This window comes from Streptomyces sp. NPDC047049 (genome assembly GCF_040643995.1).
Lineage (GTDB): Bacteria > Actinomycetota > Actinomycetes > Streptomycetales > Streptomycetaceae > Streptomyces > Streptomyces mooreae.
The window spans coordinates 57,320-114,261 of record NZ_JBEYVM010000022.1; the positions used below are offsets into that span (position 1 = coordinate 57,320).

50 protein-coding genes and 1 riboswitch are annotated in these 56,942 nt (G+C 70.0%); of the genes, 19 read left to right on the forward strand and 31 right to left on the reverse strand.

The annotated features are described in order from the left end of the window. Positions 1 to 1,697 precede the first annotated feature (1,697 nt). The 7 genes from ABZ851_RS32380 to ABZ851_RS32410 are packed head-to-tail and all read left to right on the forward strand — an operon-like array spanning position 1,698 to position 9,390. On the forward strand, positions 1,698 to 2,135 hold the full coding sequence (locus tag ABZ851_RS32380) for a phage tail protein (RefSeq protein ID WP_336051570.1): 438 nt from the start codon (positions 1,698 to 1,700) through the stop codon (positions 2,133 to 2,135). A gap of 1 nt (position 2,136) precedes the next feature. Next, positions 2,137 to 2,991, forward strand: a complete 855-nt coding sequence (locus tag ABZ851_RS32385; protein ID WP_361135226.1) for a LysM peptidoglycan-binding domain-containing protein — start codon at positions 2,137 to 2,139, stop codon at positions 2,989 to 2,991. 16 nt (positions 2,992 to 3,007) lie between these two features. Continuing rightward, positions 3,008 to 4,927, forward strand: a complete 1,920-nt coding sequence (locus ABZ851_RS32390) for a VgrG-related protein (protein ID WP_361135229.1) — start codon at positions 3,008 to 3,010, stop codon at positions 4,925 to 4,927. Between the two features lie 46 nt (positions 4,928 to 4,973). After that, entirely contained in the window at positions 4,974 to 5,414 is a 441-nt protein-coding gene (locus ABZ851_RS32395) for a GPW/gp25 family protein (RefSeq protein ID WP_093493014.1), read from the forward strand. Continuing rightward, positions 5,414 to 7,477 (forward strand): putative baseplate assembly protein, encoded by a 2,064-nt coding sequence (locus tag ABZ851_RS32400; protein ID WP_361135232.1) that lies wholly within the window; start codon positions 5,414 to 5,416, stop codon positions 7,475 to 7,477. Before ABZ851_RS32395 ends, ABZ851_RS32400 begins: the two co-directional genes overlap by 1 nt. Continuing rightward, positions 7,474 to 8,031, forward strand: coding sequence for a phage tail protein (locus ABZ851_RS32405; protein WP_361135235.1), 558 nt, complete (start codon positions 7,474 to 7,476; stop codon positions 8,029 to 8,031). Before ABZ851_RS32400 ends, ABZ851_RS32405 begins: the two co-directional genes overlap by 4 nt. 3 nt (positions 8,032 to 8,034) lie before the next feature. After that, the gene (locus ABZ851_RS32410; protein ID WP_361135238.1) at positions 8,035 to 9,390 is read left to right on the forward strand and encodes a hypothetical protein; all 1,356 of its coding nucleotides are present in this window, start codon (positions 8,035 to 8,037) and stop codon (positions 9,388 to 9,390) included. A 193-nt stretch (positions 9,391 to 9,583) separates the two neighbouring features. Here ABZ851_RS32410 and ahcY read toward each other — a convergent pair whose 3' ends face one another. The 6 genes from ahcY to ABZ851_RS32440 all read right to left on the reverse strand — a co-directional run bounded on the left by ahcY (position 9,584) and on the right by ABZ851_RS32440 (position 16,906). Further along, on the reverse strand, positions 9,584 to 11,053 hold the full coding sequence (ahcY, locus tag ABZ851_RS32415; protein WP_361135241.1) for an adenosylhomocysteinase: 1,470 nt from the start codon (positions 11,051 to 11,053) through the stop codon (positions 9,584 to 9,586). Between the two features lie 117 nt (positions 11,054 to 11,170). Further along, on the reverse strand, positions 11,171 to 11,851 hold the full coding sequence (locus ABZ851_RS32420) for an RraA family protein (RefSeq protein ID WP_361135244.1): 681 nt from the start codon (positions 11,849 to 11,851) through the stop codon (positions 11,171 to 11,173). A gap of 48 nt (positions 11,852 to 11,899) precedes the next feature. Then, positions 11,900 to 13,114 (reverse strand): PLP-dependent aminotransferase family protein, encoded by a 1,215-nt coding sequence (locus tag ABZ851_RS32425; protein ID WP_361135247.1) that lies wholly within the window; start codon positions 13,112 to 13,114, stop codon positions 11,900 to 11,902. Beyond that, the gene (locus tag ABZ851_RS32430) at positions 13,104 to 13,703 is read right to left on the reverse strand and encodes a flavin reductase family protein (RefSeq protein WP_361135250.1); all 600 of its coding nucleotides are present in this window, start codon (positions 13,701 to 13,703) and stop codon (positions 13,104 to 13,106) included. Before ABZ851_RS32430 ends, ABZ851_RS32425 begins: the two co-directional genes overlap by 11 nt. 68 nt (positions 13,704 to 13,771) lie before the next feature. Further along, positions 13,772 to 15,337, reverse strand: a complete 1,566-nt coding sequence (locus tag ABZ851_RS32435) for a 4-hydroxyphenylacetate 3-hydroxylase N-terminal domain-containing protein (RefSeq protein WP_361135253.1) — start codon at positions 15,335 to 15,337, stop codon at positions 13,772 to 13,774. Between the two features lie 21 nt (positions 15,338 to 15,358). Further along, positions 15,359 to 16,906 carry an FAD/NAD(P)-binding protein gene (locus tag ABZ851_RS32440; protein WP_361135256.1) on the reverse strand — a complete coding sequence of 516 codons (1,548 nt, stop codon included), beginning with the start codon at positions 16,904 to 16,906 and terminating at the stop codon, positions 15,359 to 15,361. A 686-nt stretch (positions 16,907 to 17,592) separates the two neighbouring features. On the opposite strand from ABZ851_RS32440, the gene ABZ851_RS32445 reads away from it, so the two are divergent. The 6 genes from ABZ851_RS32445 (at position 17,593) to ABZ851_RS32470 (ending at position 23,445) form a co-directional block, all read left to right on the forward strand. Further along, positions 17,593 to 19,050, forward strand: a complete 1,458-nt coding sequence (locus tag ABZ851_RS32445) for an aldehyde dehydrogenase (protein WP_361135259.1) — start codon at positions 17,593 to 17,595, stop codon at positions 19,048 to 19,050. Positions 19,051 to 19,089: 39 nt separating this feature from the next. Then, positions 19,090 to 19,875 carry a fumarylacetoacetate hydrolase family protein gene (locus tag ABZ851_RS32450; RefSeq protein WP_361135262.1) on the forward strand — a complete coding sequence of 262 codons (786 nt, stop codon included), beginning with the start codon at positions 19,090 to 19,092 and terminating at the stop codon, positions 19,873 to 19,875. A gap of 60 nt (positions 19,876 to 19,935) precedes the next feature. Beyond that, complete coding sequence (locus tag ABZ851_RS32455) at positions 19,936 to 20,736, forward strand: fumarylacetoacetate hydrolase family protein (protein ID WP_361135265.1); 801 nt, start codon at positions 19,936 to 19,938, stop codon at positions 20,734 to 20,736. A 2-nt stretch (positions 20,737 to 20,738) separates the two neighbouring features. Beyond that, positions 20,739 to 20,948 carry a 2-hydroxymuconate tautomerase gene (locus ABZ851_RS32460; protein WP_336051595.1) on the forward strand — a complete coding sequence of 70 codons (210 nt, stop codon included), beginning with the start codon at positions 20,739 to 20,741 and terminating at the stop codon, positions 20,946 to 20,948. Positions 20,949 to 21,016: 68 nt separating this feature from the next. Beyond that, a complete protein-coding gene (locus ABZ851_RS32465; RefSeq protein ID WP_361135269.1) occupies positions 21,017 to 22,024 on the forward strand; it encodes a VOC family protein in 1,008 nt (335 codons plus the stop codon). 158 nt (positions 22,025 to 22,182) lie between these two features. Continuing rightward, positions 22,183 to 23,445: an Nramp family divalent metal transporter gene (locus ABZ851_RS32470; protein WP_336051597.1), complete on the forward strand. Its 1,263-nt coding sequence runs from the start codon at positions 22,183 to 22,185 to the stop codon at positions 23,443 to 23,445. Between the two features lie 122 nt (positions 23,446 to 23,567). Here ABZ851_RS32470 and ABZ851_RS32475 read toward each other — a convergent pair whose 3' ends face one another. From ABZ851_RS32475 to ABZ851_RS32520, 10 genes are all read right to left on the reverse strand, one after another. Beyond that, positions 23,568 to 23,906: an AzlD domain-containing protein gene (locus tag ABZ851_RS32475; RefSeq protein ID WP_361135273.1), complete on the reverse strand. Its 339-nt coding sequence runs from the start codon at positions 23,904 to 23,906 to the stop codon at positions 23,568 to 23,570. After that, positions 23,899 to 24,639 (reverse strand): AzlC family ABC transporter permease, encoded by a 741-nt coding sequence (locus ABZ851_RS32480; RefSeq protein WP_361135276.1) that lies wholly within the window; start codon positions 24,637 to 24,639, stop codon positions 23,899 to 23,901. Before ABZ851_RS32480 ends, ABZ851_RS32475 begins: the two co-directional genes overlap by 8 nt. 348 nt (positions 24,640 to 24,987) lie before the next feature. Next, positions 24,988 to 25,164: a hypothetical protein gene (locus tag ABZ851_RS32485; protein ID WP_361135279.1), complete on the reverse strand. Its 177-nt coding sequence runs from the start codon at positions 25,162 to 25,164 to the stop codon at positions 24,988 to 24,990. A 121-nt stretch (positions 25,165 to 25,285) separates the two neighbouring features. Beyond that, positions 25,286 to 29,620, reverse strand: a complete 4,335-nt coding sequence (locus ABZ851_RS32490; RefSeq protein ID WP_361135282.1) for a hypothetical protein — start codon at positions 29,618 to 29,620, stop codon at positions 25,286 to 25,288. An 877-nt stretch (positions 29,621 to 30,497) separates the two neighbouring features. Further along, a complete protein-coding gene (locus ABZ851_RS32495; RefSeq protein WP_361135285.1) occupies positions 30,498 to 30,980 on the reverse strand; it encodes a VTT domain-containing protein in 483 nt (160 codons plus the stop codon). A 403-nt stretch (positions 30,981 to 31,383) separates the two neighbouring features. After that, positions 31,384 to 31,674, reverse strand: a complete 291-nt coding sequence (locus tag ABZ851_RS32500; RefSeq protein ID WP_361135288.1) for a hypothetical protein — start codon at positions 31,672 to 31,674, stop codon at positions 31,384 to 31,386. Between the two features lie 2 nt (positions 31,675 to 31,676). Next, positions 31,677 to 32,126 (reverse strand): hypothetical protein, encoded by a 450-nt coding sequence (locus tag ABZ851_RS32505; protein ID WP_361135291.1) that lies wholly within the window; start codon positions 32,124 to 32,126, stop codon positions 31,677 to 31,679. A 15-nt stretch (positions 32,127 to 32,141) separates the two neighbouring features. Then, positions 32,142 to 32,537 carry a hypothetical protein gene (locus tag ABZ851_RS32510; protein WP_361135294.1) on the reverse strand — a complete coding sequence of 132 codons (396 nt, stop codon included), beginning with the start codon at positions 32,535 to 32,537 and terminating at the stop codon, positions 32,142 to 32,144. A gap of 84 nt (positions 32,538 to 32,621) precedes the next feature. Then, positions 32,622 to 32,894, reverse strand: a complete 273-nt coding sequence (locus ABZ851_RS32515; protein WP_361135297.1) for a trypsin-like serine protease — start codon at positions 32,892 to 32,894, stop codon at positions 32,622 to 32,624. A 426-nt stretch (positions 32,895 to 33,320) separates the two neighbouring features. Then, a complete protein-coding gene (locus ABZ851_RS32520) occupies positions 33,321 to 34,721 on the reverse strand; it encodes a C39 family peptidase (RefSeq protein ID WP_361135300.1) in 1,401 nt (466 codons plus the stop codon). Between the two features lie 205 nt (positions 34,722 to 34,926). On the opposite strand from ABZ851_RS32520, the gene ABZ851_RS32525 reads away from it, so the two are divergent. From ABZ851_RS32525 to ABZ851_RS32540, 4 genes are all read left to right on the forward strand, one after another. Then, positions 34,927 to 35,511: a hypothetical protein gene (locus tag ABZ851_RS32525; RefSeq protein WP_361135303.1), complete on the forward strand. Its 585-nt coding sequence runs from the start codon at positions 34,927 to 34,929 to the stop codon at positions 35,509 to 35,511. A 476-nt stretch (positions 35,512 to 35,987) separates the two neighbouring features. Continuing rightward, entirely contained in the window at positions 35,988 to 37,892 is a 1,905-nt protein-coding gene (locus tag ABZ851_RS32530) for an AAA family ATPase (protein ID WP_361135306.1), read from the forward strand. A gap of 783 nt (positions 37,893 to 38,675) precedes the next feature. Next, entirely contained in the window at positions 38,676 to 39,140 is a 465-nt protein-coding gene (locus tag ABZ851_RS32535) for a hypothetical protein (RefSeq protein ID WP_336051612.1), read from the forward strand. 44 nt (positions 39,141 to 39,184) lie between these two features. After that, on the forward strand, positions 39,185 to 40,063 hold the full coding sequence (locus ABZ851_RS32540; RefSeq protein ID WP_361135309.1) for a hypothetical protein: 879 nt from the start codon (positions 39,185 to 39,187) through the stop codon (positions 40,061 to 40,063). Positions 40,064 to 40,128: 65 nt separating this feature from the next. Here ABZ851_RS32540 and ABZ851_RS32545 read toward each other — a convergent pair whose 3' ends face one another. The 10 genes from ABZ851_RS32545 to ribD all read right to left on the reverse strand — a co-directional run bounded on the left by ABZ851_RS32545 (position 40,129) and on the right by ribD (position 48,891). Then, positions 40,129 to 41,277 carry a hemolysin family protein gene (locus tag ABZ851_RS32545; protein ID WP_361135312.1) on the reverse strand — a complete coding sequence of 383 codons (1,149 nt, stop codon included), beginning with the start codon at positions 41,275 to 41,277 and terminating at the stop codon, positions 40,129 to 40,131. After that, positions 41,274 to 42,647 carry a hemolysin family protein gene (locus ABZ851_RS32550; protein ID WP_336050933.1) on the reverse strand — a complete coding sequence of 458 codons (1,374 nt, stop codon included), beginning with the start codon at positions 42,645 to 42,647 and terminating at the stop codon, positions 41,274 to 41,276. The genes ABZ851_RS32545 and ABZ851_RS32550 overlap by 4 nt, the downstream gene beginning before the upstream one ends. A gap of 174 nt (positions 42,648 to 42,821) precedes the next feature. After that, the gene (locus ABZ851_RS32555; RefSeq protein ID WP_361135317.1) at positions 42,822 to 43,274 is read right to left on the reverse strand and encodes a PH domain-containing protein; all 453 of its coding nucleotides are present in this window, start codon (positions 43,272 to 43,274) and stop codon (positions 42,822 to 42,824) included. Between the two features lie 76 nt (positions 43,275 to 43,350). Continuing rightward, positions 43,351 to 44,199, reverse strand: a complete 849-nt coding sequence (hisG, locus tag ABZ851_RS32560) for an ATP phosphoribosyltransferase (protein ID WP_361135320.1) — start codon at positions 44,197 to 44,199, stop codon at positions 43,351 to 43,353. A 52-nt stretch (positions 44,200 to 44,251) separates the two neighbouring features. Next, on the reverse strand, positions 44,252 to 44,524 hold the full coding sequence (locus ABZ851_RS32565) for a phosphoribosyl-ATP diphosphatase (protein WP_006607416.1): 273 nt from the start codon (positions 44,522 to 44,524) through the stop codon (positions 44,252 to 44,254). 34 nt (positions 44,525 to 44,558) lie between these two features. Next, entirely contained in the window at positions 44,559 to 45,044 is a 486-nt protein-coding gene (gene ribH, locus ABZ851_RS32570) for a 6,7-dimethyl-8-ribityllumazine synthase (protein WP_086720683.1), read from the reverse strand. Between the two features lie 95 nt (positions 45,045 to 45,139). After that, positions 45,140 to 46,480 carry a bifunctional 3,4-dihydroxy-2-butanone-4-phosphate synthase/GTP cyclohydrolase II gene (locus ABZ851_RS32575; protein WP_361135325.1) on the reverse strand — a complete coding sequence of 447 codons (1,341 nt, stop codon included), beginning with the start codon at positions 46,478 to 46,480 and terminating at the stop codon, positions 45,140 to 45,142. Further along, on the reverse strand, positions 46,477 to 47,130 hold the full coding sequence (locus tag ABZ851_RS32580) for a nicotinamide mononucleotide transporter family protein (RefSeq protein ID WP_311624368.1): 654 nt from the start codon (positions 47,128 to 47,130) through the stop codon (positions 46,477 to 46,479). The genes ABZ851_RS32575 and ABZ851_RS32580 overlap by 4 nt, the downstream gene beginning before the upstream one ends. After that, positions 47,127 to 47,762 carry a riboflavin synthase gene (locus ABZ851_RS32585; protein WP_361135328.1) on the reverse strand — a complete coding sequence of 212 codons (636 nt, stop codon included), beginning with the start codon at positions 47,760 to 47,762 and terminating at the stop codon, positions 47,127 to 47,129. The genes ABZ851_RS32580 and ABZ851_RS32585 overlap by 4 nt, the downstream gene beginning before the upstream one ends. Before the next feature lies 1 nt (position 47,763). Next, the gene (gene ribD, locus ABZ851_RS32590) at positions 47,764 to 48,891 is read right to left on the reverse strand and encodes a bifunctional diaminohydroxyphosphoribosylaminopyrimidine deaminase/5-amino-6-(5-phosphoribosylamino)uracil reductase RibD (RefSeq protein ID WP_361135331.1); all 1,128 of its coding nucleotides are present in this window, start codon (positions 48,889 to 48,891) and stop codon (positions 47,764 to 47,766) included. A 150-nt stretch (positions 48,892 to 49,041) separates the two neighbouring features. Next, positions 49,042 to 49,172, reverse strand: a riboswitch (FMN riboswitch). Positions 49,173 to 49,343: 171 nt separating this feature from the next. Between ribD and ABZ851_RS32595 the strand changes: the two genes are divergently transcribed. Further along, positions 49,344 to 50,123: an SDR family oxidoreductase gene (locus ABZ851_RS32595; RefSeq protein WP_361135334.1), complete on the forward strand. Its 780-nt coding sequence runs from the start codon at positions 49,344 to 49,346 to the stop codon at positions 50,121 to 50,123. A gap of 92 nt (positions 50,124 to 50,215) precedes the next feature. On the opposite strand, the gene ABZ851_RS32600 is transcribed toward ABZ851_RS32595, so the two are convergent. Further along, the gene (locus tag ABZ851_RS32600; RefSeq protein WP_361135337.1) at positions 50,216 to 51,532 is read right to left on the reverse strand and encodes an ROK family transcriptional regulator; all 1,317 of its coding nucleotides are present in this window, start codon (positions 51,530 to 51,532) and stop codon (positions 50,216 to 50,218) included. A gap of 70 nt (positions 51,533 to 51,602) precedes the next feature. On the opposite strand from ABZ851_RS32600, the gene ABZ851_RS32605 reads away from it, so the two are divergent. Beyond that, positions 51,603 to 52,832: an MFS transporter gene (locus ABZ851_RS32605; protein WP_361135340.1), complete on the forward strand. Its 1,230-nt coding sequence runs from the start codon at positions 51,603 to 51,605 to the stop codon at positions 52,830 to 52,832. Between the two features lie 168 nt (positions 52,833 to 53,000). Here the strand turns inward: ABZ851_RS32605 and ABZ851_RS32610 are convergent, their stop codons facing one another. The 4 genes from ABZ851_RS32610 to ABZ851_RS32625 form a co-directional block, all read right to left on the reverse strand. Continuing rightward, on the reverse strand, positions 53,001 to 53,489 hold the full coding sequence (locus ABZ851_RS32610) for an acyl-CoA thioesterase (protein ID WP_361135343.1): 489 nt from the start codon (positions 53,487 to 53,489) through the stop codon (positions 53,001 to 53,003). 127 nt (positions 53,490 to 53,616) lie between these two features. Continuing rightward, positions 53,617 to 54,456, reverse strand: a complete 840-nt coding sequence (locus tag ABZ851_RS32615) for a cytochrome c oxidase assembly protein (RefSeq protein WP_361135346.1) — start codon at positions 54,454 to 54,456, stop codon at positions 53,617 to 53,619. An 11-nt stretch (positions 54,457 to 54,467) separates the two neighbouring features. Continuing rightward, on the reverse strand, positions 54,468 to 55,040 hold the full coding sequence (locus tag ABZ851_RS32620) for a DUF2243 domain-containing protein (protein WP_361135349.1): 573 nt from the start codon (positions 55,038 to 55,040) through the stop codon (positions 54,468 to 54,470). 238 nt (positions 55,041 to 55,278) lie between these two features. After that, a complete protein-coding gene (locus ABZ851_RS32625) occupies positions 55,279 to 56,664 on the reverse strand; it encodes a solute carrier family 23 protein (RefSeq protein ID WP_361135352.1) in 1,386 nt (461 codons plus the stop codon). Positions 56,665 to 56,942 lie beyond the last annotated feature (278 nt).

The window sequence follows — 56,942 nt, forward strand, 5'->3', positions numbered from 1 at the left end:
GCGCCGGCCCCGAGGTCGGCTGCGGGCCCCTCCACGAGCTCCGGCGACCGGACGCGCCAGCCGGTCCAACGGGCAGTTGAACAACCCGCTCAGCGGTCCGCGCGGCGGTCTACCGGAAGGGGTGGCCGGCGCCTGGGACTTGGTGCTCCGCTGCTCCCAACCGCGGACTCCGCTGCCCCGGTCACGGACGTGCCGGTCGCGGCCGACGCACCGCCGGTCCAGCCTCCGGCCGAGGGCCGTCGTACGTCTGGTCCTGTTCCGCCCTCGCCCCCCATGGTCCAACGCAAGCCACTCATCGGCGCACCCGTCGAGTCCACCGCGATCCGACGCCAGGATGCTGTTCCGAGGTCTACGCCTACGCCTACGCCTACAGGGACAACGACGCCGACGACGGCTCACACACCGCCCCCTGCCCCTGCTCCTGCCCCAGCCCGGGCTCAGGTACAGCGTTCCGTGGCGCCCACCTCACCCGTAAGCCCGTTGACGACGACACATACGTCGGAAAGGCGTAAGTCGGAGAGCGGCACACCAAAATCCCGTACGGCGGAGCCCCACCTCGGGGAATTCCAGCCCGGGGAATCCCGTACGCCGACGCATCGAGCGCTGACGGCCGGTGCCCCCGCTCCACTCGCCGCCCGGCGAGCGCCGCTCGCGTCGGCACGTGCACTGGACCCGTCTGCCCGGCAACGGTCCACAGGGCAGACGGCACCGCAGCCCGCCGGCTCCGCAGCGGTACAGCGGTCGAGCCTGCAGCAGCCCGCACCGGCCGTAGCCCTACGCCCCGCAGCGAGCACAGTCGACACGACGGTCACAACAAGCACAACAGGTACGACAGGCACGAGGAGCACGACGAGCACAGCGCGCACGGTCGCCACAGCCGCCACAGCCGGCACAGCAAGCGCAAGGAGACCGGCGCCCCGACGAGCGAGCGTCCCAGTAGTCCCCCTACAGAAGTCGGCACGGACACCGATGACGGCACGGACACCGACATCGGCACCGACACCGACATCGGCACCGACACCGGCACTGCCCCCGGGACCGGCACCAGCACTGCTCCCGCCGGCCCCGGCACGGCTCCCTGGCCAGCCGCTCACCCCACCTCGTACGGTCCGGACCGCCCCGACCGTCCCCGGCATGCCCATGGTGCAGCGTGCACCCACCGCCCTCGGGGCTCCAGCCTCGGCCGCGCCCCCGACGCCCGCTCCACCCCACGCCCACGCCCCTGCCCCTGCCCCTGCCGCGACTCGGGCCCCGGCTCCTCGCCCCCTCGCACCGACGGCCTCCCTCCCCCGCCCCGCGCCGTCCGCAACACCCCCCGGCCCCACACCTGGAGGAGCCCCCCGACCGATCCAGCGCGCCGCGGGCCCCTCCGCAGTCGTCCCCACACCGCCCACACCCGCAGGAGCCGCCCCAACCGCCCCGTCCGCCCCTGCCAGCCCAGCCGACCCCACCGACCCCGCCGCCCTGGACGCCCTCGCCCGCCGGCTCGTAGCGCCTCTCTCCCGGCTGCTCCGCGCCGAGTTGCGCGGCGACCGCGAGCGCATCGGCCGACTACGCGATCACGGCCGCTGACCCTCACCCGTCCCGGCCCCGCCCGTCCCACAACCCCCGTTCGCCCGCTCACCCCCGCACGCACCTGCCACACGCCCCCTCCAGCCCCGCCCCACCACACCACCCCACCTGAAAGACCACCCACCATGCCCCAGGCCCTGGACCCCGGTTCCACCGTCTTCTTCAAGCTGACCATCGACGGCCAGGACCTCGGCCTGTTCAACGGCTGCGACGGCCTGGCCTCCGAGGTCGAGGTGGAGCAGCGGCAGGAGGGCGGCAACAACGGTTTCGTCTGGCAGTTGCCCACCCGCGTGACGTTCTCCACCATCCGTCTCACCCGCCCCCTCACCGCCGACACCTCCCGGGTGGCCGCCTGGATCTCGTCGCTCGCCACCGGCATCAGCAGGCCCACCGCCCAGATCGCCGCGCTCCGCGCCGACGGCTCGGTCGTCGCGCAGTGGGGCCTGGTGGAGGTGCTGCCCGTGCGCTGGCAGGGGCCGAGTCTGGACCCGGCCAGCCCGGGCGTGGCGACCGAGACGCTGGAGATCGCCCACCACGGGTTCACCGACGCGGGAGGTGCCTGAGGTGGCCGCACCGACCGGCGGGAAGGCGGGCGCCAGCCTCGTACGGGCCGCGCTGGCGATCCATCAGCCCCCCACCGACCTCGGCGGTTCCATGGGCGGCCGCATCGGCGAGGTGGAGTTCCAGTTCAATCCGACCCAGTTGCAACTCGGGCGGGAGGCGGAGTGGCGCACCCAGGCCGCGGTCGCCTATATGCGGGGGGCACCGCCCAAGTTCACCGGCACCCGGCCCGCCACGCTCCAGCTGGAGGTGTTCCTGGACGCCTCCGGCACCCCGAATTCCGGGAAGGTGCAGAAGCAGGTCGAACTGCTGCTGTCCTGCTGCGAGGTGACGGCGCAGAGCGTCAATTCCAAGCGTCCTTCGCCGCCTTGGGTGCGGTTTTCCTGGGGGTCGTTCAACACGGTCCAGTTCGTGGCGTACGTGACCAGCGTCAGCGCCACGTACACCCTCTTCAACCCCACCGGCGAGCCGATCCGCGCCACCTGCACCCTGTCCCTCACCGAGGTGGCCATGCCCACCAAGGGGCAGAACCCCACCTCCGGCGCGCTCTCCGCACGCCGGATCCACCGCACGGTCGCGGGTGACTCGCTCGCCTCGCTGGCCTGGCGGGAGTACGGGGACGCGACCCGCTGGCGGCTGATCGCGGAGGCGAACGAGATCGACGATCCGATGCGGCTGCGGCCGGGCACGGAGCTGCTGCTGCCCGCCGCCGACGAGGCCCCTCCCGAAGGCTCTCCCGAAGGCCGGTCCGAGGACCGGTCCGAGGCCCGGCCCCCAGGCAGCTCACCGAGCCGTCCCGCACACAGTCCCACCGGCCACCCCACCGGTCGCCCGATAACCCAGGAGGCCGCCCGATGACCAGCGAGAACATCCGATGAGCGAGAAGACGTACACCAGCGTCCTGCACGCCGAGATCGGCGGCACGCCGCTGCCCGACAAGCTCGCCGCCCTCCTCACCGAAGGCTGGGTGGACGCGAGCGTCAATGTGCCGTCCGCCTTCCAGCTCACCTTCAGTGACACGGGTTCGGACATCCTCAAGACGTTCCCGCAGATCAAGGTGGGCGCCAAGGTGGTGCTGTCCCCGTTCACGGACGGGCAGCGCGGCACCCCCATGGTGACCGGCGAGGTCACCGCTCTCGAAGTCGACGCGGACGCCGGTGGCAAGTCGCTGGTGGTCCGGGGATACGACCCGGGGCACCGGCTGCTGCGCAATCACCGCGTGGCGGGCTACCCCAACATGACCGCGAGCGACATCGTGCGCCGTGTCGCCGGCCTCAACGGGCTCTCCCTCGGGAAGGTGGAGGCCACCCGCACCGTGTACGAGCTGGCCACCCAGCCCAACATCACGGACTGGGACTTCCTGACCCGCCTCGCCCAGGAGAACGACGTCCATCTGTCCTTCGACCCGAAGGGCAAGCTGCAGTTCGGCAAGCTCGCCCCGGCCGCGTCGGCGCCCGCCGACACCACACCGGCCGCGCAGAGCCCGTACGTCCTGGAGTTCGGCCACAACGCACTGCACAGCCGGATCGCCGTCACCGCCGCCGGGCAGGTCAACAAGGCCGGCGCGCGGGGCTGGGACATGCGGGCCAAGCGTGCGCTGTCCGCGCAGTCCCCGGCCACGACGAGCAAGGACATCGTCGCCGATATCGCGCCCGGGGCGCTCAGCAAGCCCTTCGGGACGGCCGAACTGACCGCCACGGAGACGCCGTTCACCACCCAGGCCCAGGTCACCCATGCGGCCCGCGCGCTCGCCGATGACGTGGCGGGCTCCTTCGCGGAGCTGGAGGTGGCCGTCACCGGGAATCCGCAGTTGAAGCCGGGCCTGCCCGTCGCGCTCAAGGGCGCCGGCTTCCCCTTCGAGGGCAAGTACACCGCGACCGGCGTCCGCCATGTCTTCGAGTCCGGGCGGCAGTTCACCACCTGGCTGACCGTCTCGGGGCGGCAGTTCCGGTCGCTGTACGGGCTCGCGTCCGGCGGTGCACCGGCGGCGCCGCCCATGCCGGGCGTGGCGATGGCCCTGGTCAGCAATGCCAAGGACCCGCTGCGGCTGGGCCGGGTCAGGCTGCGCTTCCCCTGGCTGTCGGACACCTATGAGAGCGACTGGTGCCGGGTGGCGCAGCTGGGCGGCGTACGGGGCGGCGGGCTGGTCCTGCCGGAGGTCGGCGACGAGGTGCTGTGCGCCTTCGACCGGGGCTCGCTGGAGCATCCGTACGTCCTCGCCGGGCTCTACAACGGCCAGGACAAGCCGCCCCGGGAGCCGGACGGGCTCCCCGCGGTCGACCCGACCAGCGGGCGGGTCAACTGGCGCAGCTTCTCCTCGCGCAGCGGGCACACCGTCGAGCTGCTGGACGCCAAAACCCGGATGAAGAGCGGGATCCGGCTGCAGACCGGCAACGGCAAGCTCACCGTCCACATGGACGAGACGCGCACCCAGGTCACCATCCGCAGTGACGGCTCCGTCTCCATCACCGGGACCCGGAACGTGAGCATCAAGGCGGGCGGCAATCTGTCGCTCACCGCGGCGGGTTCGCTGACGATGAGCGCCGGCGGGGCGGTCGACATCAAGGCGGGCGCGAAGTTCGGCGTCACGGCGGGCGCCGTGGCGGACATCAACGCGACCGGCGCCATCAGCCTCAAGTCGGCGGGTGCGGTGGCCGTCAACTCGGTCGGTGCGGTCTCCGTCTCCGCGGTGGGCGCGGTGGCCGTCAACGCGGGCGCCGCGGCAGCCATCAACTCGCCGGCCACGGTCACGCTGAACGCACCGGCCGTGCTGCGCAACGGCATTCCCTTCTAGGGGTCGAGGAAGGTGCGGGACATGCATATCGAGGGGGTCACCGGACATGAGTGAACAGTTCGTCGGCGCGGGCTGGACCTTCCCGCTGCGCACGGACGCGGCCGGCGGCATCGCCCTGGCCCGCCGCGAGCGCGAGATCGAGGAGTCGATCCGGCTCGTCCTCGCCACCGCGCCCGGCGAGCGCCCGATGCGGCCGGAGTTCGGCTGTGCCGTCCACGACATGGTGTTCGCCCCCGTGAACGAGGCGACCGCCGGGCGCATCCGCTACGAGGTGCGGTCCTCGCTCGACCGCTGGGAGCCGCGGATCGAGGTGCAGGACGTCGAGGTCAGCCCGGCGCCCGACGATCCGTCGGTGCTGTTCATCGACGTGCGCTACAGCGTGCGCGGCACCAACAACCCGCGCAGCCTCGTCTTCCCCTTCTATGTGATCCCGTCCTCGGAATCCCCCTCCACCGCGTCCGCCGCGTCCACCGAAAGCGAAGCCTGATGGCACTGCCCGCCCCCCATCTCGACGACCGTCGCTTTCAGCAGTTCGTCGACGACGCCAAGCGCTACATCCAGCAGCGCTGCCCCGAGTGGACCGACCACAATGTCTCGGACCCCGGAGTGACCCTCATCGAGGCCGTGGCGCACATGGCCGACCAGATCGTCTACCGGCTCAACCGGGTGCCGGAGAAGAACCACCTGGCCTTCCTCGACCTGCTGGGTGTCACCCTCTTCCCGCCCTCGGCCGCCCGCGCCGACGTCACCTTCTGGCTCTCCGCCCCGCAGGCCGAGCCGGTCGTGCTGCCCGCCGGGACGGAGGTGGCCACCGGCCGGACCGAGACCGAGGAGGCGGTGTCCTTCGCCACCGAGGACGATCTGACCGTCGTGCCGTGCGAGCTGGAGGCCGTGCTGCGGCAGGAGGCGGGGACCACCCCCGAGGACTGCGGCCAGGATGTCTTCGGCGGCCGCGATGTGGCCGTCTTCGCGGCCGCTCCGCAGCCGGGCGACACCCTCCTGTTCGGGCTGTCGGCGGCGGTGCCGCGGTGCGCCGCGGTATTGCGGCTGGACAGCCGGGTGGACGGGGTCGGCGTCGACCCGCGCCAGCCGCCGCTGCGCTGGGAGGCATGGACCGCCGACGGGTGGACGGAGTGCGAGGTCGAGGAGGATTCCACCGGCGGCCTCAACCGGCCCGGTGAGGTCGTGCTGCACGTACCGGCCGGTCACCTCGTCTCCCGCGTCGGCCGGACGGATGCCGCCTGGCTGCGCTGCCGGGTCGTCGAGGCCGCGCCCGGCCAGCCGTTCTACAGCGCCTCACCGACCGTACGGGCCGCCTCCGCGTTCACCATCGGGGGCACGACGAGGGTCGCGCACGCCGAGGTGGTACGGGACGAACCGCTCGGCGAGTCCACGGGCGTGCCCGGCCAGCGGCTGCGCCTGGCCCAGGCACCCGTCGTCGCCGACCGCCCGCCGCTGCGGCTGGAGATCTCGGACGGGGACGGCTGGCAGGAGTGGCAGGTCGTCGCCGACTTCGCGTCCTCCGGTCCGTACGACCGGCACATCACGCTGGAGGAGGCGACCGGCGAGATCGCGTTCGGCCCTTCGGTGCGGCAACCGGACGGTTCGGTGCGTCAGTTCGGGGCCGTACCGGTCAAGGGCTCGGTGATCCGGGCGCCGCACTACCGCACCGGCGGCGGGCGGTCGGGCAATGTGGCGCGCGGCGCGATCCAGGTGCTGCGCAGCTCGATCCCGTACGTGGCGCGGGTGGAGAACCGGGAGGCGGCGCGCGGCGGGGTCGACGGCGAGACGGTGCAGGAGGCGAAGGTGCGCGCGCCGATCGCGCTGCGCGCACAGGAGCGGGCCGTGACCGCCCGCGACTACGAGGAGCTGGCGCGGCGCGCGGCCCCCGAGGCCGCCCGTATCGCCTGTCTCGCGGTCGATCCCGCCACGCGCTCGACGGGCGCCGCGGGCGCGGCGAGCGGGTCGGGAGCCGATGCGGGCCCGGCCGGCCAGAACGGCGCTGCCGGGCAGGCGGGGCAGGCGGGGCAGGCGGGGCAGACCGGCGAGAACGCCGTCCGGGTCCTGGTCGTCCCCCAGGCCGTCCCCGACCGCGGCGGCCGGCTCCGCTTCGAACAGCTGGTGCCCGGTCAGGAACTGCTGGGCCGGGTCACGCAGTTCCTCGACGAGCGGCGCCCCCTGGGCACCCGGCTCGCGGTCGGGCCGCCCTTCTACCAGGGCGTCACGGTGGTCGCGACGCTGCACTCCTTCCGGGCGGCGCGGGCCGACCGCGTACGGGCCGAGGCCCTGGACGCGCTCTACGCCTACCTCGATCCGCTGACCGGCGGAGCCCATGGCGACGGCTGGCCCTTCGGCCGCCCGCTGCGCTCCGGTGAGATCTTCGCGGCCCTGCAGCGGGTACCCGGTGTGGAACTCGTCGACGAGGTCCTGCTGCACCCCGCCGACCCGCTCACCGGCCGCCGCGGCGACGCCACCGACCGCATCGAGCTGGCCCCGTCCGCCCTCCTGTTCCCCTTCGACCACCGCGTCCGCGTCATCGAGGCCCGATGAGGGGCACGCCCGCGGGGATGGCCTCCCCGCACCCGCTGGGCGGGCAGCTCCCCGCCGTCTACGCCGACGACGACTTCGCCCAGCGCTTCGTCGAAGGTCTCGATGTCGTCCTCGCCCCCCTCTTCAACGTCCTGGACTGCCTGGAGAGCTACTTCACGCCCGCCCTCGCGCCCGAGGACTTCGTCGACTGGCTGACCACCTGGGTCGGCACCGAACTCGACGGGACGGAACCGCTGGCGACCCGCCGCCGCGCCGTGGCCGAGGCAGTCTCGCTGCACCGGGTACGCGGCACCCGGCGCGGCCTGTCCAACGCCGTCCAACTGGCTTTCGGGGTACGCCCGGAGATCACCGAGAGCGGCGGCGCGACCTGGTCCGCGCGCCCCCTCGGCCCCTTCCCCGGCTCACCGCACCCCGGTCTGCGGGTGACCCTGCGGGTCCACGATCCGTCCGCCGTCGACCCGCACCGTCTGCACGCCGTCGTCGCGGCGGCCCGTCCCGCGCACCTCCCCTTCACGGCCGAGGTGACCCACCTGCTCACTCCTCAAGGACCCTGACCCATGCCCACCGACCACATCACCTGCCCCGACTGCGGCGCCCCCGCCCCCCAGTCGGACCAGTCCTTCTGCGACTCCTGCGGCGCCTTCCTGCGCTGGGACCGGCCGGCGCAGCCCTCGCCCACCGCGGACCGGGGGCCTACGGCCGCTGCGGCGCAGCCGGCTCCTCCCACCGGGACGGGCGTCCCGGAATCCGCCCCCGGTCAGCACGCCCCGGACCGCCCCGCACGGTCCGACGCCACCCCATCCGGAGCGGGCCCCACCACCCCCGGCACCCCCACCACTCCCCCGGCCACCGCGGCTCCCGGAGCCGGCGAGGGCCCCCGCCCGGCCGCCGCCCCGCAGCAGGGCACCGGCGCGGAGCCGACCGTCCCGCTCCCGCCGGCCTCGGCGCACGACGGGGGCGTGGGCCGGCCCCAGCACGGTCCGGGCGGTCCGGGCGGTCCGGACAGCCAGGGCAGCCCGAGCGGCCCGGCCGGGCCGGCCGCCCCCCGTCCGGCCGGCGAGGGGGGCATCTCCGAAACCGGTATCCGCGCCCTCCTGGTCCCCGTGCCGGACGCCTCCCCCATCCCGGCCGTCGAGGCACCCGGGAGCGTACTGCCGGGCCGGCCCGAGGCGGCCCGGCCCCGGGTGCGGGCCCCGCAGGCGGCCCCCGAGCCCGAGCACGGCGCACCGTGCCGCAGCTGTGGCACGCTCAACGCGCCGGGCCGGCACTTCTGCCGGAGCTGCGCCACCCTCCTCGACGACACCGCACCGGAGGCCGCCGAAGGCCCGTATGCCGGGCAGCGGCCGCGGCTGCACCACAACCGCACCCGGTGGATCACCCGGGCAGTGGTGGCGGCGGTGATCGCGGCCGCCGTGGTCGGCGGAATCATCGGGGGGCCGCCGGCCGCGCGGGCCGTACAGGACCACTTCGCCGACCGCGTCCCCGTGGCCCCCGCCACCTGGCGGGCATCGCACTCCGGCCCTCAGCACGGCGTGAAACTCGCGTTCGACGGCTACTCCAACACCTGGTGGGGCACGGGCTATTCGGGCAACTCCGACGGCCAGTACCTGGAGACCGGCTTCGGCCAGCCCACCAACCTCCTCAACATAGTGATCACCCCCGGAGCTTCCGGCCGCACCCCGCAGGCCGCCGACCCGGCCCGTCCGCGCGAGTTCGACCTGATCGTGACCGACTCCTCGGGCAAGCAGCACATCTCGCAACACCGGCTCAACGACGGCGGGGCACAGAGCGTCAGCGCGGCCGTCCGGGATGCGATGACCGTACGGCTGGTACTGCACACCGCATACGGCGCCACCGACGAGAAGCAAGTGGCGATCGCCGAGCTGGAGTTCTTCGGCCGGTCGGCGGGATAGCCGACGGGCACGGAAAGTTCCACGCGTTCGCCGCGGGCTTGGGCAGGCGAGCGCACACAGCGACAAGAGAACGTCCGCTCCCGGCACACCGGAAACGGACGTTCTCTTGTTCAGCGACCGGCTCAGAGTTCACCTGTGCGCCTGCGCACCAAGGCATCTCTGCGCCTCTGCGCCTCGGCACGCACGCATGGGCTCAGTAGCGGTAATGATCCGGCTTGTAGGGGCCGTCCACGTCGACGCCGACGTATTCGGCCTGCACCTTGGTGAGCACCGTGAGCTTGGCGCCGAGAGCGGGAAGGTGGAACCGCGCGACCTTCTCGTCAAGGTGCTTGGGCAGCGTGTAGACCTTGGTCTCGTACTCTTCACCCTTGGTGTACAGCGCGATCTGTGCGAGCGTCTGGTTGGCGAACGAGCAGGACATCACGAAGCTCGGGTGTCCGGTCGCGTTGCCCAGGTTGAGCAGCCGGCCCTCGCTCAGCACGAGGATCGACTTGCCGGTGGGGAATACCCACTCGTGCACCTGCGGCTTGATCTCGATCTTCTTGATGCCGGTCACCTTGGCGAGACCGGCCATGTCGATCTCGTTGTCGAAGTGCCCGACGTTGCCGATGATCGCGTTGTGCTTCATCTTGGCCATGCTGTCGGCCATGATGATGTCGCGGTTGCCCGTGGTGGTGATGAAGATGTCACCCGAGGAGATCACGTCGTCCAGCGTGACGACCTGCAGCCCGTCCATCGCGGCCTGCAGCGCGCAGATCGGGTCGGCCTCCGTGACGACGACGCGCGCGCCCTGGCCGCGCAGCGAAGCGACGGCGCCCTTGCCGACGTCGCCGTAGCCGCAGACCACCGCGAGCTTGCCGGCGATCATCACGTCCGTGGCCCGGTTGATGCCGTCGACCAGGGAGTGCCGGATGCCGTACTTGTTGTCGAACTTGCTCTTGGTCACCGAGTCGTTGACGTTGATCCCGGTGAACAGCAGCTTGTCTTCCCGCGCCAGCTGGTACAGCCGGTTGACGCCGTTGGTGGTCTCCTCGGTGACACCGACGATGCTCTTGGCCATCTCCCGGTACTTCGTCGGGTTGTCGGCCAGCGACCGGCGCAGGGTGTCGAGCAGGAGCCGGTGGTCCTCCGGGTCGTTCTCGTCGGCGGAGGGCACCACCCCCGACGCCTCGTACTCGGCCCCGAGGTGCACCAGCAGGGTGGCGTCACCGCCGTCGTCGACGATGGAGTGCGGACCCGAGCCGTCCGGCCAGGTCATCACCTGCTCCAGGCACCACCAGTACTCCTCCAGCGTCTCGCCCTTCCAGGCGAACACGGCGCTGCCCGACGGCTCCTTCTCGGTGCCGTCCGGGCCGACCACCACCGCGGCGGCGGCCTGGTCCTGGGTGGAGAAGATGTTGCAGCTCGCCCAGCGGACATCGGCGCCGAGCGCGGCCAGCGTCTCGATGAGCACCGCTGTCTGGACGGTCATGTGCAGCGAGCCGGCGATCTTCTTGCCGGCCAGCGGCTGCTCAGGGCCGAACTCCCGGCGCAGCGCCATCAGTCCGGGCATCTCGTGCTCGGCGAGTTCGATCTCCTTGCGGCCGAGCGCCGCAAGGGAGAGATCGGCGACCTTGAAGTCGTTGACCGATCCGGCGCTGTCGGCGGTCAAGCTAGCCGTCACGTCGTTCTCCTTGTCTCGTAACACGGGTGGTGTCCCATCAATTCATCTGCCTGACAAGCACGTTGCACCTGCGAGCATCGCATAGGGCGCCGCCCGAGGACACTACGAGATCGGCAGTTAAAGATGGCCGAATTGCGCGAGAAGTTCGGTCAGCGTGGCACCGTCGTTGATCTGGTCCCGGATGCTGCTTTCCTTGGCGAGCAGTTGCTTCGTCGCCGCTATCACCTCGTCGGTGAGCTGCGGCGGAACCACGCCCACACCGTTCTCCTCGGCCACCACGATGTCGCCGGGTTCGACGATCTCCCCGCCGATGCGCACCGGCACATTGACCTGCACGGGCCCGTCGGCGTCCGGCGGCGCCGCGGGAGGGCAGCGGCGCGGCATGGTGGCCCGGTACCAGATCGGGAAGTCGAGGTCCCGCAATTCGTCGACGTCGCGGATGGCGCCGTCGACGACGGCACCGGCGATTCCGGCCATCTGCGCGAGGGTCGCCATCAGCCCGCCCCACATCGCCATCCGGGTGTTGCCGTGGCAGGCGAGCACGATGATGTCGCCGGGCTTCGCCGTCGGCAGCACCGGCAGGATGTCGACCAGGCCGTCCTCCGGAAGGTCGATCGTCAGCGCGGGGCCGATGGCGCGGTGTTCCCGCTTGACCGACCGCAGTCCGCCGATCGCGCCGATCCGCGGGCCGGCATCGGCGACCAGGCAGCTCGGGCTGTACTCGGGCAGCAGCAGCGCCCGCAGCGCATCGACCTTCTCCTGGGGCGGACGGACGAGCTCATGGTGAACGGTCTGCACCTTATGCGTCCTCTTCGTTCGGTATCGGATGTCCCGCTGCCGTGGGCACTACGCCCCGCCCGCCCGGGTGAGCACGCTCGCCAGTTTGCGCACTCCCTCGGTGATCTTCTCGTCGGGAACCCGGCTGTAGGCCAGCCTCAGCTGGTTCTGGCCACGGCCGTCCGGGTAGAACGCCGCGCCGGGGACATAGGTGACCTTCTCGTCGAGTGCCTGCTTCTGGAGCGCCACGGTGTCCAGGTGGGCGGGCGCCGTGATCCAGCTGAAGAAGCCGCCCAGCGGGCGGGTGAAGGTCATGCCCTCGGGGAGATGCGTGCGCAACGCGTCCACCATGATGTCGCGCCGTTCACGGTAGAACTTCCGCGAGAAGGCGATGCCCTGGTCGAACCTGCCCGAGCGCCCGTAGTCCTCCAGCAGCAACTGCCCCAGTGCTCCGGTGCACTGGTCCGTATTCTGTTTGGCGCGCAGCAGCTGGCCGACGAGCTCGGCCGGCGCGGCCACCCAGCCCATCCGGATGCCGGGGGCGAACGTCTTCGCGAAGGTGCCCACCTGGGCCACCACATCCGGCCCGAGCGCCCACAGGCTGGGCCGCCGCTCCCCGTCGAATCCCAGTTCCCGGTAGGCGACGTCCTCGACGATCAGGATGCCGTGCCGCCGCGCCAGCGCGACCAGGGCATGCCGTCGCTCGACCGACATGCTCAGGCCGCTCGGGTTCTGGAAGTCCGGAATGACATACACGATCTTCGGCACCGGGCCGGACGACGTGGCCAGCAACCGCTCCAGGGCGGACACGTCGAGGCCGTCGTCGTCGACCGGCACGGCTTCCACCTGCGTCAGGGTCCGCTGGAACCCGACGAGCGCGCCGAAGAACGTCGGCCCTTCCACGACGACGCGGTCACCGGGGTCGAGCACACACCGGCTGATGAGCCCGATGCCCTCCATGCCGCCGCTGGTGATGCAGAGTTCGTTCTCCGCCGGGCGGACGCCCTCCTGCGCGCCGAGCCAGCCGGCGAACCAGTCCCGCAGGCCGGGAAGTCCCGCGGTGGGGCTGTACTGCAGCGCGACGGACTGTTCCAGCACCCGCGGGAAGCTCTCCGCGATGGCCTGGGTGGGAAACGTCTCCGGGTGCGGGAAGCCACCGGAGAGAGTGATCGCGTCCGTGGCGCCGGACTGATTGAGGATGGCGGTGATCTGGTCACCCGTGTCCCCCGCCACATGCCGGGCGAACAGCTGGTCCCACGGGCGGACACCAAGGTCAACGGACATGAACGGGCCTTTCTGTCTGCTCCTCGGCGAGAAGCTCCCCGGCGCCGTGCAGCGCCGGTATCTCGTCGCGATGAGGGATGTCGAGCGTGTGCAGCTGCTTTCGGAAATGCACCAGCGGCGGCCCCGAACCGCACCAGAGCCCTTCGACCTCTCCGATGAACAGGGTGTGGTCGCCCGCACGGTGGGACTGCCGGACCCTGCAGGACAGGTGCACCAGGGCGCCGGACAGCAGGGGAAGGCCGTCACGCCACACGAAGCGGACCAGCTCGGGCCGCTGGGTACCGCCCGCGAAGTGCTGCGACAACGGCTCCTGCGCCTCGCTCAGAATGGAAATCCCGTAGCGGCCGGTGCCGGCGATCCGCCGGTGCGTGGCGGTCGCGGCGGCGACCGAGATGAGCACGAGCGGGGGTTCCAGGGAGACCGAGGTGAAGGCGTTCGCGGTCATACCGTGTGCGTGCAGATCGCCCGGCTCGCCCGTCGCGGTGGTGACGACGGTGACTCCGCTGGCGAATTGGCCGAGTGCCTGGCGCAATCGCGCCGGGCTCGCGTCGTCGCGGGGGTCGGTGTCGGCGGCACCGTTGCTGTCCATCACGGGATCTCCTTGCTTGCCGGGGCCGGCGCCGGCGGCGCGGTCGTGCGCCCGGGGCCGGCCGGGGGTCAGCGGCCGCGGACGAATGACAGCTCGTCCGGGTTGAACAGGTCCGGGCGCCGCCAGCCATCGACGTCGTACTCGTCCATGCACTGGTCCACGAAGCCCTTGAGCGCATCGGCGTCCCCGGACTCCTGGTAGGCCCACAGGGTCTGGAACCGTACGGCCTCGTGGTCACCCCCGTAGTTGCGCTCGTAGAGCTCGTGGCGCCCGCCGAACTCGGTGCCGACGGCGTCCCAGAGCAGCTTCAGCAGCTTGACCCGGTCGATCGCCTCGATCCCCTTGGAGCCCCGGAGGTACTTGTCCAGGTAGGGGCGCACCTCGGGGTTCTTCCAGTCGCTTGCGTGCGAGTTGAGGTAGATGAGCCCGCTGCCGAGCGTCTGCTGCAGGATCTCCTTGATACGTGGGTAGCCGATGCCCATGAAGGTCCGGTAGGCCATGCCGTAGCGCACGTTCGGCTGGACTGCGCCGCCCACCCAGGGGACCGGCGACTTGGCCATCGCGTCGGACAGGCCCCAGAAGAGATCACGCCAGTTCAGGATCTCGCCGATCTGCGCCTGCACCCCGCGGAAGCCGGAGGTGCCGGTCATCTCCACCGCCTTCATCGCGCAGCCGGCGATGAAGTCGAGCTTCACCGCGAGGCGGGTGCACCCGTGGAAGGTGAAGCGGTCGACGAAGCCCGAGCCGTTCGCGAAGGAGTTCGCCGCCTCCGCGTCGTACATGAACACGTTCTCCCAGGGGATGAGCACGCGGTCCATGACCATGATGGCGTCGTTCTCGTCCAGCCGGCTGGACAGCGGGTAGTCGAACGGGCTCCCCATGACCGTGGCCATCATTTCGTAGGAGGCACGGCAGAACAGCTTCAGCCCCGGTGCGTCCATCGGCACCGTGAACACCACGCCGAACCGCTTGTCGCGCACCGGCAGGCCGTAGTGGGCGACGAAGTTGTGGTTGGTCAGCGCGGAGCCGGTGGCGACCACCTTGGCGCCGGAGACGATGAGGCCGGCGTCGGTCTCCTCGTCGACGTGGACACAGACGTCCGCCGTCTCGTCGGCGGGCCGGTCCCGGTCGATCGGCGGGTGCACCAGCGCGTGGCTGAAGTACAGCACCCGTTCCTGGGCCTGCTTGTACCAGCGCAGCGCGTTGTCCTTGAACGGCCCGTAGAAGTCCGAGTGGGCTCCCAGGGTGCCGAGGAAGGAGGCCTTGTAGTCCGGCGTACGGCCCATCCATCCGTAGACCATCCGCTGCCAGGCGACGATCGCGTCACGGGAGGCGGTCAAGTCGTCCGCGGAGCGCGCGGTCTTGAAGAAGGGGTGGGTGAACCCGCCGTTCCCGGTCTCGGTCGGCACCCGGAGCACCCCTTCGGCCTCCGGCGCGTGCAGCGCGTCGTAGAGCCGGGCGATGGAGCGTGCGCTGTTGCGGAAGCCGGGGTGGGTGGTGACGTCCTCGACGCGCTCGCCGTAGATATAGATCTCCCGGCCGTCGCGCAGCGAGTCCAGGTACTCGTCGCCCGTCATGGGGCGGACGTCGTTACGCGCACCGGCCAGTTCCGGCAGCGGGACCGTTGAGGTCATGGCGTTCCTCCAGGCGAGTGATCAGGTGTTCTGCAGTACGTCGGCCCCGCACAGGGAGGACGTTCTTCCCCTGACGTCCGCGTGGATCGCGTCGGCGATGTCGTAGGCGCGGTCGACGATCGAGGGAAGACCGAAGGTGAAGAAGAGGCTGCCCGAGGCGAGATCGCCGAGGGCGTACAGCCGGGGGTCGGCCGTGCCGTCCACCACGAGCCGGCTGGTGGGCCGGTCCACCGTCACCCCGCCGCGCGGATGCCGCTGGGCGAGGCCGGCCGCGGTCAGCGAAGCGATCAGGTTCTCGGCCTTGAGCGGCAGGCTGCCGGAGGACGGGCTCACCGCGTTGACCAGGCGGTCGGCGCGGTAGGCCGGCTGCTCCTCGTCGGTGTGCAGGGCGAAGGCTCCGCCGCCCGACGGCTCGATGTGCCGGATACCGGAGACGATCTCCAGCTGCCCGGCATCGATCAGGTCCAGGACCCTGGCCGCCGCGGTCGGCGGCATGGGGCAGCACAGGCTCATCACCGAGCGGTAGTGCGTGCGCAGCAGCTCGGTCTTCTCGTGCTCGGGCAGCAGCGGCCAGATATCCGGCCCGGTGGCCGGCACGGCATGCTGGAGGATGCGCAACCCGCGGCGCGGGGAGTGCACTTCGGCCAGGTGCCGGCGCAGGCGCCGCACCGGGTCCTCTTCGGTGAGCGCCGCTATCTCCTCGGCCACCGGGTCGAAGTCCTCGCCGGCCGCGCTGAACTCCGTACGCATCACGCCGACCAGCTCATCGACCGTCAGCATCTCGCCGCGTGCCGCCGCGCCACGGAACCTCTCGGCCGTGAAGTGCTGGAGGGTGTACGGAAGCGGACTCTGGCGTACCAGGGGAAGCACCCCGCTGCGCGAGAGCAGCAGGATCCGGCCGCGGTGGCCGCCGCCGGCGAGCGAGAGGACCACGTCGATGCCGGTCAGACCGCTGCCGATCACGCCGACGGTGTCGTCGGGGCCGATGTCCGTGAGGGAGCGCGACAGCGGGTAGGGGTCGGCGATGAAGCCTTCGGTGCCGGTCAGCGCGTACGGGTCGCCGGGCTGCCCGCGACCCACGCATAACACGGTGTAGTCGACGACGGCCTGCCGGCCGCTCCGCGTGCGCAGGGCCACTTGCCCGTCGTCGGGGGTCGCGGCCGACACCGCCTCCCGGACGATGTCGATGCGCCACCCGCGCTCGCGCAGCTGCGCCAGCGCCGCCTGTGCCGCATCCTCCAGATAGTGGCCGTACAGCGCGCGAGGTACGAAACGCATCCGGTTCAGCGGGTCCACGAAGTCCGTACCGGAGCCGGTGGTGGCATCCCGGTCGGCGAGCCATCGCGGGAAGTGGCCGCTGTCGCCGAAGCGTACGGACATTCCGTCGGGTGCGATGTTCACCCGGACCGTCTCCAGATCCGGCTGGTACGGCCGGCCGCGCCATAAATGTGGGGACGGCTCGAAGACCGTGATGCCGCCCGGTGGTGTGTGGGTCTGAGCGAGCGCGTCGAGCAGGCAGACCGCGGATGCCCCGCCCCCGACTACGCCTATCTCGACGCTACGGCTCATGGCACTCGAGCCCATGATTGACATGTCCCCCTAAAGCTTTAGAGCACAGTCCGACAGCCTGCGTGGACAGCGTGATCTGACCGGTAATAGGGAAGATAATTTCTGCGCCGAGGCGGACGGCAAGGCAATCCACGACCGCTCCGGCCGAACAGATTCGAGGGGTTACTGCATGCGATGGAAGCATGCACGGGAAACTGGGTGGCTGCAATCGAGCAGCATCAACCCCCGTCGATACCAGTGCCCATGAAGTTACCTGTGGACAAGGGGGCAGTCAACAAGATTTTTTCCGCGGGACCCGGTTTGAGCCAGCTCTATGGCCGATTATGGAAGCGGAACTCCCTCACTCAATTACTACCGGAGACCCGCGGAGCACTAAGGGTAGTCGACCGGTTACCGAAGAGGATCTTGACTCTCCCGGTTCGCGCCGTGGAGGATGTAGCGGCACTTGCAAGAAGGCGTTTTCTGAAAATCCTTCATGAGGTTGCGGGGTGGGGGGCCTATCTGTCGAAGCCGTGAGTGAATCCGGCTCGACGAGCAACCGTGACAAGCGACCATGACAAGCAACTAACTCATCACTTACGCCCACCGCCGCGCTGCTTCCTGTCAACGCGGCGGTCGGAGCGTGATGTTTTTCGCTGCGCTGAGGAGGGCAATCTCCAGTGTCATTAGGTGCCGGGGCGGGAGCGGTGACAGAGATTCGGGACATCTGCCACCTGATCGGCGGTCAGTCCGTCGCATCCGCAGACGGAAAGACGTTTGAGACCAGAGATCCGCACGACAATTCGGTGATAGGCACTGTGGCCAGAGGGTCCGCAGTGGATGGTGAGCGTGCGGTTGCGGCGGCACGGAAGGCATTCGACGAGGGCCCGTGGCCCAGAATGACCCCCACGGAACGCCGCAAGATCCTCCACGATGTGGCCGACGCCGTGGACGCGCATCGTGAAGAGCTGGCGATGCTGGAGACCGTGGACAGCGGAAAGATCATCCGGCAGGCGCTGCACGGGGAGATGCCCCGGGTCGCCCAGAATTTGCGGTTCTTCGCCGATTACGCGGCGATGGCGACCGACGAGGCCTATCCCAACGGCCCGGTACTCGGCTACTCCCTGCGGCCGCCGGCGGGCGTCGTCTCGGCGATCAGTCCATGGAACGCACCGCTCATGCTCGCCACGTGGAAGGCCGCGCCCGCCCTCGCCTTCGGCAACACCGTGGTGCTCAAGCCCGCCCCGCAGACCCCGCTGACGGCGGCCCGGTTCGGTCAACTCGCCGCTGCCGCGGGGCTGCCGGAGGGCGTGCTCAATATCGTGCACGGCTTCGGTGCCGATGAGGTGGCCGGCCCGCTGACCAGCGATCCGCGCGTGGACCGCATCACCTTCACGGGCTCCAGCGCCACCGGAGCCCGGATCATGGCCGCCGCGGCACCCCACCTGACCCCCGTCTCCGCCGAACTGGGCGGCAAGTCGGCGAACATCGTCTTCGACGACGCCGATCTGGACGTGGCGGTACCCGAGTCGATCAAGGCGATCTTCGGCGGCAACGGCCAGGTCTGCTTCTCCGGGTCACGGCTGTTCGTACAGCGCGGGATTCTGCCGGCCTTCCTGGAACGCTTCACCGAAGAGGCAGCCAAAATCGTCGTCGGGGACCCCAAGTGTCACGAGACATTCATGGGCCCGCTGATCGAGCAACGGCATCTGGACAAGGTTCAGGGCTATGTCGACCTGGCACAAAAAGAAGGCGGCACGGTCCTCACCGGCGGATCGCCCGTGACGACCGGCGAACTGTCCCGTGGCTTCTACTACGCGCCCACAGTCATCACCGGCCTGACCAATGACACCCGGACGGCGCAGGAAGAGATTTTCGGCCCGGTGGAGACGGTCATTCCGTTCGACACCGAACAAGAAGCACTGCGACTGGCCAACTCCAGCCCGTACGGACTGGCCGGGATTCTGTTCACCACCAACCTCGACCGCGCTCACCGGATGGCGGCCCACTGGAAAGCCGGGACGGTATGGGTGAACTGTTATTTCGAGCGTGATCTCCGCATGCCCTTCGGTGGCGAAGGCATCAGCGGGGTCGGCAGAGAAGGCGGGCCGCATTCGCGTGAATTCTTCACCGAACCTCGTGCCGTGGTCCTGCGCATTCGCTGACACCCGGGAATGACGATCGCCTCCTTGGAAAGAGTCCCCATGACATCAGATGCCTTGCAGGACATCGCCGCTGAGCTGTACGGCGCCCACCGGAGCGGGAAGGCAGTTCCCTCAGCGGTGCGCAACGTTTCCCTTTCCTCCCGGTCCGATGCTTACGAAATCCAGTGGGCGCAGCTGCGGCAGCGGGTTTTGGACCAGGACCCGCTGCGCGGATTCAAAGCCGGCCTGGTGTCCGTGCCCGCACAACGCGATAGGGACACATCGGAACCGGTTCTGGGCCATCTCACCGACAGCATGTTTCCTCCCGGCCACGAGCCCCTGGACGGCGGGGAATTCCTCCGCCCCCGCATCGAGCCGGCGCTGGCCTTCGTGCTGGGTGGGCCGCTCGGCGGTCCCCGGGTCACCGTGACCGACGCCCTCCGCGCGGTGGACTGTGTGCTGCCCGCCCTGGAGATCACCGACTCCAGGTACGAGGACGGGCCGGCCTCCGTCCTCGACCTGGTCGCCGACAACGCCGGCTGCCGGAGCGTCGTGCTGGGCGGCACCCCGGCAGCCCTCTCGGACGTAGACCTGCGCTTGTCCGGCTGTGTGCTGCACCGCAACGGAGAGGTGGCCGCCACCGGCGCCGGCGGCATGGCGCTCGGCTCGCCCGTCAACGCCCTGGTGTGGGTGGCGAATGCCGTGCGCCAGGAGGAGTTCGCCCTCGACGCCGGTCATGTGGTGCTCGTCCCCTGCCTCACCCCGGCCGTCGCCTTCGAGCCCGGCGACACCGTGACCGCGAGCATCGCCGGCGTGGGCACCGTGACCGCCGTGCGCGCACGCTGAGCCGCCCCGTCCCACCCGCTGTCCGCCCTACCGTCCGTACCGAAGGAGGCGGCCTCTTTCATGGCCGAGCCACTGGAAATCCGCTCCGGCGACGCCCGGCGCGCGGCCGAGGTCCTGCTCGACGCCGAGCGCTCGGTCACCGCTCGCGGGCCGATCACCGCGCACTGGCCGGATCTTGACCTGCCGGGCGCGTATACGGTGCAGCGCGAGGCGCTGCAGCAGCGGCTGCAGCGAGGCGAGACGCTGATCGGCGTCAAGCTCGGCCTCACCTCGCGCGCCAAGCAGATCAGGATGGGGATCGACGCACCGTCGCTGGCATGGCTGACCGACGCCATGGTGCTGCCGGCCGGCGTCCCCCTGCCCCGCCAGCGGCTGATCCACCCGCGGGCCGAACCGGAGATCGTCTTCGTGATGCGGGAGCGGCTGGCGGGCCCCGGCATCACCGCGGCGGTCGCCCTCGGTGCCGTGGACCGCGTCTACGGCGGCATCGAGATCATCGACAGCCGTTACCAGGACTTCAAGTTCACCCTGGCGGACGCGGTGGCGGACAACAGCTCCTCCGGGCTGTTCGTGCTCGGTCCCCTCGGGCGCTCCCCCGAGGGCATGGACCTCGCACACGAAGCGTGCCTGCTGGAGGTCGACGGCCAGGTGGTCGACTCCGCCACCGGCGCGGCGGTGCAGGGACACCCGGCGGAGGCGCTTGCCCTCGCCGCCAACACCCTCGGCGAGCGGGGACTGGCCATCGAAGCCGGCGCGATCGTCCTCACCGGCGGCATGACCGACGCGGTCCACGTCCAGCCGGGCGCGAGCGTCGCCGCGCACTTCTCCACTCTCGGCACCATCACCGTCGCAGGAGGCTGAGTATGCCGTTCATCGACGTGACCCTGGGCTCCGGCCGGTCACCGGAGCAGGTCCGCGCACTGATCCATGAACTGACACATGCCGCGCACCGCGCTGTGGGTGCCCCGCTGGCGAACATCCGGGTGGTCATCCGGGAGGTCGATCCGGCGCACTGGGCAGCCGGCGACGTCACGACCGAGGAACGCAACGCCCGGAAGAAGGACGCCGGCTGAGTCCGCCGCCCCGGCGGCCCCGTCAGCTGAAAAGTTCCGCTCCCGCTGTCCGAGAAAGGCACCGAAGCATGAGCGAAGAGATGTACCGCCACGAGATCGCCCACTTGGCGCGGGTGGAATTACACACACCGGACCCGGACGGGACGCTCTGGTTCTTCAAGGACCTGCTGGGCATGTACGAGACGAGACGCGAGGGGCAGTCCGTCTACCTGCGGGGCTATGAGGACCCGTACCAGTGGAGCCTGAAGATCACCGAGGGCCCGGAGCCCCGGATGGACCACGCCGCGCTGCGGACCTCGTCGCCGGAGGCGCTGGAGCGCCGCGTCCGGTCGATGCGGGACGGGAACCAGGACGGCAAGTGGACCGAGGACGAGTTCGGTTACGGCAAGACCTACGAGTTCCTCACGCCCGACGGCCACCACATGAGCCTGCTGTGGGAGGCCGAGAAGTACAAGTCCCCGCCGGAGCTGCGGAGCAAGATCCTCAGCCGTCCGTCGAAGAAGCCGCTGCAGGGCCTGCCAATCAAGCGGATCGACCACCTCAACCTGCTGGCCAGCGACGTCACACCGGTCAAGCAGTCCTTCGAGCGCCACCTCGGTCTGCGGACCAATGAGCGGGTGGTCGACGGCGATGTCGAGACCGGTGTGTGGATGAGCAGCAGCCTCCTCAGCCATGATGTCGCCGTCATGCGGGACGCGCGGGGAGCCCGCGGCCGGCTGCACCACGTCGCCTTCTACTACGGAGTGCAGCAGCACACCATCGACGCGGCCGAGATGTTCCGCGACTACGACATCACCATCGAGGCGGGCCCGGACCGGCACGGCATCACCCAGAGCTCCTTCCTGTACGTCTTCGAGCCCGGCGGCAACCGGATCGAGCTGTTCGGCGACCCGGGGATCCTGATCCTCGAACCGGACTTCGAGACCCGTACCTGGACGATGGATCAGATCGACACGGGGACGGCGATCGGCGGCACCAACCTGCCGCAGGAGACCTACTTCACCTACGGCACCCCGCCCGTCGGCCCGGATCCGGACGCGGAAGCGGACGCGGTTCCGGACTCTCCCCGGCGGTAGTACCCCGCCACGCGGCGCCGCCCCGGTGCCAGGCGCACGGCAGGCCTGGTCCGGGGCGGCGCCGCCGTGCCTTCAGGGGATGCCACGGGGCGGTCTCGCAGTGCCCGCAGGAGCTTGAGTCGTACGGACCGAGCACACACCGTGAGGGGACAGCCCAGATGACCACAGCCGAGATGACCACGGCCTCGGTGGAGCAGCGCGCCCACAGCGAGGTGAAGCGAACCCGTCGTGCCTTCTACGGGCCCGCGTTCGTCGCCGCGGTGGCGTACGTCGACCCCGGTAACTTCGCGACGAATTTCCAGGCGGGCGCCAGATTCGGCTATCTGCTGGTGTGGGTTCTGGTGGTCGCGAATGCCGTCGCCATGTTCATCCAGTACCTCTCCTCGAAGATCGGCCTGGCGACCGGGACGGACCTGTCGACCCTGTGCCGCCGCAGCCTGCCGCGCCCGGTGTCGCGGATCCTGTGGGTACAGGCCGAACTGGTCGTCATCGCCACGGACCTGGCGGAATTCGTCGGCGCCGCCATCGGCCTCAACCTGCTTTTCGGGGTGCGGCTCTTCCCCGCGGGCGTCGCCACCGCGGTGATCAGCTTTGCGGTGCTCGCCCTCCAGCGCCGCGGCTACCGTCCCTTCGAGGTCGCCATCACCTTCCTGCTCTCGCTGATCGGTTTCGGCTTCCTCTACCAGCTGTTCGCGCTGGGCGGCCAGTCGCCGGAGGGCATTGCGGCGGGCATGGTGCCCCGTTTCGCGGGCACCGAATCCCTCACCCTGGCGGTCGGCATCATCGGCGCCACGGTCATGCCGCACGTCATCTATCTGCACTCCGCCATCACCGCACAGCGGCCCTCGCCGCGCACCCCCCGCGCCAAGCGGGTCGCACTGCGCAGCCTGCGGATCGACTGTGTCTCCGGCCTCGGTCTGGCGGGACTGATCAACCTGGCGATGTTCTGTGTCGCCGTCGCCCTGTTCCACCGGCGCGGCGGTGACTACAGCGGGAGCCTGCAGGCAGCTCACCACTCCCTCGGCCAGACCGTCAGCGGTATGGCCGCGCTGGCCTTCGCGGTGGCCCTGCTCGCCTCCGGGCTCTCCTCCTCCGGCGTGGGCACCTACGCCGGGCAGGTCGTCATGCAGGGATTCCTCCGCCGCCGGATTCCGTTGCTGCTGCGCCGCGCTGTCACCATGGCGCCGGCCCTGGTCGCCCTGGCTGCCGGATTCTCACCGGACTCCGTGCTCGTCATCTCCCAGGTGGTGCTCTCCTTCGGCATCCCGTTCGCCCTCGTCCCCCTGGTGATGTTCACACGGAGCCGCGAGCTGATGGGGGATTACGTCAACAGGCCGCTCACCACCGGGATCGGAGCGGTCCTGGCTTTCGTCCTGTCCGGCCTCAACCTCTACCTGCTCGGCCAGATCCTCCTCGGCTGACTCCCGGTGAGTCCCGGTGAGTCCCGGTGAGTCCCGATGGCTTCCGATGACTCCCGACGGACGGGAGGGCCCGCGGACCCGGACCCGACACCCGGCGCCCGGGAGTTGGCGCAACGGGTCCGTCAGCCCTGTGCTGTCGGGAGGAAGTGCAGGAGCAGCACATACGCCCCGGTGCCCGCGAAGATGCTCAGCAGCACATTGCGCCGCCACAGGTACAGTCCGGCCGTCACGGCGATGCCCGTTGCTTCGGTCAGTCCGTAGGGGCTGGTGGTGACGTCGACACCGCGCAGCAGGTAGATGACCAGGATCACCATGATTCCGGCCGGCATGTGCTGGGACAGGAAGGCGGTCACGTGTGACGAGCGCAGCCGCCCGAGGAAGGCGAAGGGGACGGCCCGCAGGGCGAAGGTGATGGCCGCGACGATCGCCAGCGCCGAGACGATGTATCCGGTGCTAGGCATTGGTGTGCTCCTGGGGCCGGGTGAAGCGGTAGCGCACGAGCAGCGCGAGAACGTAGAGAGTCATCGCCACCACGAGCATCTGGCCGGGGGCCACCAGCTGGGCGAAGAGGCCGCATCCCGCGGCCAGAAGCGGAGCGGGCAGGTCCCGCCCCGAGCGGCACGCCTCGATCGCCAGCACGGTGAACAACGAGGTCAACGTGAAGTCCAGGCCGTCGATCGTGGGCAGAGCCCGACCGGTCAGCGCCCCGACCAGCCCGCCCCCGACCCAGTAGGACTGCAGCGACACCTGTGTCGCGATGATCCGCAGGCTGCTGAAGGAGTCGGCCGGCCGCGTCGCCGTGAGCGCGTAGGCCTCGTCGATCAGGGCGAACACCGCGTAGGTCTTGGCGACTTTGCCCCGGACACGGTGCAGCGGGAACGACAGGCTGTAGAAGACATGCCGGAAATTGACCAGCAGCGTGGTCAAGGCGATCGAGACCAGCGGACTCGCGGCCATCAGCATGCCGACCAGCAGGAACTCCAGCGAGCCGGCGTAAATCAACCCGCTGAACAAGGGCGTCCACCACCAGGCGAGCCCCGACTGCACGACCAGCAGCCCAAAGGTGATCCCTAAGGAGAACATCCCCACGCCGACCGGCAGGGTCTCCGCCAGCGCCAGACGGATGTCGGACGCTCTCTTCCCGTCCTGCGGCGGAGCAGGTTCGCCGCGTGCCGTACGCATGTGTGATGACATGGACGCAACTTTAGTAGGTCCATGTCCCCTTACTGCGCAGGTCGTTGAGCTGATCCAGAAAGAAAAAGGCAGGCCGGCGTCGCCGGTGTCGGCCGCATGACGCGCCGGTGTCCCCTACGGGCCCGGAAGGAGACCGGAGTCTGACCCACACCTGTGGCTGAGCGAAGCGTCCCGAAATGGCTGGCAGGGCCGAGGTGGCACGCCTGCTCGGTGTCGCGGCGCTGGGCCGACCTCGCCAGCGCCACGTGGAGCACTCAGTGGGACTACGGTCCGTCCGCTCGGCAAGCCGTACCCCGTCAGCGCCCTGCTCGGCGCGAAGAAGACGTCGGTCCGACGGGTAGTCGAAGGTCAGTGAACGAAGAGCCCGGCGAAGACCAGGGCGACGGGGATGCCCAGGATTCCGGCAGCCATGAGCCAGCCGACGACCTGTGACGAGTTACGTGCCACCTTGCGGCAGAGCCATACAGCGGGTCCGAGGTACACGACGAGGAAAAGGACGACGAGGAAATCGACTCCTGAGCCCATGACAATCCCTACTCTCTCCTGCGCCGCCTACGCACGCCGTCATTGCACCCGGGGCGAAAGGCCGCACGCCTCGGGGCCGCTCCGACGCATGCGGGCAGCCCCGAGACGCGGACCTCACACCCTAGTTGGTGAGGGGGTCCGTGAACTCAGTCGCCGGTTCGTCACAGTGGATGACATTGGACGGCCGGTTGCCAGGGCCGTCTCCGACGATCGGCACGGGCGGTGAGACGTTCCACGGGTTGCCGCCGCTTCCCCGGTGGAAGGCATCGCATGGACCGAAGGCGTTGCCGTTGGGAGCGGTGAACGGCAGGTTGGAGAAGTTCGTCCAGTCGCCACCGCTGATCCTCCCCTTCGAAGGACGGCCGAGGTTGTCGGTCATCTTGTCGTCGATGTAGAGGTACAGGTCGGGCATGTAGCTCTGGAACACGATGCCGTTGGGCGGAACAGCGTCTTTGTTCACCTGCTGGTGCGTCGGCTTGACGCTCCCGTCCGCGCAGAACGCGGCGGCGACATCCTGCCAGATGGGAGGCGCGTTGCCGATCATGCTGCCGAACACATTGTTGTCACCGCTGTTCTTGAAGAACATCGAATAGATGTCTCCGGCGAAGTTCCGGACAGCGTAGTTGGTTTCGTTGTTCGCCTTGATCTCGTCCACCCACGCTTTCACATTGTCGTTGATGTTCTTGTGGGCGATCATCGCGCGGTATCCGTGAACACCGCCGCCAACGGCACGGAAATCCACGCAGGTGTTGTCCGAGTTCAGGCGTGCGCCCCTGAAGTGGGGGAAGTACGCCTGCCCGGGTGTGTCGCCGTCGGCGTACGGGTGGGCGGTGTGGACGTTCCCGTATTCGAGGGCATCCTGAGTGGTGTAGTCGATGTCCGGCTTGGCAATACCGTAGTCGGCTTCAATCGCCTTCATGATGTTGGTCACGAAGTACGGGAGGTGGGCATTGCCGACCCGGACCCGGTAGCTCGCCCCTTCACTGCCGGGAATGATCTTCCCGCTTCCGTCGGCGACGAACGACACGTCGATATCGCTCTTGATCTTGTAGCTGTTGTCGCCCTTCAGCGCCACACTGGCCGGCTGCGCGGGATCGGGGCGCTGGTTGGACATGCCCATCCACACGGGAACTGACATAGCGGGTGCGGATCCGTTCGCGTTCGGTTTGTCTCCGCCGGTTTTGATGTCCTTGCGCCACTGCTCGGCTGCGTCCCAGGTCTTCTGGCCGGTGCACTCGCCCACCGCCTTGGCCGTGGGACAGCGGGCCTCATGGGTGAAGCCGCGCATATCCGCTCCGGGGTTGTCCCAGCGGGGGCCTTCATATGCCAGCCCCATGGCCCAGTTGTAGAGCGTTTTCTGGGTCCGCAGCGGCGTGTACAGCTCCTCCGGCATGTTGGAGTCGAGGTTCTGGTTCGGGTCAAAGATCGACGCGGCTGTCATGGTCCGGTGGACGAACTTGCCGTTGATCGATTTGAACGCCACGGAGTTCCAGGCGATGTCATGGTCGGCAGTGCCCGTCTTCGTGTAGTTCGTCAACGTCACCACCGGCGTGGACGTGAACTTGTAGGCGCCCAGCGACACCCACTTGCCGTTGTTGGCGTCCTGGTTCACGACCCGCTCGTACGGGCCACCGGCAGCACCGCTGATCAGGTATTTTGCCTGCTTGGCTTGTGCTCCGGTGTCAGGGATGTACGCGTAGACGGCAGCGAGATCGTATGTTTTCCCTGCCTTCCACTGGCCTTCGATCGTCATCCGGTTGCCTTCCCCGCCGAGGTGGTCCTCGTTACGGGTGTGGGTGTACCAGAAATGGCCGCCGTGGCCACCGCCGATCGAATACAGGTCGGCCTTCGCCTCGTAGTGCTTGTCCCAGTCGGGGAAGAAGGTGAACTGGAACGTGCCTGTCGAGGATGCCTTCCCGCAATTCGACCAGGTTTCGGTTCCGTTGGGGATGGAGGTGACGACGTCCGCCCCCTGCGGGCCGGTACCGCACACCGGCTCGCCGTGCTCCAGCCGATAGCCGCGGCCCGGCTCGGCACGCAAGGTGACGTACTTGATGGTCTCGTTTCCGCACGAATCCTTGCAGTCAGGCTTCCACGTCGCGTTCTCCTGGTTCCACCAGAACTGCCGGTAGCAGGCCTCGTCCGGGCAGTCGACCGGGTTGACCGGGTCACAGCCGTTCTTCTTGTTGCAGAAGGTGTCCAGCGGCGGGCTGACAAGGGCGCGGGCCTCTTTGGTGAGCCACCAGGCGGGTTGAAAACCGGCCGAGGAGAACCCGCCCTCGCCCTCCCTGTCCTGACGGCCGTCGGTGCCGTAGGAGAAGCCGGTGTCGATGGACCAGGCAGCCCAGCCCATCACCTTCTCCTCATACGGCCAGTCCTGCGGATGCGCCGCGTCACGGATGTTGCCCGGGTCGAGGTCGACATTCATGAACGGGTGCTCCCAAGCGCCCGCTTTGTACATGGGGTTGGCGGGGTTGTTGTACCAGCCCAGGCCCCAGCGGCCGCCGTTCTTCGGAGCGTCCGACTTCGTGTTGAAACCGAGGTTGTAGTTCCACGCAGCGGTGAACCAGTTCTCCACCCGGGCGGGGTCGTCATTGTTCACCGTGATCTTCTGCCCCTCGGTGTGCACCTCGTTCCACTTGTCGGCGAGGATCTTCATGGAGGCAGCCACATTGCTGGCGTAGTCGACCGCGATCACCTTCTGAAGCTTCGGGTCGAGGCTCGTTTCGTGGTCCTTCTCGTGCCCCTTCAGGCGCATGCCGTCGGTGACCTGCCCGACGCCGTAACCGCAGTCGGACTTATTCCAGTTGATGCGCCAGTAACCGAGGAGGGTGTCCTTCGCGCTGTGGCCGTAGTAGCCGTCCACGGCGGCCAGCGGATTGCCCATCTGACCAGGGATCGCGCCCGATTCGGCCTGCCACAGATTGGACTCCTGCGCCAGGATGCCGAGGAGGACGTTGGCGGGGATCCGGCCCCCTCCGTTCAGCTTCGGGAGGGGGAATAACCCCTGGGGGTCGATCGAGCCCAGCCCGGCCTGATCGCGGTAGCCGCCCTGGCGGATCCATTTGCTGCGCAGTTCGCCGCGCACGGCCATGTCCACGGCCCACTCCACCTGGTTCGGCGTCGGCTGCAACGCCTGAACACTCATGTCGTTGCGCGAGACGGAACACCAGCGGTCGGTGTCACGAGGATCGTGGGAGACGCCTTCGGAAGGCTGAGCCAGCAGGCGCGGCCGGCTGCCGCCGGTAAGGGCAGGAGAGCGACCGCTGCCGATGCGCGACCGCGTCGGGACAACCCTCTGCTCGATCTCCTGCCGCGTCGCCGTGGCGGTCGAGGTGACGGTGAGCGGGGTGTCCTCGCCCGTCGCGCCAGGGGCCCGCCCGGAGCGGTTACGCACCCCCGCCTCGGGCTCGGCTGCCTTGTCGAACCCCTTGCCGGCCGCTTTGATGCGGGTCAGTCCGGCGCGGACGCCAGGGGTGAGGACGGGGTCGACCGCCAGGCGGCCGTGGGAGGAGACCTCGGTGCCGGCCGGCGCATCGATCCTGGTGACACCGCTTCCCTGCACCTTGACGTCCTTGGGACGGCCAGTGAGGAAGACCCGCCCCTGCGCACCGGGCATGAGGTCGAGTTCACCAAGGGGGCCGGTGGCGACCGTACGCGGCCTGCCGTGTCCGCCGTACACCTTCGCCTGCGCCGTCGACACACTCTTACGGTCCACGAAGCCGATCCGGTCATCCGCCATGGGGTGGATGTCGAAGGGGATGCTGTCGCCCTTGGCCAGCCGGCGGATCGCCCCGTTGGCACCGACATGGACGAGATCACGGCCGAGACCGGCGACGGCTCCGTCCTTCACCGGAGCCGCCGAGGACACCTGCCCGCGCAGCTCACCTGTCTTCATGACGGTCTTGCCGACCGTGTCCACCGTGATGATCCGCGTCTTCACCTTCGACATGTCGTTCATGTCGCGGTACTGGGTGAAGGCAGCAGTATGCGTGACGGTGTTGCAGGTGGGATCGAAGTACGCGAGGGTCCCGGTGAACGGCAGCTTCGTCACCGTGCCGGTCTTGACGTTGACGACAGCGGTGAAGGCACCGCCCTGCATCAGGTCTGGTTTGTTGGTGAAAGAGCGGGGTGCGTACACGACTGCCACGTGATCGGCGTCCATGGCGCACTGGTTGCCGATCCACGAGTCGGCGGGTATGCCGGGCTCGGCGAGTACGGCGGCGGTCTTCCAGGCGTACTTCCGCGCACTGTCGGCGACGAGAACCGTCAGACCGTTCGCGTCAGCGGCTGCGGTGACGGCCCGGTCCGGCGATGTCCTCCACTCCTTGCCGAGTTTCTTGTCCGGGTCCGTGACGCCGGTGGGAAGCGAGGTGTGCCCGGCGGATGACGTGTGCGTTCGTTGCGGTTCGGTGTCGGCAACAGCGGCTGTGGCGGTCGGTAGGATCCCGATCACTATCGCGGTGGCCGTCAGGCCCGCAACCGCAATGCGGGTCTGACGGCCAGGTCTTCTTACCTTCAACAGTTTTCCCTTCTCCGGAAATTCGCAGTGAGGCATGTGCAGGGCAACAGCACCGCACAGGGCGTCCCGTCTCCGCCGTACCGAAAGCGGAGGAAGGGGAGCCGAGGCCGAAGTGCAGTGGTTTGCCGGGGAAGAATCCGATTCCGGCGCGATCGGCGACGGCAACTGAGCCGGGCTGGGCGCACCGCCGCAGCCGGCCGCCCCTTGACGGGGCTGCGGCGCCCGGTTGCCCATCTGCCGGGCGGGCTTCGCCTTGCCCACGGCCCGCTTGGTCGCCGTGGCTTTCGCCTTGAACGCTGCCAGGTGCCCGGCGACTCCGCTTCGCCGCCTCAGCAGCAGCTGCGCGCAGGCCAGTTGCGAGTACGTGTCTCTTTCACACGGTCCTTCTCGGGCACGCACTCCCCCATATCAACCCATGGCAGGTGAGAGGACTTGTCACCCTGAGGACGAACCATCGCGTTTCGGAAGATGAGCGAGAGATCGCCCGAGTCCCCCTCTTCGAGCGGTTGCCACCTTAAGTGCTGCATACGTACATCAGACCGACTTGCGTAGAGCCTGGCCGGAATCCGGTTCCGCCGCCGGCCAATCGGAATGAGGCTCAGCGACCTCCCACTAGCACACTCAACTGTGAATTTCGTGTGAGCGGAATGCGAGGGAACAGTGCCCCCATGAAGATGTTGGCCAGTTAGCGCCTGCCTGCTGCGCACGGTCGGCTTCGGAACCCTCGGCTGGGTCGACAACGTCCCGGACCTCGTTGCCGCGTCTCAGTGGATTGCCAATCGGCGAGTACCCGGGGCCGCGTCGGTGGGTCTCAGGATTCGTCTGATGCGGCATCGCGAGGGGCCGCAGCCGCTTTTCTGCGCCGGTACACCATCACACCGCACACCCCGAGGAGAAAGGCGGCGACCGCGGCCACACCGATCGCCGTCTGCCCCGCAGACAGCCTTGCCAGCAGTTCGAGCGCGCCGACCCCGGCCGTCGCGTAGACCAGCGCCCAGCCCGCTCCGCCCACGAACAGTGCCGGGAGGTAGCGCGACAGGGGCATACGCATACTCCCCGCGAGGAAGTTGGCAGCGGTCTGGAACCCGACGGTCAGGAAGGAGACGGCCACCACCGGTGCACCCCACCGCTGGATCGCCCGTTCGGCGCGCCGGAACCTGGCCGTGGAGATCCGCTCCGCGAGCCTGCCGCGCCTGGCACCGGCCCCGGCCAGCCGGCCAACGGCGAAGGTCCCTCCGGCGCGCAGCAGGACGATGGCGTAGAGACCGGCGGCTGTGAGCGCGACCCTATCCACGACATCTCGCCCGCCAAGCCGGGCCCTCACCGTGGGTTGCTTCTCCCGTCACCCGATGTCGCGATTCCCGCCCCGGCGAGCTTGCAAAGGGCACGAGGCCGGTCTGATACCTCACCTGCATCTGCTGGTCCGTCCCTGCATGCATGTCGAAGCGGCACTGATCCCCCCGGCACGACGCAGAGCGTTCCTGCGTCCAGGGGACTTCCGGGTACGGCCGCTTGCCAGGGGCCACCCGACCCACCCAGGTTAGGCGAACTTGTGTGCACCGGGTACACGGCCGTCCTCCGGCCGATCCACCAAGGTGCTCCGCCGAAAGACAGAAGCCCCACCAGTACCGCCCGGTGGGGCTTCTGTCGTGTGGTGCGAAGCCTGCCGCCCTGGTCGCGCAGCGGTGTGGGCGGAGCTACGTCTCAGCCCGGGGCATGAGTCCCGCGAAGTCGCTTCGGAACAGTCGTTCCACTGCCCGAGCGATATCAACACGAGTCACGCGGGGAACGACCAACAGATTCGCCACAGCGAAAGACCCGTCCGACTCCACTTCGCCGGAAACCTCTTCCCCCAGGCGTGCGACGTCATAGACGGTCAGTTCGTAGGTGGCCGCGGGGGCGACGACCCGCACACCCACCAGGTAGCCCTTCGCTGCCGTTTCGGATTCGTATCCCGCAAGATAGTCCGGGAACTGCAGGTCGTACACATTCACCACCCCTTCCGTACTATCGAGTCTTCGTGTACCGGCTCGACCCATCCATACGAAAAAGTGCTACTCGCTGGAATCCTGTAGGTGACCGCAAGATTCTTATCGAAGATCACGACTATGGCATCAGGCATGTACGTGAACCCGCCCCCTTCGGCCTCGCCCAGCGCAATCACCAGGCTTGACTCATCAGAGAATTCAAAGCGGTACGCCCAAGGCATTTCTGGACATCCCTCGTTCGGAACATGCCAGGCGGGGCTGACGCTCGCGATTGACACCCCAAGGAATCTCTCCCAATCGACATGAGCGCTCACGTCGACCGCATCCCCCGGCAAGTTGACGTCCACCTCTCCCGGACTCCTGAATTCAATCGCCAAGCCTTCATTGACGCCATCCATCGCCCAGGACAGCACCAGCACGGCCCCGCTGCCCATGACCAGCTCAACGGCCATGTCGCGAAGCCGCGATCACGCATGACGCCTGTACAGATCCCTGTCCCGCCAGGAGTCATGGAAAGCGTCGAGCATGGCTTCGTAGTGCCGACGGCTACTGACATCTCCCGTCGGGTGCGCGAGCCGTCGCTCGATCTCTGCTTTGACCGGAGGCCACCGGAGTTCGTGCATCACGAACGAGACCAGTTCGACAACTCCCTCTGCCGGAGAGTCCAACAAGGACACGATTTCCGCCTCGAATCGGTCCCTCAGGTCAAAATTTTCCAGCAGAATCCGGAGCGCGCGCTCCAGTTCGGGTTCCAGCTCCTCGACGCCGCACGAGGAGTCTGCGATGCGGAGCACCTCGTGGACACACCGACGGAAACCCTCAACAGCCTCAGGGGCACCCTCATGCGGCATTGCATTTTCCATCGACTTCCATTCCGTTTCCGTTGAATGCATCGACCGCTGCCTTCTTGGCGTGACGCCCCGTACGGACGGCAATGGACGGACTTGTTATCGAGGAAGACGACCTCGCCTCACCGGCCCCTTGCCCGCGAAAGTGGCCGTCGCTTCACGCGGCGGCGCGCCCGCCGACACCGGCTTGGCCGGGTCGTCGGAGAAGCAGCTCGCCGCCGTGAGCACCCAGGTCCGGTCGACGAGGGCGCCGCTGCAACCCGTGCCTCCCCGCTGCCCGGGCCGGCCCACGGTCACCCGGGCCAGCCACGGGCGAGCGGAGTCTCCGGTCACCACGGGTGTCTTGCCCTCACCCACGCCGAGTTCCAGCACGGTGAATTTCAGGGCGGGTCCAGCCCCTCACCCAGCGACTCCCAGCCACCGGGACCAAGGCCGACTTCTTCGACCTTGCTCTCGTTGGTGCTGGGATTCTCCGTCCGCACCATCGCCGTGACGCCCTCCCCAGGCTAACGGACTTCGCCAGGCAGGAGCGCTGAAACCGGCACATCGGGCCCGAAGGCGTGCGGTGTACGGGCTGGGGGCGGCAACCGTGGGGAGGCAGGGGTGCCGTAGCTGACCTCGTGCGCCTGCCCGACATGACGCCATGGCGGCGCTCCGCCGCAGCACCGGAAAGAGGGCGAGTGGCACGCTGGATGGGCCACAGCTCTATCAAGATCAGTGGACCGTACGGCCACCTCACCCTCGACGGCAGTGACCGCTGCCGTCAGGTCATCGAGGCCACCTTCGGGGTGCACATGCTCAGCGGATTCCCAGCTCCTCGAGAACTCGGTGCTGAGTTGGTGCTGGCTTAGCCGGGAAGTAGAGGTAACAGACCCCTCCCGAACCGCTCTTGACCTGGCCGTTTGCGTCGTGGCGCTTCGTCCGCAGCCAGATGTTCTCGAACTGACGCCGCCTGTAGACGCGCCGGACCGCGGCGTCGTTCGGCGAGGCCGGGTCGTTGGCGATGACGTCGCCGTCCTTGGTGAAGCCGACGAGGGTCATCAGGTGGCCGGCGGTGCCGTAGCCCGCGCCGTCGAGTTCGGTCTTCAGGAAGGACTGGGACGTGATGACCGGGATGCCTGCGTGGATGAGGCGTTCGGCGTCCGTGAGGGAGGAGAGGCGGGTGACGAGGCTCTGCAGGTCCCGGTAGGTGGCGGCGTAGGCGGCGTTGAAGGGCCAGTTGCCGCAGCCCTCGTACTGGTAGTCGAAGGTGTAGCGGGCGGCATGGCAGACCTGGGGGTCGGCGTAGTCGGGGTTGACCCAGGACAGCTGCTGCCGGGTGGGCTTGCGGCCCCAGTATTCGATGATCATCTGGGAGGAGGTGGGGCTGCACCAGGCCTCGCCCCCGTTGTCGTACTCCGGGTACTGGCCCTTGTGGATCTCCTGCGAGTAGCGCGGGACGGTCAGCTCGCGGCCGACGAGGCGGGGCGTGGACGCCGGCACCTCGAAGCGGTCGGGGAGGTCCGATCCCATGGCGCCCAGCCGCCAGACGGTGGGGGTGACGCCGCCACCGGGCCTGCGGTAGAGGGTGACGCGGAGCTCGTAGGAGGTCAGACGGAGGCCGCTCGCCGGGGTGTCGATGGCGAAGGTGTCGGTCGAGATGCTGCTCTTGCCGTCCTTCTGGCCGTCGACGGAGGTGCGCCGGATGTCGGCCTCGCCGTCGCCGGCGGCCCAGCGGCCCATGACGTACCACGGGGTGCGGCCGCCGTCGGTGTAGGTGCCGCGCAGTTCGACGGCGATCCATGTGCCGGGCGGGGTGTGTGCGTTCCAGGAGGCGACGACCTCGGTGGCCGGGACCGCCAGGCGGTGGGCCGGCGACGTCCAGGTGGCGTACTCCCAGGTGGCGGACCTGCCGGTGTGCGGGTCCCGGTAGTCGAAGGTGCCGGTCGGGTGCGCCAGGCGGATGCCGGGCCGGGCGCCGGGCGCGGGGGCGGTGCCCCTGGCTCGGCCCCTGGCCCAGTCGGCTGTGGTGGTCCAGGCGTGATAGTCCACGAGGCTCTTCGGTCGGCGGGCAGGGGAGCCCGGGGTGCGGGCCGGGGCGGCGGTACCCGCTGCGGTGCTGCGCGAGGCGTCGGCGGCCTGCGCCGAGGGGGCGGCGACACCCGCGGCGGCGGCGAGCGCGGCGGCCAGGACGGTGCGCCGGGGCGCGGAGCTGGTCATGGTGGAGGTCCCCCAGTCGGATGCGTACGCATGGGTGCGGGAGGTCGGGCCGGGGCCGCGGGCGGGCACGGGCGGATCAGCAGTGGCTCAACTATTGCCGTTTCCGGCCCGCTTCGGAAGGCGCTGCGACGCGCGTCGCCCGATGAATATTGGTGTGGACCACTGGCGTGCGAAGGGGCCGGGGCCCCGCGCGTACGCTGGCGCAATGGATCGTGATCTGGCTTTGCTCGCCGCCCGGCTGCGCGCCGTGCCGCCGTCCTGCGGGCCGGTGCGGCTGATCGCGGTCGACGGGCACGCGGGATCGGGCAAGAGTACGTTCGCCGGTCGGCTGGCCGATGCGCTGGGTGGTGCGCCGGTGGTGCACACCGATGATCTCGCCACCCACGAAGAGCTGTTCGCCTGGAGCGAGCGGTTCGCCCACCAGATCCTCCAGCCGCTCTCCCGGGGCGAGACGGCGCGCTACGGCGTCTACGACTGGGTGCGCGGGGAGTTCACCGAGGTGCGTGAGCTGGCGCCCGCGCCACTGGTGCTGGTCGAGGGCGTGGGAGCGGGCCGGCGGGCGCTGCGCCCGCATCTGGCGTCCCTGGTGTGGATGGAACTGGCGCGCGAGCACTCCTGGGAAAGGGGACGGCTCCGGGACGGACCGGGGCTCGCCGCGTTCTGGAGTGGCTGGATTCCGGCGGAGCGCGCGCACTTCGCGGCGGATCCTTCGCGTCCGTATGCCGACTTCCTGGTGCACCAGAAGCAGGTGGGGTACGAGGTGCTGATGGGACCGTCCGCGACGCCCTGACCGGCCCCAGATCTCACGCTCCGTAGTGGACGGCGGCCGACGGACCGAAAGGCGCCGACAGGGTCCCGCCGAGTGCCCCAACTCGGCTTGACCTGGGGGGCGTACAGGACTTACGTTCTCAATGTGCGGTTCTACGGACCGCCCGCAGATGCGAAGCCCCCGGTTGTTCCCCCGTGATCGGGGGCTTCGTTCTGCACGAAACCACCTCTTATCGCCGCTCGGCGCTGCCTCTCCCTCACCCAGGGTCACCGCATTCTTCGCGCCGCCGCGCCACGCGCCCTCGCCCGCTCCCGCCCCGTACCGCCCTCTACGACCTGCACCGATCCCGCAGGTACGATGCGAGTCTGTGCCACCGCAGGCCAGCACCGATGTGCGCGCGGCGAAGGTCAACTCCCGCTCCCCGTACGCCGGTTCACCCGCCCGCGGCCGGGCACGCGCCCGGCGGTACTGGGGGACGTGTGGTGTGGGGGGACGGGATGGATGTCGGCGCTCAGGGTTCGCCCGCCCCGGCCGAGCTCGCCTGGCTGCGCGCGGTCGACGCCTACACCGTGGGCGCCTACCCGCAGGCGGAGGAGGAGTTCCGGGCCGCGGTACGACTCGATCCGTCGATGGCCGACGCCTGGCTGGGCCTGCATGCGCTGCGCGCCGACACCTCGATCGCGCTGCTGCGGATGCACCGGCACCGTGATCGCTTCGGCGAGATGCGCACCCGCCACCGACGCACCCTCAACTCCTGGTACTGGCTGGGGTGGTGGGTGCAGCCGGTGCTGGAGACCGGCCGCGACCTGCTGCTCGCGCACGCCTCGCACTGGCTCGACGGCCGCCATGTCGCCGAGCTGGACCAGGCGCTGGCCGGCTGCCCGCCGGTCGACACCGATCCCCAGGTGCGCTTTCTGCACGCCTGCCGTGCCTATCTCGTCAAGGACTGGGACCAGCTCGTACGGCATACCGAGCCGTTGCTCGGCGATCCGGTGCTGGGCATCGAGGCGGGGCTGTTCGGCGGGATGGCGCGGGTGCGGCTGGAGATGTACGGCCAGGCCGAGCCGCTGCTGTCGGCCGCGTTGATGCGCTGCCGCAGCGAGCAGCCGCAGCGCAAGGAGCTGCGCTACTGGCTCGCCCGCGCCCATGAGGGCACCGGCCGCAGCGCCGCGGCGCTGCCCCTCTACCGCGCGGTGCACCGCGTCGACCCGGCGTTCATGGACACCGCGGCGCGGCTCGCCGCCATCGCGGAGGGGGACGGGCTGGACGAGGGCGCCGATCTCGCGGCGGTCTCCGCGGCCGGCCTCGGCCAGGAGGCCGGCGGCGATCTGGCCCCGCTCGATCCGGTCGACGGCCGTGAGCTGCTGGTGGGCGGTGAGGCGAACGGGCCGGAGGGGCCGGACGGGGAGATCGGTGGCATCCCGGCCGCAGGCGATGCCGCGGCCCGGATCAAGGCGGCGGCGCCGGTGCCGCGCGGCGCCGAGCGGCTGCCCGCGGGGCCGGCCGATCCGGTGCTGCTGGAGAAGGCCCTGGCGGAGCTGGAGCGGATGGTCGGCATGGAGCCGGTCAAACGGCAGGTGCGCGCACTGTCGGCGCAGCTGCGCATGGCCCGGCTGCGCGCGAGCCAGGGGCTGCCGGTGCAGCCGCCGAAACGGCACTTCGTCTTCTCCGGCCCCTCCGGCACCGGCAAGACGACCGTGGCGCGGATACTCGGGCGGGTCTTCTACGCCCTGGGGCTGCTGGGCGGGGACCATCTCGTGGAGGCCCAGCGGTCCGACCTCGTCGGCGAATTCCTCGGCCAGACCGCCGTCAAGGCCAATGAGCTGATCGACTCGGCGCTGGGCGGCGTGCTGTTCGTCGACGAGGCGTACAGCCTGTCCAACTCCGGCTACAGCAAGGGCGATGCCTACGGCGACGAGGCGCTGCAGGTGCTGCTCAAGCGCGCCGAGGACAACCGCGACCGGCTCGTCGTCATCCTGGCCGGTTACCCGGAGGGCATGGACCGGCTGCTGGCCGCCAACCCCGGCCTGTCGTCCCGCTTCACCAGCCGGGTCGACTTCCCCAGCTACCGGCCGCTGGAGCTGACCGCGATCGGCGAGGTGCTGGCCGCCGAGAACGGCGACCGCTGGGACGAGGAGTCCCGCGACGAGCTGTGCAGCATCAGCGGTCATGTCGTCGACCAGGGCTGGATCGACGAACTGGGCAACGGCCGCTTTCTGCGCACCCTTTACGAGAAGAGCTGCGCCTACCGCGACCTGCGACTCTCCACCTGGCACGGCACCCCCACCCGCGACGACCTCGCCACCCTCCGGCTGCCCGACCTGATGCAGGCCTACGGCGAGGTCCTTTCCGGCCGCGGCCCGGACGTCCAGGGACCGCCGCCGAAGGGGCTGGATCTCTGATACTCCAGCCTTAGATCGTGCTCTCCGCTTTCGTTCGGACGGAATGCGCGCCGGCCGACGCATGCCCCGCAGAGTGGAATGCACAGCGGCGCGGCATGGGCGTCCGGGTGCACAGCACGTGACGCTCGCGGCCCTGGTGGAGGAAAGCCGAAGCCTTCGTGCGGACATGAACCGGCTACCGCTGAGCGGAACTGATGACCTGCCCTTCCGCTTCGCATCTCTCCGTACGGATCGAGGAGACCGGACGTCACGCCTGGGGAGAATCGGCCATTCCGCGGGAATGGTCTCCCGCCCCGGGGCCGTGCATCCCCTGTTCCTTACGGAATTCGGCACAGATGGGACGTGGGAACAGCGTCGGTACGCGCCCTCGCCACTATCAATGGGAATCGGCCACCAGTCCTGCGGGGCGATGAAATATGCTCCCGGACTGCGCAGCATGGGGCTATTGTTACTGCCGTCGGGCCGGTGCGGTGCCTGGCCCCGGATGTCGCCAGTCCGCCGCACCGTGATCCAGAAGACCGGGCCACTGGCCGGCTTCTGCTGATCTTGTTCTACCGCTCCGCTTCCTCCGCGCCCCGGAATGCCGGTACCACGCCGGAATCTGCGGCGCGGCTCGCTGCGAATATTTGTGTGCGGTAGGCCGCAGAAGACCGGGCGTGGCGGATTCGGTCTGCTCGGCATCGACACGGCCGGAACTCCGCCGCACCGTCAGCGATTCCATGGACGGAATGCCGGTGCATCACATCCGGGCGGGATCTCAAGCAACTCAAGTTCAGTCAAGCGTTGGGGGACTACATGCGAAGAATTGCCGCACTGGCCGGATTGGCGACTGCGCTGGTGCTCTCCAGCCCCGCTGTCGCAGCGGTCGCGCACGACGATACGGATAACCTTTACAGCGCGGAGGCGTGCAAACGCCCCAGTCAGTCGAAGTTCAAGTTCCACATCTACCACAACACGGCACAGGGGGGAGCCTGGAGGAATATCGGTTACTCGGTGTACAACTTTGCGGATGTTCCGGACGGGGTCGTCGGCGCCGCCTCTCCCCTCCGCTTCTGCAACTCCGGTTCCGGTTCCGGAAAAGGCATCAAGAACAATGCGGCATCGGGCGAGAATTCGCATTACAAGTACCTGGCACGTGTCTACTACAACAGCGGCTACAAGGGTGCTCAGGATGTGATGGGGCCGTATCAGTACATTGATCGATTCCCGCACGTGTACAACCAGAACGCTTCCTTCCAGTGGACCTGATGAGGCACGAGACAGGGGCGAGAAACAGAATGGATGGCAAGAGGATGAAGCCTCGCATCATTGTTCCGCTGGTCTCCGCTGCGACAGTTGGGGCCTTAGCCGTCGGCGGCGCGGCCTTCATGCGTTCGGCATCTCAGAATGACGAGATGTCCGCGAGTGCCGCGGGTCAGCCGTCCGCGCTGTCCGGCCGGGCGTCGGGAGACAATCCCGCACAGTGGCATCTGCCGATCGAGGCGTATATGCCGACCGAAAAGCAAAAGCATCTCCTCGCAGGGGCCAGAGACAGCCTCATCGATGCGTGCATGAAGGAAGCGGGCCACGAAGAGTGGACGCCTGCGCCGGACTTGCCCGCCTTGGGCGGCAAGAGCCTGGTCGACTGGCGCTACGGCATCCACGACGCCGCCCTCGCGGCGGCGCGGGGCTACAAGCCGGCTGCGGGAGAACAAGAAGCCTATGACCGGGCGGCCGAGGACGGCGCGGTCGACGCCGCCGGGGGCGACGAGGCGGCCTTGAAGGGGTGCGTCGAGAAGGCTGACGGTCCGGCTCCCGCCGCTCAGCGGGCCGGCCTGGTCCAGCAGATCAGCGGCGATTCCTTCGAAGGTTCCATGAAGGACCCTGCCGTGGTGGAGGCGTTCGCCAAGTGGTCGGCGTGCATGGCGGAAAAGGGCTACACCTACAAGAAGCCCATGGACGCCAACGACGATGTCCGCTTCGCCGACCCGTATCACGTGTCCAGTGAGGAAAAGGAAACGGCAAAGGCTGATATTTCCTGCCGCGACCAGAATCATGTGCAACAGACCTGGTTCGACGCCGAGGTGACCCTTCAGGAATCGGCCATCAAGAAGAACCAGAAAGCGCTGAACGAGGTGAAGAAGGCCAACGACGCTGCCGTCGCGAGGGCTTCCGCCGTCAGCCACCGTTAGCGGCCTGCTCCTCAGCCGCTCCGCGCGCGGAGCGGCTGAGGGGCCGCGCGTCTCCTGTGGGTCCCTCAGCGCGCCATGGCCCGGCCCTCGGCCGGCAGCGGTGCCTCCTCACGGGGCTCGCTGACCCGGTCGCCCGGAGCGCGGTCGCCCGCGGCCCGGGCACGGTGGCCACGGGCGGCGGGGGCACGGTGGTGGGCCGGGTCGCGGACCTCGCCGACCAGCATCTCCAGGACGTCCTCCAGCGCGACCAGGCCGAGCACCCGGCCGGTCGCGTCGGCGACCGCCGCCAGGTGGGAGGCGGCCCGGCGCATCGCCGTGAGGGCGTCGTCCAAAGGCAGCTCGGCGCGCAGCGTCGTCATCGGATGCCAGATGCGCTGGGGCACAGCGCGGTCGCGTTCCTCCAGGTCCAGGACGTCCTTGACGTGCAGGTAGCCCATGTACGCGCCGCCGGGCGCACACACCGGGAAGCGGGAGTAGCCGGTGCGTACGGTCAGCTCCTCCACCTGGCGGGGCGTCACCGTCGGTTCGACGGTGACCAGCGCCGCCCGGTCCAGGAGGACGTCGGTGACGGGCCGGCTGCCCAGTTCCAGCACGTCGGAGAGCTGTTCCTGCTCGGCCGGGTCGAGCAGACCGGCCTGGACCGAGTCCTCGACCAGATGGTTCAGCTGCTCAGAGGTGAAGACCGCCTCCACCTCGTCCTTCGGCTCCACACGGAAGAGCCGCAGCACCCCGTGGGCGCAGGCACCGAGCAGCGCGGTGACCGGGCGGCACAGCCGCGCGAAGGCGACGAGGCCCGGGCTGAACCACAGGGCGGTCTTCTCGGGGGCCGCCATCGCCAGGTTCTTGGGGACCATCTCGCCGATGACGAGGTGGAGGAAGACCACCAGCGCCAGGGCGATGACGTAGCCGAGCGGGTGGACCAATGCCGCGGGCAGGTGGACCGCCTCGAAGACCGGTTCCAGGAGGTGGGCGACGGTGGGCTCGGCGACCGCACCGAGCGTCAGGGAGCAGACGGTGATGCCGAACTGGGCGGCGGCCATCATCTGCGGCAGGTTCTCCAGGCCGTGCAGCACCTGCCGGGCCCGGGAGGAGCCCTCGGTCGCCAGCGGTTCGATCTGGCTGCGGCGTACCGAGACCAGGGCGAACTCGGCGCCGACGAAGAATCCGTTGGCGAGGACGAGCAGGACCGCGAAGAGCAACTGGACCAGGGTCATCGGGCCACCTCCGCGACCGCCACGACGGGCTCACGGGGTGCCTCGGGTGCGGCCGGGACCGTGACGGTGGCGGTCCGGACGATCCTTATCCGCTCGGCGCGGTGGTGCGACACCAGCCGTACCCGCAGCCGCCAGCCGTCGAGTTCCGCGATGTCGCCGGGGGCCGGGATCCGGCCGAGTATGTGCGCCACCAGTCCTGCCACCGTCTCGTACGGTCCTTCCGGGGCCTCCAGGCCGATCTTGCGCAGGGTGTCGACCCGGCAGCCGCCGTCCGCGTCCCACGCGGGGCGGCCCTCCTCGGGCGGGGCCTGGCCCAGTTCGGGCAGGTCCACGCCGTCGTGCTCGTCGCGGACCTCGCCGACGAGCTCTTCGATGATGTCCTCCAGGGTGACCACACCGGCCGTGCCGCCGTACTCGTCGACGACCACCGCTATCGGCTGTTCGCTGCGCAGCCGCTCCAGCAGCGGCTGCACCGGCAGGGTCTCGGGCACCAGCAGCGGCGGCACCGCGATCCGGCTCGCCGGGATGCGCAGCCGGTCGTGCGCCGGGACGGCCAGCGCGTCCTTGAGGTGCACCATGCCGACGACCTCGTCGAGGCGGGTGTGGTAGACGGGGAAGCGGGAGAGTCCGGTGGCACGGGTCAGGTTCACCACGTCCTCGGCGGTCGCGGAGGCCTGCAGGGCACTCACCCGAACGCGCGGCGTCATGACGTTCTCGGCGGTCAGATCGCCCAGCGAGAGAGTGCGGACGAACAGGTCGGCGGTGTCCTGCTCCAGGGCGCCCGCGCGGGCGGAGTGCCGGGCGAGCGAGACCAGTTCGCCCGGGGTACGGGCGGAGGCCAGCTCGTCGGTCGGCTCCACGCCCAGGGCGCGCACCAGGCGGTTGGCGACGGTGTTCAGCAGGGTGATCACCGGGCGGAAGAAGCGGGAGAAGGCGCGCTGGGGGCCGGCGACCACCCGGGCGACGGGCAGCGGCTTGGAGACCGCCCAGTTCTTCGGCACCAGCTCGCCGACGACCATCTGGACCGCGGAGGCCAGCAGCATGCCGACGACCACGGCGGTGCCGGGCACCGCGCCCTTGGGCAGGCCGGTGGCGGCCAGCGGGCCGGACAGCAGCTCGGCCAGCGCGGGCTCGGCGAGCATACCGACCACCAAGGAGGTGATCGTGATGCCCAGTTGGGTGCCGGACAGCTGGAAGGAGAGTTCCCGCAGGGCGGAGACCACGGTGGGGGCGCGGCGGTCGCCGTCGGCCACGGCCCGTTCGGCGTCCGCCTTCTCGACGGTGACGAGTCCGAACTCGGCAGCGACGAAGAAACCGTTGGCCAGGATCAGGACGAGTGCCGCGGCGAGCAGCAGCAAGGGGCCGGTCATGCCGCCGCCTCCGTGGTGTGCGGGGGTTGGGGAGGGGCGGCGCAGGTACTACAGGACGATCCGTCCATTGCCGGAGGGAGTCACTCCTCGGGTCGGTGTTGGTCCCCTGAGGGGCAGGGCGCAGGGTGCGCCCCGGAGAACAGAGTAAACAGCGGGACCCTGATTAGGGCAGGCTCAACCGGCCGTGTGGTCGACGGCACCGTGCTTCTCGGTGAGATCGCGCAGCGCACGGGCATCCCGGATGGCCTGGTCCCTGCCGATGCCGGGCTGGATGCCCATGGCGGGCAGGCTGGTGCCGTCGGCGAGGTCGAGGTGGACCCAGGGGTCGCCCTCGCGGAGGTTGACGCGCAGGATCTGGGCCCATGCCAGGTCGCGCTTGGTGGTGAGGTTGACCACCGTGACGCCCTCCTGCCGCGCCACCACCTTGGGGCGGCTGAGCAGCAGGAGGACGGCGAGCACCAGCAGCCCGGTGATGACGAAGCTCAGCCGCTCGCCGCCGGTCAGCTTCGGCAGCAGCAGCGCGATCACGGTGAGGGCGGCGAGCTGGGCGATGCCGACGGCGTACAGGACGACCCGGGTGCGGGTCGGCCGGAACGTCACCGGGAGGCTGGGCAGGGGCGCGGACACGTCGTCGGGTCTTCCGTGGTGGAGGCGGCGGTGCGTACGGGGGGCAGGAGGCGCCGGGGCCGGGGCCGGCCGCGGTTCAGAGCCGGCAGGCGTGGATACCGGTGGTCAGGATCGCGCGGGCGCCGAGGTCGTAGAGCTCGTCCATGATGCGCTGGGCGTCCTGGGACGGGACCATCGAGCGGACCGCGACCCAGCCCTCGTGGTGCAGCGGGGAGACGGTCGGCGACTCCAGGCCCGGGGTGAGGCCGACGGCCTTCTCGACGTGCTCGACCCGGATGTCGTAGTCCATCATCACGTACCGGCGGGCCACCAGGACGCCCTGCATGCGGCGCAGGAACTGGCGCACCTTCGGGTCGTCGTCCGGCGCGCCGGTGCCACGGATGACCACGGCCTCGGACTTGAGGATCGGCTCGCCGATGATCTCCAGTCCGGCGTTGCGCAGGGTGGTGCCGGTCTCCACGACGTCCGCGATGATCTCGGCGACGCCGAGCTGGATGGCGGTCTCCACGGCTCCGTCGAGGTGGACGACGGAGGCGTCCACGCCGTTGTCGAGGAGGTGCCGGCGGACCAGGCCGGAGAACGAGGTGGCGATCGTCATGCCGCCGAACTCGCTGACGTCCTTGGCGGTACCCGGACGGGTGGCGTAGCGGAACGTCGAGCCGGCGAAGCCGAGCTGGAGGATTTCCTCGGCCGGCGAGCCGGAGTCCAGCAGCAGGTCACGGCCGGTGATGCCGATGTCGAGCTTGCCGGAGCCGACGTAGACCGCGATGTCGCGCGGGCGCAGGAAGAAGAACTCGACCTCGTTCTCGACGTCGACCAGGACCAGTTCCCTGCGGTCCTTGCGCTGGCGGTATCCGGCCTCATGGAGCATCGCCGACGCAGGCTCGGACAGTGAACCCTTGTTGGGGACAGCGATGCGCAGCATGAGAGCGAATTCCTTTGCACTGAGGGGTGTTGCGGAGGGTGCGGGTGGTGGATCAGAGGTGGGCGTAGACGTCGTCGAGGGAGATGCCCCTGGCGACCATCATGACCTGGAGGTGGTAGAGGAGCTGGGAGATCTCCTCGGCGGCGGCCTCGTCGGACTCGTACTCGGCGGCCATCCACACCTCGGCGGCCTCCTCGACGACCTTCTTGCCGATCGTATGGACACCGGCCTGTACCAGCTCGGCGGTACGGGAGGTGGCGGGGTCGCCCGTGGCGGCCTTCTGCTGGAGCTCGGCGAAGAGCTCCTCGAACGTCTTCTTGGACATGATGGTGACCACCCTACGCGGTCGGCCCCCGCTCCTAGCGCCAGGGCTCGGACACGGTCCGCAGCGTCGCGGCGGTGGCGACGGCGGCGGTGACCGCCTCGTGGCCCTTGTCCTCGGTGGATCCTTCGAGGCCCGCGCGGTCGAGCGCCTGCTGCTCGGTGTCGCAGGTCAGCACGCCGAAGCCGACCGGTACGCCGGTGTCCACCGACACCTGGGTCAGGCCCTGGGTGACGCCCTGGCAGACGTAGTCGAAGTGCGGGGTGCCGCCCTTGATGACCACGCCGAGGGCGACCACCGCGTCATAGCCGCGGCCGGCCAGCACCTTGGCGACGACCGGAAGCTCGAAGGCTCCGGGCACCCGCAGCAGGGTGGGCTCGTCGATGCCGAGTTCGGTCAGGGCGCGCAGTGCGCCGTCCACCAGGCCGTTCATGACCTGCTCGTGCCATTGCGCCGCGATGACGGCCACCCGCAGGTCGCCACAGTTCTTCACGGTCAGTTCGGGTGCGCCCTTGCCGCTCACGGTTCTCCTCTTACGGGTGGTGGTGCCGGTGCTGGTATTACGGGTGGTGGTGCTGTCTCAGGGGTGGTGCCGGGTGGTGGCGTGATGCCGGGTGGCTACTGGTTGTCGCAGGTGGTGGCGGCAGGGGGTGCGGCGCCCGGCGCTCCGGCCGCCCCCGTGGTGGCAGCGGGGTCCAGCCAGGGCAGGTCGTGCCCCATCCGGTCCCGCTTGGTCCGCAAATACCGCAGATTGTGCTCACCGGCCTTGACAGGCATCGGCTCCCGGCCGGTGACCTGCAGGCCGTACCGCACCAGGGCGGCGGTCTTCTCGGGGTTGTTCGTCATCAGGCGCAGCGAGCGCACCCCGAGGTCCTGGAGCATCTGCGCGCCCGCGGCGTAGTCGCGGGAATCGGCGGGCAGGCCCAGTTCGAGGTTGGCGTCCAGGGTGTCGCGGCCGCGCTCCTGGAGTTCGTAGGCGCGCAGCTTGGACAGCAGTCCGATGCCGCGTCCCTCGTGGCCGCGGAGGTAGATCACCACGCCTCGGCCGGCTTCGTTGATCCGCTGCAGCGAGGCCGCCAGCTGCGGTCCGCAGTCGCAGCGCAGCGAGTGGAAGATGTCCCCGGTCAGGCACTCGGAGTGCACCCTGACCAGGACGTCCTCGCCGTCGCCGAGCTCGCCCGCGACCAGCGCGATGTGCTCGACGCCGTCGACGGTGGAGCGGTAGCCGTACGCGGTGAACTCGCCGTGTGCGGTGGGCAGCCGGGTGGTGGCCTCGCGGCGGACGGTGGGCTCGGACGACTGCCGGTAGGCGATCAGGTCCTCGATGGAGATGATCGACAGTCCGTGCTTACGGGCGAACGGCACCAGTTCCGGCAGCCGCAGCATCGTGCCGTCCTCGCCCGCGATCTCCACGATCGCGGCGGCCGGGCGCAGTCCGGCCAGCCGGGCGAGGTCGACACCGGCCTCGGTGTGGCCGTTGCGGACCAGCACCCCGCCGGGCCGGGCACGCAGCGGGAAGATGTGGCCGGGCCGGACGAAGTCGCCGGCGACCGACTCGCCGGAAGCCAGCAGCCGCAGGGTGGTGGCGCGGTCGGCGGCGGAGATGCCGGTGGTCACGCCGTGCGCGGCGGTGGCGTCGACGGAGACGGTGAAGGCGGTCCGCATCGACTCGGTGTTGTGCTGGACCATCTGCGGGAGTTCCAGCCGGTCCAGCTCCGTGCCCTCCATGGGGGCGCAGATCAGACCGCGGCACTCGCTCATCATGAACGCGACGATCTCGGGGGTGGCCTTCTCCGCGGCGACCACGAGGTCGCCCTCGTTCTCGCGGTCCTCGTCGTCCACGACGACCACGGGGCGGCCGGCGGCGATGTCGGCGATGGCCTGCTCGACGGGGTCGAGCGCCAGGGAAGCCTCGTCGTCGGCGTTCTCGGTGTCATACCAGCTCTTGAGGGCGGTCATGCCGCTGCTCCTTCCAGGACGGTGCGGCCGGCGGCGCGCGAGCGCAGCCACCAGTCGCGCATGCCCCACACGACGAGGGCGAGATAGACGACGTAGACGAGGCCGGAGAAGGCGAGGCCGCTGCTGAAGGCGAGCGGGACGCCGACGAGGTCGACCAGCAGCCAGGCGCACCAGAACTCGACCAGTCCGCGGGCCTGGGCGACCATCGCGGCGAGCGTGCCGACGAAGATGTAGGCGTCCGGCCAGGGGTTCCAGGACAGCTGCGGGATCAGGGTGAACAGGGTGCCGACGGCCGCGGTGCCCAGGGCGGTGCCACCCAGCAGCAGACCGCGCTCGCGCCAGCCGGCGAAGCGTACGGCGATGGAGCCGTCCTGCGCCTGCTGCCGGCCGCGCTGCCACTGCCGCCAGCCCCACAACGCCACGCCGATGACCAGAAGTTGCTTGCCGACGCCGCCGCTGAGGTGGGCGGAGGAATAGGCGGCGACGAGGATCACGCCGGAGAGGAACTGGGCGGGCCAGGTCCAGATGGAGCGCCGCCAGCCGAGTGCCAGGGCGGCCAGACCGATGGTGTTGCCGATCATGTCCGACCAGATGACGTGCTGTCCGAAGGCGGTGAACGCCACGCCGTTCAGCGAGTCGAGGGCGCTCACCGGTCCATCTCCTTGAGCTCGTCGAGATCCTTGAGGTCGCCGCTGCCCCGGCCGAGCAGCCGTTCGACGTACTTGGCGAGGACGTCGACCTCGAGGTTGACCGGGTCACCGGGCTTCTTGATGCCCAGGGTGGTCAGGGCGAGGGTGGTGGGGATGAGGCTGATGGTGAAGAAGTCGTCCCCGGCCTCGACCACGGTCAGGCTGACGCCGTCGACCGTGATGGAGCCCTTTTCGACGACATAACGGGACAGCCCGGCCGGCAGCGCGATCTTGACGATCTCCCAGTGCTCGGCGGGGGTGCGGTCGACAAGGGTGCCGGTGCCGTCGACGTGCCCCTGGACGAGGTGTCCGCCCAGCCGTCCGCCGAGCGCCATCGGACGCTCCAGGTTGACCCGCGAACCGGCGGCCAGCGCGCCGAGGCTGGAGCGGTTCAGGGTCTCGGCCATCACGTCGGCGGTGAATTCACCGTCGGCGGTGTCCACGACGGTCAGACAGACGCCGTTGACGGCGATCGAGTCGCCGTGCTTGGCGTCCTCGGTGACGACGGGGCCGCGCAGCCGGAAGCGGGAGGCGTCACCGAGGTTGTCGACGGCGACGACCTCACCCAGTTCTTCGACGATTCCGGTGAACACTTCAGTTCTCCTCGGGGAGGGCGTGGCGGATGGGAGTGGCGGTGATGCGCAGGTCGGGTCCGAGCCGTTCGGTGTCGGTCACGTCGAGCCGCAACGCCTGGGCGATGGTGGTGATTCCGGCGTCGCCGACGGCCGCCGGTCCGGCGCCGAGCAGCACCGGGGCGAGATAGCCGACGACCTTGTCGACGGCCTGGGCGGCGAGGAAGGCCCCGGCGAGCGTGGGGCCGCCTTCGAGCAGGACGGAGCGCACCTCGCGCTCGTACAGGGCCTGGAGCAGTGCGGGGATGGACAGTCCGCGTCCCGCTGCGGCGCGGGGGAGCCGCAGGAGCGGGGCGAGGCCTTCGAGGGGGCCGGCGTCGGCGTCCTCGGCGACCGCGATGAGGGTGGGGGCGGTGCCGTCCAGGACGCGGGCGCCGGCTTTGACGGCGGTGGCGCCGGAGTCGACGACGACCCGCAGCGGCTGGCTGATCTCGTCGTCGGCGAGCCCGCCGATCCGGGCGCCGAGCTGCGGGTCGTCGGCGCGGGCGGTGCCGGAGCCCACGATGACGGCGTCCGCGGCGGCCCGCAGCCGGTGCACATCGGCGCGCGACTGGGGCGAGGAGATCCAGCGGCTGGTGCCGTCGGCGGCGGCGATCCGGCCGTCGAGGGTGGCGGCGTACTTCCACAGGACGAACGGGCGGCGGCGCAGCACCGAGGTCAGCCAGGCCTCGTTGCCGGCGGCGGCCTCGTCGGCGAGCAGTCCGCCCTCGACGTCGATACCGGCGGCGGCCAGGGTGACGGCGCCGCCGGTGGCCGTCGGATTGGGGTCGGAGACGGCGTAGACGACGCGGGATATCCCGGCGTCGGTCAGCGCCCGGGCGCAGGGGCCGGTGCGGCCGGTGTGGTTGCAGGGTTCGAGGGTGACCAGTGCGGTGCCGCCCCGTGCCCGCTCGCCCGCGGCACGCAGGGCATGGATCTCGGCGTGCGGCCCGCCGGCCCGCTGGTGCCAGCCCTCGCCCACCGTGCGGCCGGCGGAGTCCAGGATGACGCAGCCGACGACCGGATTAGGGCTGGTGTGCCCGAGACCGCGCGCGGCGAGCTCGATGGCTCGGCGCATCGCCGCTGTCTCGACGGGGGCTGCGGTGGCCACCGGGTCCTCCTGCCTCTCAGGGCACGGACTCCGGGGCTGTCTGGACGACAGAAAGCGGAACAACGCCACGGGGAACACCGGCCGGAAAGGAGAACCCGTCCGGAAAAAATCCGGACGCGCCGCCGACGGCGGTGTACCGAAGCTGGCCCGCCGCGCACTGCCTCCCATCCGGACTTTCACCGTCGGTGCAGGAATTTCACCTGCTCAACCGGCCGCTGGCTGCGGACGGGTCGCGGACTGTTACCGCCGGTTCGGAATTACACCGACCCCGGAGTGCGCTGCTGCTTCTTATGTCAGTACAGCTTCAGTCTGCCACGGCCGGTAGTCGCCCATGCGGGCGAAGCGCTGTGGGCTGCCTCACAGCACCCGGCGCGCCGCCTGTCACAGACGGCGCGGGTGATTCGTCATAGCGGAGGAGTACGCACCCCTTCTCCCCCAAGGACTGATCCGCGATGGCGACAATTCTGGTGACCGGCGGCACGGGCACACTCGGGCGGGCCCTGGTCGGCCGGCTGCTCGACGACGGCCATGACGTCCGGTCACTGAGCCGCCGGCCGCACACCGGCACGGCACACCCGCGCCCGCGTTCGTACGCGGTCGACCTGCGGGACGGCACCGGCCTGCCCGAGGCGGTGAGCGGCGTGGACGCGATCGTGCACTGCGCCTCGTCACCGGCGGGCGGGGACGCGGAGGCAGCCGGGCGGCTCATCGCGGCGGCGAGGGCGGCGGGCGTGGCGCACCTGGTGTACATCTCGATCGTCGGCGTGGACCGGGTTCCGATCGGCTACTACCGCACCAAGCTCGCCGTGGAGCGCCTGATCGAGGACTCCGGTATCGGCTGGACGGTGCTGCGGACGACGCAGTTCCATGACCTCGTGCTCGACGTGATCAAGGCGGGCGCCCGGTCACCGGTGCTCCCGGTGCCGACGGGCGTACGGGTGCAGCCGATCGAGGTGCAGGAAGTCGCCGCCCGGCTGGCCGAGTTGGCGGTCGGCGAACCGGCCGGACGGGTCACCGACATGGGTGGTCCCGAGGTGCTGGACGCCCGCGATCTCGTACGGGCCACGCTGGAAGCGGGTGGGCGGCGCCGGCTGCTGATGCCGCTGTGGCTGCCCGGCGCGTCCGCCGCGGCACTGCGCCGCGGCGGCAACCTCACCCCGGAGCACGCCGACGGTCTGCGGACCTACGCCGCATTCCTCGCGGAGCGTACGGAGGCCGGGGCCCGTCGATGACCCGCCGCCCGGGGCGGCCAGCTCCTGCCGGCGGCGAGGGCAACGCGCCACGGAGGCACGGCGGTTGGCGTACACACAGGGACCTCAGCGGCTCACCCCGCTGACGTGAACAGCTCGTTCTGTGCGGCCTCGCGCGCGGCGAGGACGGCGCCGCGCAGCACCGCCCGCCCCCCGACCGTCCCCGCGCGGACGTCGGTGCGGAGCGGGGAGAGCCGGGCCAGCTGCCCGGCGACCCGCCCGGCCAGCTCCTGGCCGCCGCCCCGGCCGGTCTCCCCGCCGAGGACGACACACCCGGGGTCGAGCACGGCGCACACCGCCGCCACTCCGAGGGCGATCCGGGCGGCCAGCGCGTCCAGGAAGGCCGCGGCGTCGGCGGAGGCGGCGGACGGGGTGGACACGGCGGACACGGCGCCGCGTACGACGGCTTCGGCGGACGGGGCGTCCGCGTCGGCTTCTTCGGCTTCGGAAGGCGGGGCGTCGGCGTCGGACGAGGGTGCAGGCACCACCTTGGGCGCGGTCCCGGTCCCGGGTCCGGTTCCGGTCGGCAGCAGGCCGTGTTCCGCGGCGAGGGCGCAGATCGCGGCGGAGCCCGCCAGGGAGTGGAAGCCGCCGTCGCAGCCGCTCGCCGAGGGCAGCGCGGCGGTGCCGGGGACCGGCAGAAAGCCGATCTCGCCGGTGCCGCCCGAGGCGCCCCGCCGCAGCGTGCCGTCCAGGACGACCGCGGCGCCGGTGCCGTGGCCGAGCCAGAGCAGGACGAAGGTGTCGCGGTCGCGGGCCGCCCCGTCCCGCTGCTCGGCGACGGCGGCGAGATTGACCTCGTTCTCCAGCAGGACGGAGACGGCACGCCGTGTGGGCAGCGCGTCGACCAGGGCGGCATGCCAGGACGGGATCCAGTCGGTGCCGCCGAGCCGCCCGGTCGCGGGGTCGACCAGGCCGGGGGCGCCGACGGCGATGGTGTGGGGGTGGTGTGCGCCCGCCGCGGCGAGCGCCTGGTCCACGAGGGCGAGGGCGGTGGCCACGGCCGCCTCGGGCGTGTCGTCGGCGCCGACGGGGGCGGTGCGCTCGTCGCGTACCTCGCCGAGGAGGTCCGCGACCGCGACGGTGACACCGTACGTCCGCAGATCGAGGCCGACGAGATGGGCCCGGTCGGCGACGATCCCGTAGAGCCGGGCATTGGGGCCGCGCCGCTGTGCGCCGCTCTCGCCGACCACGGCGATCAGCCCGGCCGTCCGCAGGCGTTCGACGAGATCCGCCACGGTCGGCCGGGACAGGCCGGTCAGCGTGGTGAGCTGACCTGCTGTCAAGGCACCTTCGGACTGAAGGAGTTGCAGAGCCAGACGGTCGTTGATCAACCGTGCGGTGGCCGGGGAGGCGGTGCGGCCGGCCGCGGCCGCGCGCGGTGCGTGCATGACGTGGGTCTTCCCTCCGGTCGGGTCAACACCCTTATTATCAGGCAGGGTTCCTGATAATTTACGTGTCATGGTCGGCACCGGTGTCCCCCACGACGTCACCCCGCTCCCCCACGATGCGCTCCGTCGCGCGCGCCGCTCCGTGGCCCTGGTGTTCCTCGTCCACGGCTCGGTCACCGGCAACTTCGCGACCCGCATCCCCTGGATCCAGGACCACACCGGCATCTCCCCGGGCCGGCTCGGCCTGGCGCTCGCCTTCCCCGCGATCGGTGCGTCCCTGGCGATGCCGCTGGCCGGCCGGATCAGCCACCGCTTCGGCGCCCGCACCGCGCTGCGCGGCCTGCTCGCCCTGTGGACCCTGTCGCTGCTCCTGCCCGCCCTCTCCCCCGGTCTGTACACCCTGTGCCCGGCATTGCTGCTGTACGGCGCGGCCGCCGGGATGTCGGACGTCGCGATGAACGCGCTGGGGGTGGAGACCGAGGACCGGCTCGGCAAACCGATCATGTCGGGGCTGCACGGCATGTGGAGTGCGGGCGCCCTGCTCGGCTCGGCGGCCGGCACCGTGGCCGCACACGCCGGGTGGGACGCCCGGCTCCATCTGGCCGGCGCGGCGCTCGTCCTCACCCTGCTCGGTGCGCTCGCCTGCCAGGGGGTACTGGACCTGCGCAGCGCCCCCGAGGAGCATCCGCCGCCGCGCTTCGCGCTGCCGCCGAGGTCGGCGCTGCTCATCGGGGCCATAGGGTTCTGCGCGGTCTTCGCGGAGGGCGCCGGCCTGGACTGGTCGGCGGTCTACCTCCGCGACGCACTGGGCACCGATGCGGGCCTGGCGGCCGCGTCGACCACCGCCTTCGCCTGCACCATGGCCGCCGCCCGGCTGGCCGGGGACAAGGTGGTGGCCCGCTTCGGCCCGGTGCGCACGGTGCGGGCCGGCGGGGTGCTGGCCGCGGCGGGCGGACTGCTGATCGTCGCGGCCCGGCATCCGGCCATGGCCATGGGCGGGTTCGGCCTGATGGGCCTCGGGATCGCGGTCGTGGTCCCGCTGGCCTTCGCGGCCGCCGGGCGCAGCGGTCCCGCGCCCAGCCAGGCGATCGCGGGTGTCGCCACGATCACCTACGCCTCCGGGCTGATCGCCCCGTCCGCGATCGGCGGTATCGCCCAGGCGACCTCGCTGACGGCGTCGTTCATGCTGGTGACGGCGCTGGCGTGCGGGCTGGTGCTGGGCGCGCGGGTCCTGCGGGCACCCAGCCGTACGGCATCCGGCAGCACCCGCGCGATGACCGGCGACCTGGAACGGTCGTGAGCTATTTGCTCCGGACCGGAGCGGGCGGCGGTCGTGAGCCGGGCGGGCCGCCGCCCGCTGCGAACGGCTTCCAGCCCCGGGCCGGAGAGGGCTGCGGCCGTGAGCCCCGCGGCTCCGGATCACCGACAGCTGCGGTCGTGAGCCTGGTCGCTCCGGACCGCCGACAGGTCAGGCCGCGTCCGGCTCGGCGCCCGCGTCCGACTCCTCCGGCCGGAGCAGCTGCGCCGCGATGCCCCGGGCGCGGTCGGACCAGGGGGTGGGGCGCAGCGTCTGCGCATCGACGCGGACCAGCACCCGGTGGCCGTGGGCGTAGGTCTCGCTGCCGTCGGCCGAGCAGATCCGGAAGCCGTAGGTGAGGCCGGTGCGGCCGAGGCGGGCGACCCAGAGGTGTGCCGCATAGCGGCCGGGACGGGTGAGGGGGCGCTCGTAGGAGACCTGCATCTCCTTGATGACGTTGCACATATCGCCCGCGGCGGCCCAGTCGCCGTCGAAGCCGAAGCCACGGCCGTGCCAGTACTCCGCCCAGGCGCGCTCGGCCAGCAGCGGGTAGCGGGAGTTGTGGAGCATGCCGAGTGCGTCGAGGTCGTCGAAGTGGACGGTGACGGGGACCAGTTCGTCGTACGGAACGGTGGTGGTCTGCAGGGTTTCGACGCTCACGGGTGGTGCTCCTGGGGTCTGGGTGCGCCGGGCGGCGCTGTTGATGCGGATGGTGCCGACGGTGCGGGTGACACTCACATGACGGTCCGCGACCAACTCACGGACCGAGGCCATCGTAAGCGGCCGCTTAGGATGCTCCGCCCGCCGGGAGGGACGTCCCGGCGGGCGGAACCGGCTCCGTGGCAGTGGTGCGGGGCCGGGGCGCGGGCCGCCAGGTGGCGACGAGGGCAACGGCCAAGAGGAGTTCGGCGAGATCACCGCCGTAGTACATGATTTCCGCGCCGCCTCGGACCTGGTCGACAGGAGCGTGAATGTCGACCAGGAAGCCGCCGTACATCAGCTGGGAGATCACCGCGTGCGCCGCGATCGCGACGCCGAGGCAGACGAGGCGGGCCCGCACTCCGGGACGTGCGGGCGCGGGGTCCGGCCCGGCAACGGCGTGGGCGAACAGGCAGCCGGACAGCAGGAAGTGCGCGTGCAACAGCCAGTGCCCGGCCGGGATGCCCATGGTCGCGTTGTACAGGGGCGTGAAGTACAGCACCGCAAGGCTTCCGGTGGAGAGCGGCAACGCGACGACCGGGTGAGCGAGCACCCGGGCGGGGCGCGTGTGCAGCACCATGGTCAGCTGCCGGGCGCGCTGAGCGGGCAGGACGCGCAGCAGGAGGGTCACGGGGGCGGCAAGGACGAGGGCCAGGGGTGCGTACATGCCGATGAGCAGGTGCTGCGCCATATGGCCGCGGAAGTCGGCGTGGGCGAAGGGCGCCAGAGGCGGGAGGAGGGCTACGGCCAGCAGGGCGAGGCCGGACAGGAAGCTCACCGCCCGCCGTCGCCGCCACCCCTGGGCCGGATTGCGCCGGCGGGCCCGGTGGGCCAGGAGCAGGTAGGCGACCGCGGCGAGCAGCAGTCCGAGCGCGGGCAGCAGCGCCCCCGCCGGTCCTCCCGGGGCGGCGTGGCCGTGGAGGGGCATGTCGTGACGCATCATTCGCTCCGGGTCCGGGTCCGGGCTTTTCGGCCGTCGGCAACGGCGTACGGATCGAAGGCCGGACCACTGCGCTGGACCAGGTAGCCGCCGATGAGCAGGAGCAGGCCCAGGAAGAGGAAACCCATGTCCCACCAGAGCCGGTAGGGGCCGCCGTGGACGTGGTGGATGCCGAGGATCTGGTGGTCGAGAAGCCCTTCGACGAGGTTGAACAGTCCCCAGCCGGCCAGCATCCAGCCCCACAGCGCCCGGGAGGTCCACACCCGGCGCCGGTGATGGGTGACACGCGAGTACAGGAGGGCCAGGCCCAGCAGCACGGCAAGCCAGCAGACGACGTGGAAGACGCCGTCCCACACCGTGTTCATCCGCAGGCCGGAGACCGTATGGGGGTCGTAGTACCGCACGCCGATGCGGTCGTCGTTGGTGCTGGTGAGCATGTGGTGCCACTGCAGAAGTTGGTGCAGCAGGATGCCGTCGACGAATCCGCCCAGCCCCACGCCCAGCACGAGACCCGGCAGTTGCAGGCTCGTGGGCGCCGTGTCCGCCCGGGTCTCCGCGGTGGTGGTGGCCATCGAATGCCTCCCTGTGCCCAGTGCTTCGGGTCCGTGACCCCGGAAACACCACGTGTTCCCTGACGAGCTCCTGAGGCACACGACGGGCCGGGATTGGCCTGGATCCTGATGCGCGTTTCGCGCCGTGAGCTGCCCGGGCGTGCGGCGGACAGCGGCACGTGGGCCCCCGGACCCGCGTCGCGGCTGACGCCGACGCCGGGGGCCAGGGGCCGAATGCGGCGGAGGTGCCCGCGTCGCGTCAGTCCTCCCCGTCCGTGGGCTCCGTGTACTCGCTGGTGCCGGCGTCGAGGAGGGGCGTGCGGGGCCGGCCTGCCGCCCCGGAGAGCCAGCGCAGGGCATGGTAGCCAGTGAGCACGGTGAGCGTCCCCAAGGCGATGCCGCTCAGTTCGAAGTGCTCGGTGAACTTCAGCGAGACACCACCGATGGCGATGATGATTCCCGCCGCCGCGGGAATGAGGTTCAGCGGAACCGAGAAGTCCACCTTGTTCCGCACCCAGATCTGCGCGCCCAACAGGCCGATCATGCCGTAGAGGATGACGGTGATACCGCCCAGCACCCCGCCGGGAATCGCCGCCACCACCGCGCCGAACTTCGGGCACAGACCGAACAGCAAGGCGAAGCCGGCCGCCGCCCAGTAAGCCGCGGTGGAGTAGACCCTGGTGGCCGCCATCACACCGATGTTCTCGGCGTAGGTCGTGGTGGCGGGGCCGCCCACCGCGGTGGACAGGACCGTTGCGGTGCCGTCGGCGATGATGGCCACGCCCATCTTGTCCTCCAAGGGGTCACCGGTCATGGCGCCGACCGCCTTGATGTGTCCGGCGTTCTCCGCGATCAGCGCGATGAGGACCGGCAGCGCGACGAGGACCGCGGAGGCCGAGAAGTTCGGTGCGTGGAACGCGGGAAGGCCGATCCAGTCAGCCTTGGCGACTCCCGAAAAGTCGATGCGCCAGTGGTCCGTGAGCTTGCCCGCACCGTTGACCGAGTGAATCTTGCCCGCGGTGCGGTCAAGGATCCAGGACAGCGCATAGCCGAAGACCAGGCCCAGGAAGATGGCGATCCGCGACCAGAAGCCCCGCAGGACGACGAGAGCGAGCCCGGTGAACAGCATCGTCGCCAGAGCGGTCCACTGGTCCTGCGGCCAGTACGTGGACGCCGTGACGGGGGCGAGGTTGAAGCCGATCAGCATCACGACCGCGCCGGTCACCACCGGCGGGAGCACGGCGTGGATCACCCGCGCCCCGACGGCATGGATGACGAGGCCACAGCCGGCCAGAGCGGCACCGACCACGAGCATCGCCCCCGTCAGTGTGCCGGCGTCGCCCCCCTGGCCCGCGATCACGGCGGACACGCCCACGAAGGAGAGCGAGGAGCCCAGGTAGCTGGGGATGCGTCCGCGGGTCATCACCAAGAACAGCGCGGTGGCCACACCCGACGCCATCAGGGCGAGGCTGGGGTCCAGACCCATGAGCACGGGGGCGACGAAGCAAGCCCCGATCATCGAGACGACATGCTGGGCACCGAGCGCGATCGTCCGCCCCCACGTCAGGCGCTCCCCGGGCCTGACCACCTCGCCGGGCTTCAGATGCCGCCCGTCTCCATGCACTGTCCACCCGAGGCCGGCCATGATCACTCTCCACTCCGCGACGCCCTGCACGTCACAGAGCCGAGGTGATTCATAGTCGAACGACTGCTTCTGGACAAACTGAAGGCGCCGGACATCCGAGGAGTCGCCGCAGGGCATCCGCGGGATCTTCGGCCCGGCGCGGCCCGAGGCAGCCCCACGTGGTCCGACGCGGCCCGACGGCAGCGGCTCGCGTCCGCTCCCGCGCCACAACGAGGCGCGCCGTTCGTTACCTCGTTCCGGTCAACGACCGGGAGCCACCGTCCCCATCCGTAACCGGG

What these genes read in the sequence shown, in the direction of transcription:
- ABZ851_RS32410 (WP_361135238.1), top strand. Translation starts at nt 8,035, where the DNA reads ATGCCCACCGACCACATCACCTGCCCCGACTGCGGCGCCCCCGCCCCC.
- ABZ851_RS32435 (WP_361135253.1), bottom strand. Translation starts at nt 15,337, where the DNA reads ATGACCTCAACGGTCCCGCTGCCGGAACTGGCCGGTGCGCGTAACGAC.
- ABZ851_RS32430 (WP_361135250.1), bottom strand. Translation starts at nt 13,703, where the DNA reads ATGGACAGCAACGGTGCCGCCGACACCGACCCCCGCGACGACGCGAGC.
- ABZ851_RS32505 (WP_361135291.1), bottom strand. Translation starts at nt 32,126, where the DNA reads ATGGCCGTTGAGCTGGTCATGGGCAGCGGGGCCGTGCTGGTGCTGTCC.
- ABZ851_RS32475 (WP_361135273.1), bottom strand. Translation starts at nt 23,906, where the DNA reads ATGCCTAGCACCGGATACATCGTCTCGGCGCTGGCGATCGTCGCGGCC.
- ABZ851_RS32485 (WP_361135279.1), bottom strand. Translation starts at nt 25,164, where the DNA reads ATGGGCTCAGGAGTCGATTTCCTCGTCGTCCTTTTCCTCGTCGTGTAC.
- ABZ851_RS32455 (WP_361135265.1), top strand. Translation starts at nt 19,936, where the DNA reads ATGGCCGAGCCACTGGAAATCCGCTCCGGCGACGCCCGGCGCGCGGCC.
- ABZ851_RS32625 (WP_361135352.1), bottom strand. Translation starts at nt 56,664, where the DNA reads ATGGCCGGCCTCGGGTGGACAGTGCATGGAGACGGGCGGCATCTGAAG.
- ABZ851_RS32540 (WP_361135309.1), top strand. Translation starts at nt 39,185, where the DNA reads ATGAAGCCTCGCATCATTGTTCCGCTGGTCTCCGCTGCGACAGTTGGG.
- hisG (WP_361135320.1), bottom strand. Translation starts at nt 44,199, where the DNA reads ATGCTGCGCATCGCTGTCCCCAACAAGGGTTCACTGTCCGAGCCTGCG.
- ABZ851_RS32465 (WP_361135269.1), top strand. Translation starts at nt 21,017, where the DNA reads ATGAGCGAAGAGATGTACCGCCACGAGATCGCCCACTTGGCGCGGGTG.
- ABZ851_RS32575 (WP_361135325.1), bottom strand. Translation starts at nt 46,480, where the DNA reads ATGACCGCCCTCAAGAGCTGGTATGACACCGAGAACGCCGACGACGAG.
- ABZ851_RS32595 (WP_361135334.1), top strand. Translation starts at nt 49,344, where the DNA reads ATGGCGACAATTCTGGTGACCGGCGGCACGGGCACACTCGGGCGGGCC.
- ABZ851_RS32400 (WP_361135232.1), top strand. Translation starts at nt 5,414, where the DNA reads ATGGCACTGCCCGCCCCCCATCTCGACGACCGTCGCTTTCAGCAGTTC.
- ABZ851_RS32425 (WP_361135247.1), bottom strand. Translation starts at nt 13,114, where the DNA reads ATGTCCGTTGACCTTGGTGTCCGCCCGTGGGACCAGCTGTTCGCCCGG.
- ABZ851_RS32605 (WP_361135340.1), top strand. Translation starts at nt 51,603, where the DNA reads ATGGTCGGCACCGGTGTCCCCCACGACGTCACCCCGCTCCCCCACGAT.
- ABZ851_RS32620 (WP_361135349.1), bottom strand. Translation starts at nt 55,040, where the DNA reads ATGGCCACCACCACCGCGGAGACCCGGGCGGACACGGCGCCCACGAGC.
- ABZ851_RS32510 (WP_361135294.1), bottom strand. Translation starts at nt 32,537, where the DNA reads ATGGAAAATGCAATGCCGCATGAGGGTGCCCCTGAGGCTGTTGAGGGT.
- ABZ851_RS32380 (WP_336051570.1), top strand. Translation starts at nt 1,698, where the DNA reads ATGCCCCAGGCCCTGGACCCCGGTTCCACCGTCTTCTTCAAGCTGACC.
- ABZ851_RS32440 (WP_361135256.1), bottom strand. Translation starts at nt 16,906, where the DNA reads ATGAGCCGTAGCGTCGAGATAGGCGTAGTCGGGGGCGGGGCATCCGCG.
- ABZ851_RS32565 (WP_006607416.1), bottom strand. Translation starts at nt 44,524, where the DNA reads ATGTCCAAGAAGACGTTCGAGGAGCTCTTCGCCGAGCTCCAGCAGAAG.
- ABZ851_RS32615 (WP_361135346.1), bottom strand. Translation starts at nt 54,456, where the DNA reads ATGCCCCTCCACGGCCACGCCGCCCCGGGAGGACCGGCGGGGGCGCTG.
- ABZ851_RS32600 (WP_361135337.1), bottom strand. Translation starts at nt 51,532, where the DNA reads ATGCACGCACCGCGCGCGGCCGCGGCCGGCCGCACCGCCTCCCCGGCC.
- ABZ851_RS32395 (WP_093493014.1), top strand. Translation starts at nt 4,974, where the DNA reads ATGAGTGAACAGTTCGTCGGCGCGGGCTGGACCTTCCCGCTGCGCACG.
- ABZ851_RS32450 (WP_361135262.1), top strand. Translation starts at nt 19,090, where the DNA reads ATGACATCAGATGCCTTGCAGGACATCGCCGCTGAGCTGTACGGCGCC.
- ABZ851_RS32405 (WP_361135235.1), top strand. Translation starts at nt 7,474, where the DNA reads ATGAGGGGCACGCCCGCGGGGATGGCCTCCCCGCACCCGCTGGGCGGG.
- ABZ851_RS32520 (WP_361135300.1), bottom strand. Translation starts at nt 34,721, where the DNA reads ATGACCAGCTCCGCGCCCCGGCGCACCGTCCTGGCCGCCGCGCTCGCC.
- ABZ851_RS32470 (WP_336051597.1), top strand. Translation starts at nt 22,183, where the DNA reads ATGACCACAGCCGAGATGACCACGGCCTCGGTGGAGCAGCGCGCCCAC.
- ABZ851_RS32550 (WP_336050933.1), bottom strand. Translation starts at nt 42,647, where the DNA reads ATGACCGGCCCCTTGCTGCTGCTCGCCGCGGCACTCGTCCTGATCCTG.
- ABZ851_RS32460 (WP_336051595.1), top strand. Translation starts at nt 20,739, where the DNA reads ATGCCGTTCATCGACGTGACCCTGGGCTCCGGCCGGTCACCGGAGCAG.
- ABZ851_RS32545 (WP_361135312.1), bottom strand. Translation starts at nt 41,277, where the DNA reads ATGACCCTGGTCCAGTTGCTCTTCGCGGTCCTGCTCGTCCTCGCCAAC.
- ABZ851_RS32530 (WP_361135306.1), top strand. Translation starts at nt 35,988, where the DNA reads ATGGATGTCGGCGCTCAGGGTTCGCCCGCCCCGGCCGAGCTCGCCTGG.
- ABZ851_RS32525 (WP_361135303.1), top strand. Translation starts at nt 34,927, where the DNA reads ATGGATCGTGATCTGGCTTTGCTCGCCGCCCGGCTGCGCGCCGTGCCG.
- ABZ851_RS32390 (WP_361135229.1), top strand. Translation starts at nt 3,008, where the DNA reads ATGAGCGAGAAGACGTACACCAGCGTCCTGCACGCCGAGATCGGCGGC.
- ABZ851_RS32480 (WP_361135276.1), bottom strand. Translation starts at nt 24,639, where the DNA reads ATGTCATCACACATGCGTACGGCACGCGGCGAACCTGCTCCGCCGCAG.